The 57,671-nt window shown below is 72.9% G+C and carries 40 protein-coding genes and 2 pseudogenes (1 of these 42 cut by a window edge); 15 read left to right on the top strand and 27 right to left on the bottom strand.

Annotation, left to right across the window (positions count from 1 at the left end):
* The first annotated feature begins 23 nt into the window (after positions 1-23).
* On the top strand, positions 24-1,694 hold the full coding sequence (locus ACZ3TI_RS10075; protein ID WP_465725341.1) for an FAD-dependent oxidoreductase: 1,671 nt from the start codon (positions 24-26) through the stop codon (positions 1,692-1,694).
* 423 nt (positions 1,695-2,117) lie between these two features.
* Here ACZ3TI_RS10075 and ACZ3TI_RS10070 read toward each other — a convergent pair whose 3' ends face one another.
* The 8 genes and pseudogenes from ACZ3TI_RS10070 to ACZ3TI_RS10035 form a co-directional block, all read right to left on the bottom strand.
* On the bottom strand, positions 2,118-3,167 hold the full coding sequence (locus tag ACZ3TI_RS10070) for an aromatic ring-hydroxylating oxygenase subunit alpha (protein WP_465725340.1): 1,050 nt from the start codon (positions 3,165-3,167) through the stop codon (positions 2,118-2,120).
* Positions 3,168-3,175: 8 nt separating this feature from the next.
* Positions 3,176-4,030: a methyltransferase domain-containing protein gene (locus tag ACZ3TI_RS10065; RefSeq protein WP_465725338.1), complete on the bottom strand. Its 855-nt coding sequence runs from the start codon at positions 4,028-4,030 to the stop codon at positions 3,176-3,178.
* Positions 4,031-4,485: 455 nt separating this feature from the next.
* Positions 4,486-5,218, bottom strand: a pseudogene (locus ACZ3TI_RS10060) (ABC transporter ATP-binding protein); the annotation flags it as partial.
* Between the two features lie 134 nt (positions 5,219-5,352).
* Positions 5,353-10,116, bottom strand: coding sequence for a DNA repair ATPase (locus ACZ3TI_RS10055; RefSeq protein ID WP_465725336.1), 4,764 nt, complete (start codon positions 10,114-10,116; stop codon positions 5,353-5,355).
* A 113-nt stretch (positions 10,117-10,229) separates the two neighbouring features.
* Positions 10,230-12,272, bottom strand: coding sequence for a flotillin family protein (locus ACZ3TI_RS10050; RefSeq protein ID WP_465725335.1), 2,043 nt, complete (start codon positions 12,270-12,272; stop codon positions 10,230-10,232).
* Positions 12,273-12,357: 85 nt separating this feature from the next.
* Positions 12,358-13,140, bottom strand: coding sequence for a hypothetical protein (locus tag ACZ3TI_RS10045; RefSeq protein WP_465725333.1), 783 nt, complete (start codon positions 13,138-13,140; stop codon positions 12,358-12,360).
* 226 nt (positions 13,141-13,366) lie between these two features.
* A complete protein-coding gene (locus tag ACZ3TI_RS10040) occupies positions 13,367-14,482 on the bottom strand; it encodes a PucR family transcriptional regulator (protein ID WP_465725331.1) in 1,116 nt (371 codons plus the stop codon).
* 77 nt (positions 14,483-14,559) lie between these two features.
* Entirely contained in the window at positions 14,560-15,357 is a 798-nt protein-coding gene (locus ACZ3TI_RS10035; protein ID WP_465725329.1) for a GntR family transcriptional regulator, read from the bottom strand.
* Between the two features lie 280 nt (positions 15,358-15,637).
* Between ACZ3TI_RS10035 and ACZ3TI_RS10030 the strand changes: the two genes are divergently transcribed.
* Together ACZ3TI_RS10030 and ACZ3TI_RS10025 are read left to right on the top strand one after the other, a co-directional pair.
* Positions 15,638-16,411, top strand: coding sequence for a tyrosine-protein phosphatase (locus ACZ3TI_RS10030; RefSeq protein ID WP_465725327.1), 774 nt, complete (start codon positions 15,638-15,640; stop codon positions 16,409-16,411).
* A gap of 125 nt (positions 16,412-16,536) precedes the next feature.
* A pseudogene (locus tag ACZ3TI_RS10025) lies at positions 16,537-16,683 on the top strand (DUF4291 family protein); the annotation flags it as partial.
* Positions 16,684-16,749: 66 nt separating this feature from the next.
* Here ACZ3TI_RS10025 and ACZ3TI_RS10020 read toward each other — a convergent pair.
* Together ACZ3TI_RS10020 and ACZ3TI_RS10015 are read right to left on the bottom strand one after the other, a co-directional pair.
* Positions 16,750-17,595 carry an ABC transporter permease gene (locus tag ACZ3TI_RS10020; protein ID WP_465725325.1) on the bottom strand — a complete coding sequence of 282 codons (846 nt, stop codon included), beginning with the start codon at positions 17,593-17,595 and terminating at the stop codon, positions 16,750-16,752.
* Entirely contained in the window at positions 17,592-18,503 is a 912-nt protein-coding gene (locus ACZ3TI_RS10015) for an ATP-binding cassette domain-containing protein (protein WP_465725323.1), read from the bottom strand. Before ACZ3TI_RS10015 ends, ACZ3TI_RS10020 begins: the two co-directional genes overlap by 4 nt.
* 134 nt (positions 18,504-18,637) lie before the next feature.
* Between ACZ3TI_RS10015 and ACZ3TI_RS10010 the strand changes: the two genes are divergently transcribed.
* Together ACZ3TI_RS10010 and ACZ3TI_RS10005 are read left to right on the top strand one after the other, a co-directional pair.
* On the top strand, positions 18,638-19,816 hold the full coding sequence (locus ACZ3TI_RS10010; protein ID WP_465725321.1) for a sensor histidine kinase: 1,179 nt from the start codon (positions 18,638-18,640) through the stop codon (positions 19,814-19,816).
* Positions 19,813-20,487 carry a response regulator gene (locus ACZ3TI_RS10005; RefSeq protein ID WP_465725319.1) on the top strand — a complete coding sequence of 225 codons (675 nt, stop codon included), beginning with the start codon at positions 19,813-19,815 and terminating at the stop codon, positions 20,485-20,487. Before ACZ3TI_RS10010 ends, ACZ3TI_RS10005 begins: the two co-directional genes overlap by 4 nt.
* 143 nt (positions 20,488-20,630) lie before the next feature.
* Here ACZ3TI_RS10005 and ACZ3TI_RS10000 read toward each other — a convergent pair whose 3' ends face one another.
* From ACZ3TI_RS10000 to ACZ3TI_RS09960, 9 genes are all read right to left on the bottom strand, one after another.
* Positions 20,631-21,740 carry a hypothetical protein gene (locus ACZ3TI_RS10000; protein WP_465725317.1) on the bottom strand — a complete coding sequence of 370 codons (1,110 nt, stop codon included), beginning with the start codon at positions 21,738-21,740 and terminating at the stop codon, positions 20,631-20,633.
* A 363-nt stretch (positions 21,741-22,103) separates the two neighbouring features.
* Entirely contained in the window at positions 22,104-22,751 is a 648-nt protein-coding gene (locus ACZ3TI_RS09995) for a hypothetical protein (protein WP_465725315.1), read from the bottom strand.
* Between the two features lie 201 nt (positions 22,752-22,952).
* Entirely contained in the window at positions 22,953-23,972 is a 1,020-nt protein-coding gene (locus ACZ3TI_RS09990; RefSeq protein ID WP_465725314.1) for an N-acetylglucosamine kinase, read from the bottom strand.
* A gap of 152 nt (positions 23,973-24,124) precedes the next feature.
* Positions 24,125-25,453 carry a 6-phospho-beta-glucosidase gene (locus ACZ3TI_RS09985; protein ID WP_465725312.1) on the bottom strand — a complete coding sequence of 443 codons (1,329 nt, stop codon included), beginning with the start codon at positions 25,451-25,453 and terminating at the stop codon, positions 24,125-24,127.
* Positions 25,453-26,370: a carbohydrate ABC transporter permease gene (locus ACZ3TI_RS09980; RefSeq protein WP_465725311.1), complete on the bottom strand. Its 918-nt coding sequence runs from the start codon at positions 26,368-26,370 to the stop codon at positions 25,453-25,455. Before ACZ3TI_RS09980 ends, ACZ3TI_RS09985 begins: the two co-directional genes overlap by 1 nt.
* 21 nt (positions 26,371-26,391) lie before the next feature.
* Entirely contained in the window at positions 26,392-27,408 is a 1,017-nt protein-coding gene (locus ACZ3TI_RS09975) for a carbohydrate ABC transporter permease (RefSeq protein WP_465725309.1), read from the bottom strand.
* A 27-nt stretch (positions 27,409-27,435) separates the two neighbouring features.
* Complete coding sequence (locus tag ACZ3TI_RS09970; protein WP_465725307.1) at positions 27,436-28,791, bottom strand: ABC transporter substrate-binding protein; 1,356 nt, start codon at positions 28,789-28,791, stop codon at positions 27,436-27,438.
* A 102-nt stretch (positions 28,792-28,893) separates the two neighbouring features.
* Positions 28,894-30,084 carry an ROK family transcriptional regulator gene (locus ACZ3TI_RS09965; protein ID WP_465725305.1) on the bottom strand — a complete coding sequence of 397 codons (1,191 nt, stop codon included), beginning with the start codon at positions 30,082-30,084 and terminating at the stop codon, positions 28,894-28,896.
* A gap of 869 nt (positions 30,085-30,953) precedes the next feature.
* On the bottom strand, positions 30,954-31,307 hold the full coding sequence (locus ACZ3TI_RS09960) for a hypothetical protein (protein WP_465725303.1): 354 nt from the start codon (positions 31,305-31,307) through the stop codon (positions 30,954-30,956).
* 188 nt (positions 31,308-31,495) lie between these two features.
* Between ACZ3TI_RS09960 and ACZ3TI_RS09955 the strand changes: the two genes are divergently transcribed.
* On the top strand, positions 31,496-32,347 hold the full coding sequence (locus ACZ3TI_RS09955; protein ID WP_465725301.1) for a helix-turn-helix domain-containing protein: 852 nt from the start codon (positions 31,496-31,498) through the stop codon (positions 32,345-32,347).
* Between the two features lie 13 nt (positions 32,348-32,360).
* On the top strand, positions 32,361-32,558 hold the full coding sequence (locus ACZ3TI_RS09950; RefSeq protein WP_465725299.1) for a DUF397 domain-containing protein: 198 nt from the start codon (positions 32,361-32,363) through the stop codon (positions 32,556-32,558).
* Positions 32,559-32,644: 86 nt separating this feature from the next.
* Here ACZ3TI_RS09950 and ACZ3TI_RS09945 read toward each other — a convergent pair whose 3' ends face one another.
* Positions 32,645-33,016: a GNAT family N-acetyltransferase gene (locus tag ACZ3TI_RS09945; RefSeq protein WP_465725297.1), complete on the bottom strand. Its 372-nt coding sequence runs from the start codon at positions 33,014-33,016 to the stop codon at positions 32,645-32,647.
* 173 nt (positions 33,017-33,189) lie between these two features.
* The gene (locus ACZ3TI_RS09940; RefSeq protein ID WP_465725295.1) at positions 33,190-33,387 is read right to left on the bottom strand and encodes a hypothetical protein; all 198 of its coding nucleotides are present in this window, start codon (positions 33,385-33,387) and stop codon (positions 33,190-33,192) included.
* Between the two features lie 356 nt (positions 33,388-33,743).
* On the opposite strand from ACZ3TI_RS09940, the gene ACZ3TI_RS09935 reads away from it, so the two are divergent.
* Both ACZ3TI_RS09935 and ACZ3TI_RS09930 read left to right on the top strand, forming a co-directional pair.
* Positions 33,744-33,953, top strand: coding sequence for a hypothetical protein (locus ACZ3TI_RS09935; protein ID WP_465725293.1), 210 nt, complete (start codon positions 33,744-33,746; stop codon positions 33,951-33,953).
* A gap of 36 nt (positions 33,954-33,989) precedes the next feature.
* Entirely contained in the window at positions 33,990-35,234 is a 1,245-nt protein-coding gene (locus ACZ3TI_RS09930) for a hypothetical protein (RefSeq protein WP_465725291.1), read from the top strand.
* 40 nt (positions 35,235-35,274) lie between these two features.
* On the opposite strand, the gene ACZ3TI_RS09925 is transcribed toward ACZ3TI_RS09930, so the two are convergent.
* On the bottom strand, positions 35,275-36,459 hold the full coding sequence (locus tag ACZ3TI_RS09925; protein WP_465725289.1) for a mechanosensitive ion channel family protein: 1,185 nt from the start codon (positions 36,457-36,459) through the stop codon (positions 35,275-35,277).
* 501 nt (positions 36,460-36,960) lie between these two features.
* On the opposite strand from ACZ3TI_RS09925, the gene ACZ3TI_RS09920 reads away from it, so the two are divergent.
* Positions 36,961-37,605 carry an HNH endonuclease gene (locus tag ACZ3TI_RS09920; protein WP_465725287.1) on the top strand — a complete coding sequence of 215 codons (645 nt, stop codon included), beginning with the start codon at positions 36,961-36,963 and terminating at the stop codon, positions 37,603-37,605.
* 117 nt (positions 37,606-37,722) lie between these two features.
* Here the strand turns inward: ACZ3TI_RS09920 and ACZ3TI_RS09915 are convergent, their stop codons facing one another.
* Positions 37,723-41,661: a beta-N-acetylglucosaminidase domain-containing protein gene (locus tag ACZ3TI_RS09915; RefSeq protein WP_465725285.1), complete on the bottom strand. Its 3,939-nt coding sequence runs from the start codon at positions 41,659-41,661 to the stop codon at positions 37,723-37,725.
* Between the two features lie 416 nt (positions 41,662-42,077).
* Between ACZ3TI_RS09915 and malQ the strand changes: the two genes are divergently transcribed.
* Entirely contained in the window at positions 42,078-44,228 is a 2,151-nt protein-coding gene (gene malQ, locus ACZ3TI_RS09910) for a 4-alpha-glucanotransferase (RefSeq protein WP_465725487.1), read from the top strand.
* Positions 44,229-44,248: 20 nt separating this feature from the next.
* Positions 44,249-44,476: a hypothetical protein gene (locus ACZ3TI_RS09905; protein WP_465725283.1), complete on the top strand. Its 228-nt coding sequence runs from the start codon at positions 44,249-44,251 to the stop codon at positions 44,474-44,476.
* 153 nt (positions 44,477-44,629) lie between these two features.
* Here ACZ3TI_RS09905 and pepN read toward each other — a convergent pair whose 3' ends face one another.
* Together pepN and ACZ3TI_RS09895 are read right to left on the bottom strand one after the other, a co-directional pair.
* On the bottom strand, positions 44,630-47,209 hold the full coding sequence (gene pepN, locus ACZ3TI_RS09900; RefSeq protein WP_465725281.1) for an aminopeptidase N: 2,580 nt from the start codon (positions 47,207-47,209) through the stop codon (positions 44,630-44,632).
* A gap of 166 nt (positions 47,210-47,375) precedes the next feature.
* Positions 47,376-49,037, bottom strand: a complete 1,662-nt coding sequence (locus tag ACZ3TI_RS09895) for an outer membrane protein assembly factor BamB family protein (protein WP_465725279.1) — start codon at positions 49,035-49,037, stop codon at positions 47,376-47,378.
* 615 nt (positions 49,038-49,652) lie between these two features.
* Here ACZ3TI_RS09895 and ACZ3TI_RS09890 point away from each other — a divergent pair.
* The 3 genes from ACZ3TI_RS09890 (at position 49,653) to ACZ3TI_RS09880 (ending at position 54,767) form a co-directional block, all read left to right on the top strand.
* The gene (locus ACZ3TI_RS09890) at positions 49,653-50,831 is read left to right on the top strand and encodes an ROK family transcriptional regulator (RefSeq protein ID WP_465725277.1); all 1,179 of its coding nucleotides are present in this window, start codon (positions 49,653-49,655) and stop codon (positions 50,829-50,831) included.
* A 315-nt stretch (positions 50,832-51,146) separates the two neighbouring features.
* Positions 51,147-53,051: a 1-deoxy-D-xylulose-5-phosphate synthase gene (gene dxs / locus ACZ3TI_RS09885; RefSeq protein ID WP_465725275.1), complete on the top strand. Its 1,905-nt coding sequence runs from the start codon at positions 51,147-51,149 to the stop codon at positions 53,049-53,051.
* A gap of 189 nt (positions 53,052-53,240) precedes the next feature.
* A complete protein-coding gene (locus ACZ3TI_RS09880) occupies positions 53,241-54,767 on the top strand; it encodes an ArnT family glycosyltransferase (RefSeq protein WP_465725273.1) in 1,527 nt (508 codons plus the stop codon).
* A gap of 213 nt (positions 54,768-54,980) precedes the next feature.
* Here the strand turns inward: ACZ3TI_RS09880 and ACZ3TI_RS09875 are convergent, their stop codons facing one another.
* A complete protein-coding gene (locus ACZ3TI_RS09875) occupies positions 54,981-57,128 on the bottom strand; it encodes a 3-hydroxyacyl-CoA dehydrogenase NAD-binding domain-containing protein (RefSeq protein ID WP_465725271.1) in 2,148 nt (715 codons plus the stop codon).
* 2 nt (positions 57,129-57,130) lie between these two features.
* Positions 57,131-57,671, bottom strand: the final stretch of a protein-coding gene (locus tag ACZ3TI_RS09870; protein ID WP_465725269.1) for a thiolase family protein. 677 nt of this gene lie beyond the right edge of the window; the window shows 541 of its 1,218 coding nt (coding positions 678-1,218); its start codon lies beyond the right edge, outside the window — the gene reads right to left on this strand; its stop codon occupies positions 57,131-57,133.

Below are 57,671 nucleotides of genomic sequence, written 5' to 3'. Positions count from 1 at the left end.
ACAGCGAGGACCTCACCCCGGCCATGGCCTACGCGATCACCCAGACCTGCTGCAACGACGCCTCGTGCGTGTCCGTCTGCCCGGTCAACTGCATCCACCCGACCCCGGACGAGCCGGAGTTCGGCACCACCGACATGCTCTACATCGACCCGCAGGCGTGCATCGACTGCGGCGCATGCGCGGACGCCTGCCCGGTGGACGCGGTGTTCCCGGTCGACCGGCTGCGCGGTCCGGACACCGTGTTCGGCGACCTCAACCGCGACTGGTTCCGCGACCACCCCAGCGACCACGCCTGGGGCCGGCCCAGCTTCCCGCGCAGCCTGCCGGGCGAGCTCGGCGCGCTGCGGATCGCCGTCGTCGGCACCGGGCCGTCCGCCGGGTACACCGCGCAGGAACTGCTGCGCAGCACCAGCGCCGAGATCACCATGATCGACCGGCTGCCGGTCACCGGCGGTCTGCTGCGGCACGGCGTCGCGCCCGACCACCAGTCCACCAAGCGGATCGCGGAGAGCTTCGCGAGCGTCTTCCACGACCCGCGGCTGCGGATGCACCTCAACGTGGAGGTCGGCAGGGACGTCACCCACCGCGAGCTCGCCGCCCACCACCACGCGGTGGTGTACGCCGTCGGCGCGGCCGCCGACCGGCGGCTCGGCATCCCCGGCGAGGAACTGCCCGGCAGCCTGCCCGCGACCGCTTTCGTCGGCTGGTACAACGCCGATCCGACGGTGCCGGCCGCGGCGGTGGAGCTCTCGGCGGAGCGCGTGGTCGTGGTCGGCAACGGCAACGTCGCCGTGGACATCGCCCGGATCCTGCTCACCGACCCCGACGGGCTCGCCGTCACCGACATCGCCGACCACGCCCTCGCCGCGCTGCGCCGCAGCCGGGTGCGCGAGGTCGTGCTGCTGGCCCGGCGAGGTCCGGAGCAGGCGGCGTGGACCAGGGCGGAGTTCCTGGCGCTGCGGCAGCTGCCGGGCGTCGAGGTGGTGGTCGAGGACCACCCGGAGGTGCGGGCGGCGATCGAGGCGGCGTCGGGCGCGAGGGCGGGATCGGCGGAATCCGGCCCGCAGGCCGGGGCGGACGCGCAGGCGGCGTCCGGCTCGCAGGCGGCGCTGCTCGCCGGGCTGCCGCTGGTCCCGTACGACGGGGCCGCGGAGCCGGGTGCGGGGCGGCGGATCGTGCTGCGGTTCCTCTCGGCGCCGGTCGAGCTGTCCGGGGACGGGCGGGTCGAGGAACTGACCGTCGAGCGGACCACGCTCGTGGACGGGGAGCGGGTCGAGGCCACCGGGGAGAAGGACGTGCTCCGAACCGGACTGGTGGTGCGCTCGATCGGACACCGCGGCGTGCCGGTACCGGGACTGCCGTTCGACGAGCGGACGGGGACGGTCGCGCACCGGGGCGGGCGGGTCGTCGACCCGGAGACCGGGCAGCCGCTGCCGGGCGCGTATGTGGTGGGGTGGGCCAAGCGCGGGCCGTCCGGCGGGATCGGCGCCAACCGGGCCTGTGCGCGCGAGACCGTCGACGCGCTGCTGGACGACGCGACCGCCCGCGCGCTGCCGGTGCCGGAGGCGGGCCGCAAGGAGTTCGACCGGCTGGTGCGGCAGCGGCGGCCGGACGCGGTCGGGCTGAAGGAGCTGCGGGCGGTGGACCGCGCGGAGCGCGAGCGGGGCCAGGCCGAGGGGCGGCCCCGGGTGTAGCTCGCCACCGTGCCCGAGCTGCTGGCGGCGGGCCGGCGGCGGTAGGCGCAGGGCTTGCCGAAGCCGTGTGAGGGCGTCGAAATCGCGTACGGGTTGCACGGGAAGTCGGCCGGTCCGACTTCCTGTGCAACCCGTACGCCGCACCCCGGGAGGGGTTGATGTGTGGCGCGCCGGGTTGACGCGGCCGTGTCCCGGTGCGGGTGGGGTGCGTTGGGCGGGTGTGAGTGGATTTGGGGCGATGCCGGTACCGCGGCGGCGGCCGGTCGAAGAAACGATCCTGCGCGGGATGGCGCCGCCCGGGGAGCCCGATGCGGAGGCACCCATCTACGCCGAGCTGGCCCGGCGGTGGCAGGCGGAGGGGCGGTCCGTCCCCGGGCTGCCCGACCCGGTGTGGGAGACGCTGACCGTGTCGGCCGGCGGGAGTCAGTCCACGGGATTCGCGTCCGGGTGGGGATCCGCCCCCGGGTAGGGAACGGCCGCGGGAGCGGGAGTCGCCTCTGGAGCGGGAGTCGCCTCCGGAGGGGCCGGATGTGCCGGATAGAACTGTCGCGCCCAGTGCCGGAACAGCCCGATCGAGCGCTCTCCGGGCACCAGCCGCGGCTGCGCCAGGTACCGCTTGTGGGCGAGGACCGGCCGGTCCTGCTTGATGATCCGCACCGAGGCCTGCAGTGCCAGCCAGGACGCCGCCCGGTCGAGGGCCCGCGCCGACCCGACCCCCGGTACCGGCACCGTGCTGGTCACCGCGAACCGCACCCTGGTGCGCCACGGGGCGATCGGCGTCGGCAGCACCCAGACCCGCAACGTGCTGCCCAGTTCCGGCAGTTCGGCCACCAGGCGCATCATCCCGAGTCCGGCCAGCGTCACCGGTTGCTCCAGGCTGACCGCCCCCAGCCCCGGGAAGCGGGTCGTGGTGCGCTGGTGGATGGTGAACAGCGGGCCGTCCACCTCGGGCGGGGCGGTCTCCCGGGTGTTCAGCCCGTGCAGCACGCTCACGTGCCGGAAGTCGACGCTGTTCTCCATGACCTCCTGCGGATGGGAGAGCACCTCCCCGCTCCACCAGGCCAGCGGACGCACCCCGACCGGCGGCGGCAGTTCCCACCCGGGCGGCTCGCCGACCGCCCCCTGCCAGACGAACAACGCGCCGTCCCGCTCACAGAGTTGGCGTCCGGCGAGTGAAGCCCGGAGCCGGGTGCCGTCCGGCGCGCCGGTGCAGGAGCCGTCCGGGCCGAAGGCGAACCCGTGGAACGGGCAGACCAGCTCCTCGCCCCGGACCGTCCCGCCCGCCCCGAAGTGCGCGCCCAGGTGCGGACAGTGCGGCCCGACCGCGCGCAGCGCGCCCCGGCGGGTCCGGTACAGCACCACGTCCTCGCCCATCAGCCGGGCCGTCCGCACCCGCCCGGGCGGCAGGTCCCGTGCCCGACCGACGCAGAACCAGCCGCTCGGGTACGGCAGCGGGGCGGAGCGCTCGTCCACGGCGGAGGTCACCTCGAAGGCTTGACGGCGGTGTGAACGTACCAGGCAACGTACTCGCGCACGGCGTACATCTCCACCGTGGAGCGGAGGTTGAGCCACTTCGCCGGATCGCCGAAGCGCCGCAGCACCTCCCACGGCAGCCGGAAGTACGTGTACACCGCCTCCGAGGTGGGCGTGTAGTACGGCGTCGCGTCCAGCGCCTCCTCGACCTCGAAACCGGCCTCGGTGAGCAGCTGCGGCAGGTTGCGGGCGTGGTAGAGCTTGGCGCCCGTCATCGTCATCGCGTCCAGGTACGGTTCGAGCAACGCCCGTGCGCGCGGATCCAGTTCGTCCAGCGGGGCGGTGCTCATCGGACCGAGGAGCACCAGCCGGCCGCCCGGGCGCAGCACCCGGTGGAACTCGGCCAGGGCGCGGGGCGGGTCGTAGGAGTGGACGAGCGTCTCCATCGAATAGGCGCCGTCGAACTCATCGTCTGGGAAGGGTAGTTGGTGGTAGTCGCCCCAGGAGAAGGCGGTCCGTCCGGTCAGTGCGGCGCGGGCGCTGAGCCGACGGGCCTCGGCGAGGTGGAAGTCCAGGACGTCGACCCCGGTGACCGCCAGCCCGAAGCGCGTCGCCATCGCCCGCGCCACCACCCCCGCCCCGCATCCGGCGTCCAGCACCCGGGCCCCCGGCGGCAGCGCCAGTTTGCGTCCCAGCACGTCCTCCAGCTGCCGCTGTGCCCGCCACAGCCGCCACTTCGACTGTCCCGGCTCCGTCCACCCCCAGTGCCGGGCATTGCGCGCCACCCGGGTGTAGAACCACCGGCTCCCGGCCCGCCCGTACACCCGGCGCAGTCCGGTGAGATCGAGTTGCTGAGCGCCCATGCGCACACGCTAGCCGCGGGGTCGAGGCACCTGCCGGCGGCGCCACGGCCGGGCGTCGGGGGTTGACCCGCCGGGAGGGTTCGTACGGTCGTCGGACTTGAATGACTGGGCAGTCAAGCGGCTCGAGCGGCGTGAGGGCTTGAGTGGCTCGAGCGGCTGGGTGATCAGTCGGCCAGGGCTCCGCGCAGCCAGGGGGTATCAGGGCCATCGCCTCGCCGAACCTCGAGACGGCGCAGTGGCCGGTGTCGGGGAGCAGGTCGATCCGGGTGGACCGGCGTCCGGCGAACACCAGGGTGTCGTGCTGCGGGACGTGCACGTCGTCCGTGCCGTTGAGCACCAGCATCGGTCCGTTGTCGTCCCGGTCCAGCAGCGGCCGCAGGTCGAAGGCGGCGAAGGCGTCGTCCCGGGCGGACCACCACAGCCCCCACAGTCGTCCCGGCGCCCCCGCCCTCGCCGGCCTCCAGTGCGGTCATCCGGGCAGCGACCTGCTCGGCGGTGGGACGCTCCAGCGTGTCGGCCAGCCGGCCGTCCCGGAGGAACAGCACCCGGTCCGCGTACGAGGCGGCGACCGGGTCGTGGGTGACCATGACCACCGCCCGCCCCGGGTCGTCGGCCGCACGGCGCAGGAGGGCGAGGACCTCGCGGCCGCTTCGGCTGTCCAGCGCGCCGGTCGGCTCGTCCGCCGGCAGCACCGCCGGGCGGGTGAGCAGGGCCCGGGCGATGGCGACGCGCTGCTGCTGGCCTCCGGAGAGCTCGCCCGGACGGTGCCCGGCCCGGTCGGCCGGGCCGACCGCGGCCAGTGCGGCGGGTCACCTCGGACGGCGTGGGGCGGCGGCCCGCCAGCCGGGCCGGGAGCGCCACGTTCTGCGCCGCGGTCAGGGCGGGCAGCAGGTTGGAGGACTGGAAGACGAAGCCGGTCCGCTCCCGGCGCAGCACCGTCAGCTGCTTGTCCCGCAGACCGCCGAGGACGGTGCCGTCGACCCGGACCTCGCCGCCGTCGATCGGCTCCAGTCCGGCGGCCGAGCGCAGCAGGGTCGACTTGCCGGAGCCGGAGGGGCCCATGACGGCGGTGAAGGTGCCGAAGGGGAACCCGATGCTCACCTCGTCCAGGCCGAGGACCGGTTCGGGCCCGCGCCGGTAGGTCCGGCACACGGATCGGAGTTCGACGGCAAGGTCCGTGACGTTCATGATCACATCCCATCGCCCGCGACGGGTGTGCCTCAATGACCAGTGCTTCACTTCCGGGGGTGTAGCCGGCCACACCCCCGGAAGTGAAGCCGACGGCTCCCCTCAGCCCCGCCACGCAGCGGGACGGCTCCCCCTCAGCCCCGCCAGGCGCGCTTCAGCTCCTCCCAGCGCTGCGCCTGCGCCCGGGTCAGGTCGCTGCGCAGCTCCGCGAGCTTCAGCAGCTGCGCCTCAGCGTCGGCGCCCAGCGGCTGGGCCTCGGCGCGGTAGTGGTCGGCGAGCAGGGCGTCGAGCTCGGGCCGGGTGAGGGCGGGGTCGAGGCGCTGGGCGAGCTTGGCCATGTTCCGGTACGAGCCCTGGAGCAGGAACGGGGGCTCGGTGCGGGCGCGGTCGTCCTGGGCGGCGGAGTCCAGGTAGGCGCGGTTGACGGCCAGGACGGTGGAGCGCAGGTACAGCAGCCCGGACAGGACGGCGGTCATCCGCTCGACCTCGGCGGCGGGCCAGGAGCCGCTCAGCGTGCCGCCGGGCGCGCCCGGGACGCCCGCCGCCCGGGCGAGCAGGATGTCCAGGTCGGCGCGCTCGGCGGTGGCGAGCGGGGCAAGGTGGGCGTTGGCGGGCAGGGCGTTCTCGACGAAGCTGAGCGCGAAGAGGTCCTCGCGCCCGGCGACGGCGTCACCCAGGTTCCACACGTCGGCGCGGTTGGCGAGCATGTCGGGCAGCCGGAAGAGCCGGCCGGACTCTGTGTACGGATTGGCGGCCATCACGACGGCGAAGCGCTTGCCGCGAAGGTCCCACTCGCGGGCCTCGCCGTCCCAGACGCCGTCGATCCGGCGCTGCGCGTCGCACAGCGGGATGAAGCGCTGTAGGAACTCGGGCGAGGTGTGCTGGACGTCGTCCAGGTAGAGCAGCACGTTGTCGCCCGCGTGCAGGGCGAAGTTGAGCTTCTCGACCTCGCGCCGGGAGGTGGCGTCGGGGGCCTCGGCCGGGTCCAGCGAGGTGACCCTGTGGCCGAGTGCCGGGCCGCTGACGGACACCAGCAGCAGGCCGAGCCGCTCGGCGAGGTACTCGACCAGGGTGGTTTTGCCGTAGCCGGGCGGGGAGACCAGGAGCAGCAGGCCACTGCGGTCGACCGGCCCGCCGGACTCTGCCGTGCCGAGCTGCTTGGCCAGGTTGTCGCCGATCAGCGGCAGGTACACCTGGTCGATCAGCCGGTTGCGGACGAACCCGTTGAGCGGGGCGGGCCGGTACTGGTCGAGCCGCAGCCGGGCGTGCTCGGCGGCCAGCAGCTCGCCGCGCAGCTTCTGGTAGGCCCGGTAGCCGGGGGCCTCCACCTCCTCGAACTCCCGGACCCGGGCCAGCAGTTCGTCGAGTCGCAGGTCGAGCGTGCCGCCCGTCAGCCGCGGGTGGTCGCCGAGCAGCCCGGTCAGCCGGGTGCCCACCGCCGCCTCGACCGGCCGGCGCGGCAGCGACGGGCAGAGCAGGACGGCGGCGGCCTCGGCGAGGTCGGCCGGGTCGGCGTCGGCGGCGACCGCTTCCAGCCAGGCGGTGGCGAGTTGGCGCCGCACCGGCAGCAGTCCGGGCTCGTCGGGCAGGGCGGCCAGCGCCTCGGTGAGGCCGGCCGACTCGGGAGCGGCGCGGAACTTGTCGAGCAGCGCGGCGGCGCTCGCGGAGAAGGCGAACGCGGGGGACTCGGCGGCGAGTTCGGCCACCAGGTACGCCCCGGCCCCGGACGCCGGGCCGGCCCCGGAAACCGGCCCCGGGACGAACCCGGCGACGGCGGCGGACAGTTCGTCGGCCAGTGCGTCCAGGGCCGGAACGCCGCCGAAGGCCTGCCGGGCGAGCCCGAGCGAGCGGGCCCGGGTGTGCCAGAGCAGCCGCTGCCGCTCGTCCGCGCCGTACGCCCAGTACAGCTGCGCGGCCGCCCGGGCGGCGGCCGGGTGCCGCAACAACCCGGCGTCGGCGCCGAGTCGGAGCAGGGCGCGGAGCAGCAGCGCCGCGTCGTGGTCGTGCACGCCGCGCTGGTAGCCCTCGTCCGGGCGCTGCTCGGCGGCCCGCCGGACGTACTCGAGCAGGTCCGCGAGGTCCGTGTCGGGGGCGAGCGAGCCGGCTTCGAGCGAGCCCGCCTCGCTCGCCGACAGCAGGCTCGCGGCGAGGTACTCGGCGCGGTAGAGCTGCGGGGTCTCCGAGGGCAGCGGGCGGTCCCAGTAGCGCTCGGTGGCGGCGAAGGCCGGGTCGGTGACGGGGGAGCGGTAGTCGGTGCCGGTCAGGGTGAAGGCGGGGCGTCCACGCCAGGGCACGAGGACGAGTTCGGGGCGCTGGGTGGTGACGGCGAACAGGTGCCGGCCCAGCCGCAGGGTGCCGGGGCCGTCCCCGGCGAGTTCGGCGCGGTCGCGCAGGGCGCGGTGGGCGCGGCCGCGGGCGGCGCGCAGCCGTCCGGTCAGCTCCTCGGCCCGGACCCGGTCGCCGAGCGCGGTCAACTGGCGTGCCAGGTCGCGGAGTTTGACGGCCGTCGGGTCGGTGGCGAGCGTCGCGTCGATCTCGGCGGCGGTGTCCAGGGTGGCCAGCCGCCGGTGCAGGGTGTCGAGGATGCGCTCGGCGGAGGCGGTGAGCCGGTCGGCGCGGCGGGCCCGTTCCTCCAGCAGGTGCTGGCGGCGGGCGGTGAGCGCGTCGTGGATCTCGGTGCGCCGGTCGGCGAGCTGGTCGCCGAGGGCCGGGTCGGCGTCGGCGAAGCGGGTCTCCAGCTGTTCGATCCGCAGCAGGAGGCGGCCGAGCTGGTCGTCGCAGGCCTCGGGGGTGTCGGCGACGGCGAGCGCGGCGGTGGTGGCCTGGCCGAGCAGGGCGGTCTCGGCGGCGAACTCGGCGGCGGCCTCGTGGGTGCGCAGCTCCCGGCGGCGGACGGTGAGCGCGGTCCGGGCCCGGTTGAGCAGGCCGAGGACGTCGGCGAGCCGGTCCAGGATCGCGGTGCGGGTGGTGGCGTCGGCGAGGTCGAGGGTGCCGACCAGCTCCGAGACGGTCTGCAAGGCCTCGCTCTGGGTGCTCAGTTCGAGGCTGAGCGGCTCGGCTTCGGCGGCGGTCGCGATGGTGGCGCACTGTTCGGCGAGCCCGGTGGCCCGCTGCCGGTGCGGTTCGAAGGCCGAGGGTTCGGCGAGCTGCCCGACGGCCCGGTCGGCGGCCTCGGCCAGGCCCTCGGCGAGGTGCGCGGCGAGCGCGTCGATCCGCTCCGGGTCGGCGCGCGGCAGGTCGCGCAGCGCCTCGACCCGGCCCTGGGCGCGGCGCAGCCCGGCGAGCCGGTCGACCCACTCGGCGGCGTCGGCCAGGGTCTCGCCGCGGGCGGTGCGCAGCAGGCCCTCGACGTGTTCGGCGGCCTCGTCGGTCTGCCCGGCGGCGTGCGCGGCGAGCTGGGCGATCGCCTCGTACTCGGCGATGACCTGCCGGGCGGTGTCGCGGATCTCGGCGAGCGGCGCCGCGAGGTCGCCGAGGCCGCTCTGGCCGAGCCAGTGGTGCCGGTCGGCGGTGCGGGTGCAGGCGGCGAGGACGGCCCGGTGGCCGGCCGGGGTGTCGGCGCCGGCCGCGGCGAGCCGGGCGAGGGCGAGGCAGTCGGCCAGGCCGCGGACCAGGTCGGCGTTGCCGATCTGGGCCAACGGCCCGTTGCCGGGCGGCTGTTCGGCGGCGAAGCGCTCGCTGGTGAACGGGGTTCGCCAGAGCTGGACGGGATGCAGCCGGGTGGGCCCGTCCTCGGCCGGGCGCAGGGCGACGAGGGTGCCGTCGGCGAGCAGCGCGTAGCCCTGGCAGGGCAGCGGGGCGGCGGCCTCCTGGCGGACGCTGTTGTACGGCTGCAGCAGGGCGCGGCCGTCGGCGGGGGAGCGGAACTCGTACAGCACGTCCTCGCCGTTGGGCGAGACGACGGTGCGCTCGTACGCCAGGCCGTCCACGGGCTGGTCGAAGGTGCGCACGGTGCCGTCCAGCAGGTGGCAGCCGCCGGGGAAGGCGACGCCCTGGTCGGCGGGCAGCCGCAGGCAGGCCTGGCCGAGCGCGTCGATCCGGGTGACCTTGCCGGTGGGCAGGTGCACCACCAGGTGCCGGACGGTTTCCTCCTGGTACGGGCGCACCCGCACCAGCAGCAGGGTGGCGAGCCGGGCGTGGGCGATCTGCGCGTCGGCGAGGGTCTGCAGCGCCTCGGCCAGCGGTTCGTGGTGCAGCTCCCGGCCGTCCGGGGTGGTGAGGGTCAACCGGCCGCCGTCGACGCCGAGGTGGAGCTCGCCGGCCAGGTCGGCGCGGGGCGGGCGGCCGGGGCCGGCGGGCAGCTGGTCGTCGCGGGTCAGGGCCGTCCAGGCGAGCTGCTGCCCGTCGGCGGGGGTGTGGTCGCGCTCGCCGCGTCCGTCCAGGTAGGCGGGCCGGGCGTCGTCGGCGCCGTCGTCGAGGCGCCAGCGCAGCACCCGGACGTCGGCGCCGGCCGGCCCGGTGCGGAAGACGGCGAGCAGCCGGCCCTCGGCCGGGCGCAGCCGTTCCAGGCGGGCGTCGCGGAAGTAGCGCCGCAGGTCGGCGAGGTCCTGGCGCAGCCGCGGGTCGTCCAGCAGGGTGCCCTCGGCGGGGGCGGGGGAGAGGTCGGGCCGGTGCAGGCCGAGGACGTCCGCGAAGTCCTCGGTGCCGTCCGCGAGTTCGGCGGGGCGGGTGCCGAGCAGCAGCAGTGAGCCGGCGGCGGTGAGGTCCTGCGGGAGGCAGGCCCGGGCGGTGGTGAGCCGCCCGGTGCCGGTGAGCCGCAGCTCCCCGCCGCCGAACTCCTCGACCCGGCGGGCGTTCAACGCCTGCGCGCGGTCGGCGAGTTCGGCGGCGGACCGGGCGAGCCGGTCGCGCAGGACCTCGTAGGTGCCGGCGTCGAGCCGGGCGTCGAGGGCGTCCACGGTCAGTTCCTCAGTACTCGGTGGATCGTTGCCAGGAGCCGTGCACCACATGGAGCCGTGCACCACATGGAGCCGTGCGCCAGTGGAGCCGTACTCCACGCGGGAGCCGTACGCTACTTGGAGCCGTTGACCGAGGCGCCCACGAGGGCGCCCCCGCCGGCCAGTGCCCCGATCGGCGTCTCGGCGATGCCCAACTTCTGTGCCGACTCCAGCAGTTGGCGCAGCTGCCCGGACTGCTCGCCGGACCCCGAGCCGATCAGCTTCATCAGCAGCGCGGACACCGTCAGGTTCTGCACGTCCGCGGTGGAGGCGGAGGACAGCACCCGGGTGAGGTCCTCGGTGAAGCTGGCCCGTCCGTCCAGCCAGGGCCCGGCCAGGGTCTGCGCGGTCTGCGAGTGGCCGACGAAGGCGTCCACGCTCTTGCCGGCCGTCACCGACTGCACGAGCCGGTCGAAGAACACCGAGTCCCCGCCGACGATGTCGATCTTCGCCTTCTCCAGGCCGGTCGCGACCAGCGCGGCCTGGGCCTCGGCGATCTGGCGCTGCGCGTCCAGCCCGGCGAGCCGGACGTCCTTCTCGGCGGCCAGGCGCAGCCGGTACTCCTCGTGTCCGCGCGAGGCCTCGTCCAGCTTGGCCATCGCCGCGGCCTTCTCGGTCAGGCCCTCGGCCTCGGCCTTCAGCTTGGCGCCGACCTCCAGCGCGGCGGCCTTGGCCTTCTCGGCCTGGACGACGGCCTCGGCGAGACCGACCTTCTCCACCGCCGCGGCCTCCTGCTCGCGCACCTGGACGCGGGCCAGGCCCTCGGCGGCGGCCTCCGCCCGGACGCCCTCGGCCAGCCGGATCTTGGCAGCCGCGTCCAGCTCGGCGGCCCGCTGCCGGGCCTCGGCCAGCACCAGCGCCTCGCGGGCCTTGTGTGCGGCGGCCTGCTCGGCGGCCTCGGCGGCCTTGATGTCCTTGACGAGCTTCTCCTGCGCCTCCGCCTCGGCCTGGATGACCACGGCCTTGCGGACGCGCTCGGCCTCCTCGGTGGCGCGCAGCGTCTTGACGGCCTCCTCCTGCTCGGCGACCGTCCGGTCCACCGCGACCCGCTCCCGGACCACGTCGGCGACGTCCCGCTTGGCGGACTCGACCTCCTTCTCCTTGGCGATCGTGGCGAGTTGGGTCTCCCGCTCACGGCCGACGACCTCCAGCAGACGGTCCTTCTCGATCCGCTCGTTCTCCACCGCGATCACCCGTTCGCGGTTCTTCTGCGCCACCGCGACCTCGCGGGCCTGGTTCTCCCGCTGCACGCCGAGCAGCTCCTCGGTGCGCAGGAAGGCGGTCTGCGCGTTGAGCCGCTCCTCCTCCTGGACGCGGGCGATCACCGCGTCCTCCTTGGCCCGCAGGGTCTCGATCTCGCGGCGCTGACGGATCTCGGCGTCGGCCTGGCGGCGCTCGAGCTCCAGGACGGTCTCCCGGGCGTCGACGTTCTGCCGGGTGATCTCCTTCTCCTCGGTGCGCTGGTACTCGTTGGTGCGCACGTGCTCGATCGCGGTCAGCTCGGTGATCTTGCGGATGCCCTGGGCGTCCAGGATGTTGTCGGCGTCCAGCTGGCTCATCGGGGTCTGTTCCAGGTGGTCGATGGCCGCGTCCTCGAGCGTGTAGCCGTTGAGGTCGGTGCCGATGACCGCGATGATCTGGTCCCGGAACTCGTGCCGGTGGGTGTACAGGTCGGTGAAGTCCAGCTGCTTGCCCACGGTCTTGAGCGCCTCGGCGAACTTCGCGGCGAAGAACTCCTGGATCGCCTGCGGGTCGCTGGCCCGGGCGGTGCCGATCGACTGCGCGACCTTGACGACGTCCTCGACGGTCTTGTTGACCCGGACGAAGAAGGAGATCCGGATGTCCGCCCGGATGTTGTCGCGGCAGATCAGCCCGTCCCGGCCGGCCCGGTGGATCTCCACCGTCTTGGCGGTGATGTCCATCAGCTCGGCCTTGTGCAGGATCGGCAGGACGATCGCGCCGGTGAAGGTGACGTCCACCTTCTTGGTCCGGGAGACGATCAGTGCCTTGCCCTGCTCGACCTTCTGGAACAGGCGGCCCACGAACAGCAGCATGGCGAGCACGATGAGCAGCACGACGGCGACGAGTACGCCGAAACCCACGGCGATGGTGTCCATCACGGAGTCCTTTGACGAGATGGCGAGTTGGTGCGAAGAGGAAACGACGCGAAAAGGAAGGGAAACGAGATGAAGTGACGGAACGTCAGATAGGGAGGCCTGGCGGCGACGGGTCGAACGGCGCCACCAGGAAGTGCTCGCCCTCGGCGTCGTAGTCGTAGATGAGGGCGGTCCGTCCGGCGGTCAGCTCGGGCTCGGGGGTGGGCGTGCGGACCTGGACGGTCGCGGTGGAGCCGTCCTCGGCGGTGACCTCGGCCTGCCCGAAATCGGCCGTCACCCGGCCGGTCCGGATCACGCAGACCCGGCCGACGAAGTCCCCCCGGGTGACCGGTCGGTCCTGCGGGAACAGCCGCCTCAGCGGCTTGACGAGCACCCGGGTGCCCGCCCAGGAGGCGACCAGCGCGACGGCGAACACGCCGCCGCGCGCCGGCGCCCCCGAGGTGAGAACGGTGCCGGCCAGGCTGACGAACCAGGCGAGTGCGACCAGCAGCGACACCGCCACCGTCACGGGCACCCCGCCCAGCCCCAGCGCGTCCAGCACGCCCCCGTGGTGGGCGCCCTTGCCCCCGTCGGTGCCGTGACCGCCGGTGCCGTGACCGCCGGGCGTCCCGTGCGCCACGTGCCCCCCGGCACCGTGCCCGATGTGACCCACATGCCCGACGTGCCCGACGTGCCCGACGTGCCCGACGCCACCGACGTGCCCGCCGTGCCCGGCACCCATGTGGTGCCCGACGCCATGACCCCCGTGCAGGGCGTCGAACCCCAGTCCGCCGAGCAGCATGAGCAGCCAGTACCCGACGACCACCACCAGCGCGAAGCTGAACAGCGCGGTCGGAAAGGCCAGCGCGGCCGCGAAGAATCCCCCCATCCCGGCCACACTCCCCGCCCTTCCCCCGGCACCGCGCTTCGGCGCCGGGGAGATCATGGCAGTGGGGGAGCCCGCCGCACATTGCCAGGATCCGGCAATCTTTACGGCCCTTTGACACCCTGGTACGTGCGCCGCCCATGACACTGCAACAGCCCGGCCACAGGACGGTCGCCAGGCTGTCGTAGCGACCCGGCACGGGTTTGGGCGAACAGTCCGACAGGGCCGCCTACAGCGGCTGCTCCGGCCAGTTCAGCAGCCGCGCGCCCATCGCCGCCGTCTCCAGGGTGAAGCGCTGCAGCGCGTCCGACGGGTCGTACCCCGTGAGGGCTTTGATCCGCTCCAGCCGGTAGCCCAGCGTGCGCACGCTCAGGCCCAGCCGGCGCGCCGCCTCGGCGTTCACGTACGCGGCCTCCGCCTGCACCGCGATGGTGTCCAGCAGCGGACGGGCGCCGCCGCGCGCCTCGGTCAGCGGACCGAGCACGCTGCGCACCAGGTCCGCCATGGCCGCCCGGTCGCGCATCAGCACCGGGAAGACCAGCAGTTCCTCGGCCTTCAGCTGCTTGGCCGGCAGCCCGAGGCGCTGGGCGTAGTCCAGTGTGTCCAGCGCCTCCTCGTAGCTGCGCAGCACCCCGCTCGGGCCCGAGTGCCGACGGCCGGTGGCCACCCGCTGCACCGGGCGGTAGCCGGGGCCGGGGCGCAGCGTCAGGTCGGCGAAGGCCTCCAGCACGGCCCGTTCGGAGTCCGGGGCGATGCAGACCAGCCGCCCCTCCTTGCCGGCGAGCAGGACGTCCCGCTCGCCGAACCGGCCGGCCAGCTCCCGCTCCACCCGGTGCACCAGCGGGTGCACGTCCGCGAACGGCTCGTTGCCGACCGCGACCGCCACCGTGTACGAGCCCGCCAGCCGCAGCCCGAACCGCTCCGCGCGCTCGGCGAGCAGGCCGAGGTCGCTGCGGCCGAACAGCAGGTCGTCGATGAACTCCCGCCGCGCCGCCTCTTCCTGACGGATCGCCAGGCGCTGCGCGCGCTCGTGCCCCTCGCCGAGCGCGGCGAGCGCGGCGTCGGTGGCGGCGAGGACGGCGTCGCCCGTCCGGCGCAGCTCGTTGACGCTGGTCGCGGCGGTCGCCCCGGGCAGCGTCTGCCAGGCCCGGCGGGCCGCCGCCAGGCAGTGCGCCACCACCTCGCGCAGCCCGAACCCGGCCTCGGCGCAGTTCTCGCCGAGCTTGCGCAGGCTCTCCAGCTCCTCGCGGCGCAGCAGCCTGCCGGTCCGGGAGACGTCGGCGAGCAGGACGAGGTAGGCCTCGGCCAGCTCGGTGGGTATGTCGTGCTCGATCCCCTCGGTCACCGCGACCTGCCATCCCCCGTACGACCTGGTGATTCGGCGCTGAACACTAGCAGGACCGCCACGGCCGGAGGCTGGCGCTACCGGTCGCGGAAGTGCAGGACGAACCGCGCGCTGCTGCCGTCGATCCGCCGCCGTACGTACAGGGTCGGGGTGCCGTCCGGGGTGCAGCTGACGCCCTCGCGGACCAGCAGCGCGGTGCCCGGCGGGACGCCCAGCAGTTCGGCGTCGGCGAGGTCCGCGCCGACCGCGCCGAAGGCCCGCCAGTCGTACTCCAGCTCCACCCCGGCGGCCCGCGCCAGGTCCAGCACCAGGTTCCCCGGGCGGCCGGGCCGGACCAGCTCGGCGGGCAGCGGGCCGAACGGCACCCAGTAGCTGGACGCCGCCCGGGCCCGCCCGCCCAGGCGGATCACCGAGTCCACCCGGGACAGCTCCCGCGGCGTGCGGCCCAGTCGGCGGGCGGCCTCCGCGTCCTCCGCCGAGCCGGTCACCGCGGGCGCGGCCACGACGAACTCGCCGTCCCCCGGCTCGACGCCGCCCCGGCCGACCTCGGGCAGGGCGGCGTGCACGCTGCCGAGGTCGAAGCGCTGGCTGCGCGGGTCCACGGCGATCGACACGCGGACGGCGGGCGGGCGGACGAAGGTGCCCACGCCCCGGCGGATCTCCACCACGGCCGCCCGCTCCAGCTCCGCCATCGCCTGCCGCACGGTCAGCCGGTTCACGCCGAACTCGGCGCTCAGCTCCGGCTCGCTCGGCAGCCGGGCGCCCGCCGGGTAGGTGCCGGCGTCGATGCGCTCCTGGAGCCGGCGGGCCAGGCGGCGGTACAGCGGGGTGCCCGGCGGGTCGCCCGTTTCGTTGCTCGGCTGGTTGGTGGCCACGAGCCGATCCTACGAAGCCCGCCCGCCGGCACCGGTCACCGTCGATCCCGCGAACCGCGCCCGCCCGCTCTGGTCACGCGTCGATCCCAAGAACCCCGCCCGCCGGCACCCGCCCGCCGGCACCCGCCCCCTCCGGTCGCCGTCGCGCGCCGGCAGGAGTGGGATGGAGAGATGCGCCCGTCCGCCGGCGGCTTGCCCGGCACCCCCGGGACGGGTTAGACATCTAGACGTCTAGATGTCCTGCTCCCTTCGGGCGCGGCTCCACCGAAAGGCCTCCCGCATGTCCCTGGTCAACTTCCGCGACGCCGCCGCCCTCGGTGACCCCGAGGGCCGTCGGGTCCGCCCGGGTGTGCTGTACCGCTCCGCCCAGCCGTTCCCGGCCGCCGACGAGGCGACCGTCGCCCAGCTGCGCGCCTGCGACATCCGCACCGTCGTGGACCTGCGCGACCCGCGGGAGACCGACCCCGCCGACTGGGCCGCCGCCGAGGCCGCAGGGATAGCCGTCGTCGCCGCCCCGGTGAACCCCGCCACCGACGCCCTCACCGCGCGGATGAGCACCATGACCACCGCCGCCGACCTCGGCGACTTCTACGTGCTGCTGGCCGAGTCCGCCCCCGAGGCGCTCGCCGCCGCCGTCGAGGCCACCGTCCGGCCCGGCGCCGTCCTGCTGCACTGCGCGGCCGGCAAGGACCGCACCGGCCTGCTGACCGCCCTGCTCCTCGACCTCCTCGGCGCCTCCGCCGAGCGCATCGTCGCCGACTACGCCCGCACCACCGACGCCCTCCCGGAGATCTTCGCCGGTCTCGCCGAGCGCCACCGCACCGCCCTCAACGACCGCACCGCCGCCCGCTCCAGCTCCCGCGTCACCGACTCCCGGGGCCGCAACCTCACCATCCCGGCCCCGCTCCTCGAGGCCCCGGCCGAGGCGATGTCCGTCTTCCTCGACCGCGTCCGCGTCCACCACGGCGGCGCCGCCTCCTTCCTGCCCGCCTGCGGTGTCCCGGTGGCCACCCTCACCGCCTTCCGCACCAAGGCCGGCACGGCGGTGGCCTGACCAGGCCGCCCCATCCCCACCCCCCCGCGCGGCAATTCCGTTGCGCCGCCCCCGCAGGCCTGGCAGCGTGCCCGGCCAGGGGGTACACCGACCAGCGGGTGCAGCGACCAGGGGGGTGCGCGGAGATGACCGCACTGCGCGAGATCCGCGCCGACCACGACGACCGGACGATCGTGCTCTACCAGGCCTACCCGCCCGCCGTCGCCGACGCGGCGCTGGCGGCGGGCCGCTTCGTGGCGCCGTTCGGCTTCCACCGGATGACCTTGAAGCCGGTAGGTGAAGCCGGCGGGTGGCGACCGGACTTCACCCGGCGCGGCCTCGGTCGACCGCGCGGGACCTCACACGTCCCGCCGCCGCACCAGGACCACCGTCACCGCCACCGCGACGACCGACCACAGTCCGATCGTGACCCACGCGTCGAGCACGCTCGGCGCGTACTGCCCCATCGTGGTCGCGAAGTCGGGGATGACCGTGAGCCGCGAAGCGGCGCGCATCGGCAGGTGGTTGCCGATCTCGGCGAGCCACCGGTAGCGGTCCCCGCCGAACATCAGCGGCAGGACGAACAGCAGCAGCACCAGCGAGACGACCGACGCGGTGGCGTGCCGCAGCAGCGCGCCGAGCGCCATCCCGATCAGCGCGCAGACCGGCACGATCGCCGCGTAACCGAGGACGGCCCGCAGGCAGCCCTCGTCGGTGATGGAGAGCCCGAGGTGCCGGGAGGCGAGCATCGCGTTGACGGCGAAGAAGGACCCGGCCGACACCACGGCCCCGGCGAGCGCGGTGACCGCGCCGACCAGCAGCACCTTGGCCGCGATCACCCCGCGCCGGTCCGGCACGGCGGCGAAGGTGGTGCGGATCAGGCCGGTGGTGTACTCGCCGAACACGGTGATCGCCCCGAGGCTCCCGGCGGCGATCGCCATCAGGTCGGAGGAGATGCTCCCCAGCCCGCGGAACAGCGGGTCGTACCGGGGCGGCGGGAAGCCGGGAACGGGCTGCGGCGGGTGGTCGATGTAGACGAGGTCGGAGCGGACGGCGTTGACGTTGACCGCGACGGCCACCAGTGCGGCGAGCGCCAGCACCCAGTACGTGGACCGCAGCGAGCGCAGCTTGATCCACTCCGCGGCGAGCAGGTCGGTGAACCGGGGCGCCGGCTCACCGGGACGAACGGTGGGGGTCGTGCTCATCGGGCCTCTCCAGCCTGGTACTCGACACTGTCGGCGGTCAGGGACATGAACGCCGACTCCAGGGATGACGTCCGGACGGTGAGTTCGTGCAGCACCACGCCGTTCCGCAGGGCGAGTTCGCCGACCCGCTCGGCGGGCATGCCGGTCACCGTCCCGAACCGGGCGTCCGACTCCCGTACTTCGGCCCCTTCGGCGCGCAACACCTGCGCCAGCAGAGCGAGTCCCGGAGTCCGCACCGCCACCGACGTCACCGCGTTGCGGGCCGAGAACTCCGCCAGGCTCTCGTCCGCGATCAGCCGTCCGCGTCCGATCACCACCAGCCGGTCGGCGGTGTGCTCCATCTCCGCCATCATGTGGCTGGAGACGAACACCGTCCGCCCTTCCGCGGCCAGGCGTCGGAACAGCCCGCGCACCCAGAGCACGCCCTCCGGGTCCAGCCCGTTCAGCGGCTCGTCGAACAGCAGCACCGGCGGGTCGCCGAGCAGCGCGCCCGCGATGCCGAGCCGCTGCCTCATGCCCAGCGAGTAGCCGCCGATCCGCCGCCCGGCGGCCCCGGTGAGCCCCACCTCCGCCAGCACCTCCTCCACCCGCCCCAACGGGATGCGGTTGCTGCGGGCCAGCGCCGACAGGTGCGCCCGGGCACTGCGCCCGCCGTGCACGTCGCCCGCGTCCAGCAGCGCGCCGACGTGCCGCAGCCCGCGCGAACGGTCCGCGAAGGGCACGCCGCCGACGGTGACGGTGCCCCCGGTCGGGGTGTTCAGACCCAGGATCATCCGCAGCGTGGTGGACTTGCCGGCGCCGTTGGGGCCGAGGAACCCGGTCACGGCGCCCGGCCGGACGGTGAAGGTCAACCGGTCGACGGCCGTGGTGTCGCCGTACCGCTTGGTCAGTCGCTCTATCTCGATCACGGGGACGACCCTGCCGGTCACCGTCCCGCCCCGGCATCGGGCGCCGGGCCACAACCGCGCACCGCCGTACTGGCCCCGGGGATTAGGCCCCCGGGCCAATGCGTCGCCCTGCGGGCCGCGGCTACCATCGCGTCATGATCACCGAAGCCCGGCCGCCGTTGCTCAGGCGTCTGCCCGCCGGCGTGTGGGTGGGGGCGTTCTGGACTGTCCTGGTCGCGTTCCGCTTCCTGACACGTGAGGACGAGCTGCGCCACCTGCTCGAGTACCACGGCAACCCGGAGGACATGCCGCTGGTGGTCACGGCCGTGGTCACCACCCTGGTGGCGACGTTCCTCGTCCGCCTGCCGCTGGCCGCCATCGCGGTGGCGCTCGCGGGCAGCGTCTACGCGCTCGGCATGTGGACCGTCCCGGAGACGGCGCCGCTGCAGTTCCTGATCGCCGACGCCGTCGTCGGCTACTGCGCCGCCACCCGCTCCCGCGCCGTCTCGCTCACCGCCTTGGGGATGCCGCTCGCCCTGATCGTCGGGCTGCTCCTCTGGGGGGCCGTTCGCGGCAGCCTCATCAACCCGTTCGCCTACGCGGGCTTCGGCGCGACGGTCCTGATCGCCTGGCTGATCGGCAACACCGTCCACCAGGGCCGCGTCCACGCCGAGGCCCTGCGCGGACGCGCCACCGAGCAGGCCGTGACCGCCGAACGGCTACGGATAGCACGTGAGTTGCACGACATGGTCGCGCACAACATCGGCATCATCGCGATCCAGGCCGGCATGGGCAGCCGGGTCATGGACACCCAGCCCGCCGAGACCCGCAACGCGCTGAACGCCATCGAGGCCACCAGCCGGGAGACCCTGGCCGGTCTGCGCCGGATGCTCGGCGCGCTGCGGGCCGGCGAGCCGGAGTCGGCGCCGCTCGAAGTCGCTCCCGGGCTGGCCGAGTTGGACCGGCTGGTGGAGAGGAGTGCGGGCGCCGGCGTCCGGGTCGCGGTGACCCGCGGGGGCGAGGCGCGCACCCTGCCGGCCGACGTCGACCTCGCGGCCTTCCGGATCATCCAGGAGGCGGTGACCAACGTGGTCAAGCACTCCGGCACCCGCGACTGCCACGTCACCGTCCACTACCGGCCGGACGAACTCGCCGTCACCGTCGTCGACTTGGGGGCAGTCCCGGTCGCGACGACCCCCGGCACCGGTTACGGGATCGCCGGCATGCGCGAGCGGGTCGCCCTGCTGCACGGCGAGTTCAGCGCCGGACCGCGCCCCGAAGGCGGCTTCAGGGTCGCCGCCCGACTGCCGATCCCCGTGGAGGTGGGACCGTGATCCGCGTCGTACTGGTGGACGACCAGCCGCTCATCCGCACCGGACTGCGCGTGCTCATCGCCGACGCCCCGGACCTGGAGGTGGTCGGCGAGGCCGGCGACGGCGCCGAGGCCGTCGACCTGGTCGCCCGGCTGCGCCCCGACGTCGCCGTGATGGACATCCGGATGCCCCGCACCGACGGCATCGAGGCCACCCGCAGGATCACCGCCGACCCGGACCTGCCCACCCACGTCCTCGTCCTCACCACCTTCGATGACGACGACTACGTGTACGGCGCGCTGCGGGCCGGTGCGAGCGGCTTCCTGGTCAAGGACCTCGCCCTGGAGACCATCCTGGACGGCATCCGGATCGTCGCCGCCGGGGACGCCCTGATCGCCCCCGGCATCACCCGTCGCCTGATCGGCGAGTTCGCCGCCCGCCCGGACACCGGCGCCGCGCAGCCCGCCGGGCGGCAGCCCCGGCGGGCCGTCGCCGACAGCGTCACCGGGCGCGAGCGCGAGGTGCTCACCCTGGTCGGCCGCGGCCTGTCCAACGCCGAGATCGCCGAGGAGCTGACCATCAGCGTCGCCACCGCCAAGGCCCACGTCGCCCGGCTCTTCACCAAGCTCGACGCCCGCGACCGGGTCCATCTGGTCATCCAGGCCTACGAGTTCGGGCTGGTCGCGCCGTAAGCCGTACCTGTCGCACCGCGGTGGTGCCTGCCGTACCCGCGGTGCGCGAAGCGCCGGGGCGGGCCCGCACAGCCCACCCCGGCGCCTCACCGCGCCCCGGGCATCACCCGGACGTCACCCGGGCACCGCCCGTGCCCCCGGTGTCAGGGGACGATCGGGTGCGAGATCATGCAGCCGCCCGCACCGCCGTTGTAGTCGTTCGACCAGGTGCCCTGCATGGCGAACGAGCCGGTCGCGAAGGCGACGTTCTGCGAGCCGCCGACCCCGCCGGTGCCCTTCCAGGCGCACTTGTCGGCGTTCTCGTAGCCGGTCGAGTCGGTCCAGCCGCCGGCCGGGTTCTGGTCGGTGACGGTCTCCGAGTACTCGTGGCCGTACACCATGGTCACGCCGTCCAGCAGGCCCGCGCTGCCGCTGTTGACGTAGTTCTGGCCGCAGGAGGTGCCCATGTCGGTCACGTACGGGTCGTTGGAGAACGCCACGTCGCCGTACGGGGAGGCGGCCGCGCCGCCGCTCAGCGTGGTGTCGCCGTTCCAGTCGTGCCAGGCGCAGAAGTTGCCCGACGAGGTGTTGAAGCCGTCCGGGTGGGTGCCGGTCGGCGACAGCACGACGTACTGCGCGTTGCGGTTGGAGGCGGCCGTGGTGTTGCCGAAGTGCCCGGCGGCCTTGACGGCCTCGGCGGCCAGCTGGTTGCCGGTGGCCTGGCCCGGGGCGGCGGCCGAGGTGTCCACCCAGACGCCGGCCAGCGCGCCGCCGGTCGGGTAGCCGACGTGGGCGGCGGTGGACGGGCAGGTGGTGGAGCCCGCGGCGACGCCCTCGCAGTACTGCGTCATGACGCCGGACCAGGTCTCGCCGTTGGTGCCCAGCCCCTTGAACAGCTGCTGGGTGCGGACGGCCTCGCCCATCGGGTCGCCGGACAGGGTGGTGTAGCCGTTGGCGTCGGTGCCCTGGGTGCCCCACTGCGAGCCCCAGAAGATCAGGTAGACCTTCGGCGCGCCGGTGGTCACGCCGATGCCGTCGACACCGCCGCCGAACTTGAGGTTCGAGGTCCGGCGTCCGGAGGCGGAGGCGGCGGCGGCTTCCTTGGTGGGGACGGCGCCGTGCCGGTAGGAGTGGGTGTGGCCGGCGGTCTCGTTCACCGGCTGGTCCGCCTGGGCGGCCGGGGCGGCCGCGAAACCGGTGGCGGCGAGCGCCAGCGCGCTGAGCCCGGTCAGGGCCCGGGTCCGCATCCGGCGGGAGGTGGGGGACATGCCCATCGTGAGGGTTCCTCTCTCGTGCGCCGGCCGCGCTCCGGTGGGGGGCACGGCGGCACCGTGGGGGGACGAAGGGGGGGTGCGACGGCGGCAGGCCGGAGCCGCGGACCGCCCGTGACGGACGGTCAGCGACGTGGGGATGGGGACCGGTGTTCACCGCCGACGGGCGGAAGCCAACCAGAGCCGCCGAAACCGGGTCAACGAAGGTTCAGTAAGGCCCGTGCCAAGGAAGGCCCCAAGGGACGTATCGAACGTCAAAAGTCCCCAGCTGGAGCGCGGCCGACGCGCGTAGCACAGCCGAATGTCAACAGTTGCGAGGAGCTTCTACACCGTATGGGCGCGGGCCTCGGCGCGACGGAGAGCCCGTCATCGCCCGGAGGTCCAGGACCTCCCGACCTCGCCGATCCGCATGATCCGCCCGTGCGAGTCCAGCACCACGTCGTACGCGTTCCCGTGGCAGCCGAACGGGTCCGCCGGGTCCCGCTCGGCGAGGCAGTCGTTGAGGTGGACGATCAGCTCCTCCAGCGGTACCGCCCGGGCCGGGTCGCCGTGCGGCCGGTCGACCAGGGTGGCCGTCACGCCCGCCGCCGCGAAGCCGTAGTGGACGGGGCTGCCGGTGGGGGCGTAGCGGGCGGGGTCGCAGGCGTAGCGGGCGGGCTGGGCGGTGAGTTCGGCGGGGCCGGCGGAGACCACGACGAGGACCTCGTGGCCCGGCTGCTCCGCGGGGGCCGTGCAGTCCGGCGCGGTGGTGGAGGGGGCACCGACGGTGGAGGGGTCTCCGGTGGTGGAGGGGTCGCCGGCGGGGGCGTAGGCCTCCATGCCCTCCTCTTCGTCCTCCTCCGCGAGGTCGTCGTCGTCCACGTCCAGGAAGTCGTCCACGCCCTCGTCGGCGACCGCGGAGGCGGAGGCTGCGGCGGCTGTCGGGTGGGGGCCGGCGGGGGTGCAGCCGGTGAGGACGGCAGCGGTGCCGCAGGCCAGGAGGGCGGCGGCGAGGAGGTTGCGGGACACGGCCATGGCACAAGTCTCCCCGGGCGGCGACGACTGTCGTTACTCGGGTAGTACGACTACTGCCGGTCGTGCGGTTCCCTCCCCCGCCGGACGTGCGGATCCGGCGGAGGAGGGAAGTCTGTGGCGCGGCCCCCTTGACAACGCGCTCGCTCGACGCAGGCTTCGCGTGACGCGCGCTCCCCCGACGCGCACCGACATGACGCGGACTCAGGCCGCGACCGGCCGCGCCCGCTCGTACGCCGCGCGCAGCCGCGTCTGCGCCTCCGCGCCCACCTCCAGGTGGTCGAGCCCGAGCAGCGCCGCGCCCAGCACCGGCGGCGCCACGACGACCCGCGGTTCGGCCAGCGGCGCGGCGGCCGCGAGGCGCGCCTTCAGGTTGTCCAGCAGCAGCGGCTGTTCCGAGGCGAGCACGCCGCCGCCCAGGACCACCGGGGTCGGGGAGTCCAGCAGTCCCAGGCGCCCGAGCGCGACCACCGCGAGCCGGACGATCTCGTCGGCCTGGCGGTCGATCAGCCCCAGCGCGATGGCGTCCCCCTCGTCCGCGACCGCGAACAGCACCCGGACGATCTCGTGCAGCCGCACGCTCGGCAGGTGCCCGAGGTGGACGGCTTCGGCGACGGCACCGGCGCTGGGCAGCCCGTAGTGCCCGGCGATGGCCCGGGCGAGCGCGGTGGGCCCGCCGCGACCGTCCTCGGACCGTACGGCGTGCCACATGCTGGCGAGAGCGAGCCCGGAGCCGCCGCCCCAGTCGCCGGTGAGTTCGCCGAGGGCGGGGAAGCGGGCGGTACGGCCGTCCGGGAGGAGGCCGACGCAGTTGATCCCGGCGCCGCAGACGACCGCGACGCCGCGCGGGCCGTCGGTGCCGGCCCGCAGCAGGCCGAAGGTGTCGTTGACGACGGTGTTGCCGACGCCCCAGGGGTGGGACTCGAGGGCGTCGCGCAGCGCCTCCTCCTCGACCGGCAGGTCGGCGTTGGCGAGGCAGGCGCTGACGTGGCTGGTGAGCACGCCGTCCCAGCCGGGGTGGCCGGCCTCGGCGGCGGCCTGAGCGACCAGCGGGGCGAGCCCGGCGACGGCTGCCGCGCCGCCGATCTTCTGGGGTGCGAAGCCGCCGCCGCGGGCGCTGCCGAGGACGGTGCCGTCGACGCCGATCAGGGCGACGTCGGTCTTGGAGTTGCCCGCGTCGATGGCGAGTACGCCGGGCAGGAGTGGTTCGGGCTGGTGGGTCATGAGGTCCCCGCGGCTCGTACGTGGCCCGGCCGCGGTGTGGCGGCCGGTGGTGCCCGGCCGGATGGTCGTCGGCCGGGTGTGGACGGTCTCCTCGCGGTGCCCGGCCCGCGCGTTCCCTGGGGAACGCGGGGCCGGGCACGTCGCGGGCCGGGTCAGGCCCAGGCGAGGTGCTCGCGGTTGTGGGCGAGCAGACGGTCCGTGAGCTGGTCGGCGAGTTCGATCTGGCCGACCAGCGGGTGGGCGAGCAGCGCGTCGAAGACCCGGTGGCGCCCCCCGTGCAGGGCGGCGTCGAGGGCGAGGTGCTCGTACGCGGTGACGGCGGCGACGAGGCCGGCGTACAGCGGCTCCAGCGGGCGCTGCGGCAGCGGGCGCACGCCGTCCGCGTCGACCTCGGCCGGCACCTCGATGACGGCGTCGTCTGGCAGGAAGGGCAGCACGCCGTCGTTGCGGGTGTTGACCACCTGCACCGAGGTCCCACCGCGCCCGGAAGTCCCGCCGGTCCCGAGCAGGGCGGCGATCAGCTGGACGGCGGCCTCCGAGTAGAAGGCGCCGCCGCGCTTGCCGAGCAGTTCGGGCTTGGTGTCCAGGGCCGGGTCGGCGTACAGCTCCAGCAGCTGCCGCTCGATCTCGGCGACCTGCGCGGCGCGCGAGCCCTGCTCCTTCAGCTCGGCGACGACCGCGTCGTGCTGGTAGAAGTACCGCAGGTAGTAGGACGGTACGACGCCGAGCCGCTGGATGACGGGCTGCGGCAGGTGCAGGTCCTCGGCGATCTCCTTGCCGAAGTCCCGCAGCAGCTCGGGCAGCACCTCCCGACCGCCCACCGCACCCGGCCCGTCCAGCAGGGTCACCCCGCGCTCCCAGGTCAGGTGGTTGAGCCCGACGTGGTCGAGCCGGACCAGCTCCGGGTCGACGCCCAGGTGCGCGGCGAACTTGCGCTGGAAGCCGATGGCGACGTTGCACAGCCCGACGGCCTTGTGGCCCGCGGTCTGCAGGGCCCGGGTGACGATGCCGACCGGGTTGGTGAAGTCGACGATCCAGGCGTCCGGGTTGGTCCGGCGCACCTGCTCGGCGATGTCCAGCACCACCGGGACGGTGCGCAGCGCCTTGGCGAGCCCGCCGGCGCCGGTGGTCTCCTGCCCGACGCAGCCGCACTCCAGCGGCCAGGTCTCGTCCCGGTCGCGCGCCGCCTGCCCGCCGACGCGCAGCTGCAGCAGCACGGCGTCGGCGTCCGCGATGCCCGCCGTCAGGTCGGTCGTCACGGTGACCACCGCCCCGTGCCCCTGCCTGGCGAAGATCCGCCGGGCGAGCCCGCCGATCAGCTCCAGCCGCTCGGCGGCCGGGTCGATCAGCACCAGCTCGCCGATCGGCAGGCTGTCGCGCAGCCGGGCGAAGCCGTCGATCAGCTCCGGGGTGTACGTCGAACCACCGCCGACGATGGCCAGCTTGAGCGAGGAAGCTCCGGACGTCTTCGGTGCGGACATCAGCCCTTGACCCCTGTCAGTGTCACGCCTTCGATGAAGGCCTTCTGAGCGAAGAAGAAGAGGACGATCACCGGCGCCATCACCAGCAGGGTGGCGGCCATGGTGAGGTTCCAGTTGGTGTGGTGGGCGGCCTTGAAGGACTCGAGCCCGTAACTGAGGGTCCACGCCTCGCGGTTGTTGCTGGCGTAGATCTGCGGGCCGAAGTAGTCGTTCCAGCAGTAGAAGAACTGGAACAGCGCGACCGCCGCGATGGCCGGCTTGGCCATCGGCAGGACCACCCGCAGCAGGGTGCGCAGGTCGCCGCAGCCGTCGATCCGGGCGGCTTCGAGGTACTCCTTGGGGATGGTCATCAGGAACTGGCGCAGCAGGAAGATGGAGAACGCGTCGCCGAAGGCCATCGGGATGATCAGCGGCCAGAGCGAGCCGCTCATGCCCATCTGCTTGGACCAGAACAGGTACATCGGGATGACGGTGACCTGCGGCGGCAGCATCATCATCGCGATGACCGCCGTCAGCGCCAGGTTGCGGCCCCGGAATCGGAACTTGGCGAGCGCGTAGGCGACCGGCAGGCTGGAGACGACGGTCAGCAGGGTGCCGAACCCGGCGTAGAGCAGGGTGTTGCGCCACCAGGTGAGGAAGCCGGGGGTGTCCCAGACCTTGCCGTAGTTGCCCCACTGCCAGGTGGCGGGCCAGTAGTCGGTGGTGAGCGCCTGCTGGTCGGTCATCACCGAGGTGAGGAAGACGAAGACGAAGGGCAGCAGGAAGAACAGCGCGGCGGCGACGGCCAGCGAGTGGACGGCCACCCAGTTGAGCAGCGCGCGGCGCCGGGCGGCCCGGGCGGCGGGGCCGCCGGGGCGGGCGGGGCGGGCGGCGCCGGTCGGGGCCGGCGTCTCGGTGAGTGTGTTGCTGAGAGTCATGATCAGGTCCTCACTGGCCCGCTAGTCGTCGCTCGTCATGAAGCCGGACTTGCGGCGGAGCAGGATCGAGGTGACGGCCATCGAGATGGCGAACAGCACCAGGGCGACGACGCAGGCCGCGCCGTAGTTGAAGCGCTGGAAGCCGAGGTTGTAGACCATCTGCGGCAGGGTCCAGGTGGAGCCGTTCGGGTAGCCCGGCTCGAACTGCTGGCCGGAGTTGCCCGCGATGCCGCTGGCGACCTTCCCGGCGACGATCGCCTGGGTGTAGTACTGCATGGTCTGGATCACCCCGGTGACCACCGCGAACATGATGATCGGCGAGATATTCGGCAGCGTGACGTACCGGAACTTCTGGAAGGGCCCGGCGCCGTCCAGTTCGGCCGCCTCGTACTGCTCCTTGGGGACGTCCAGCAGCGAGGCCATGAAGATGACCATCAGGTCGCCGACGCCCCACATGGCGAGCAGGGTGAGCGCGGGCTTGGACCAGTCCGGGGAGGCGAACCAGCCGGGCTGCGGCAGGCCGAGCTCGCCGAGCAGGTGGTTGACCGGGCCGGTACCGGGGTTGAACAGGAAGGCGAAGGCCACCGTGGCGGCCACCGGCGGGGCCAGGTACGGCAGGTAGAAGACGGTCCGGAAGAAGCCGGTGCCGGTCTTGATCCTCGTGATGAGCATCCCGATGCCGAGGCCGAAGGCGACCCGCAGGCTCACCATGACGACGACCAGCCACAGGGTGTTGCGCAGCCCCTGCCAGAAGGTCGGCAGCTGGTTGAAGACGTAGTCCCAGTTCTTGAGGCCGTTGAAGGACGGCTGGCCGAAGCCGTTGTAACCGGTGAAGGAGAAGTAGGCGGTGGAGACCAGCGGGTAGACGAAGAAGACGCTGAACCCGATCAGCCAGGGGGAGAGGAAGGCGAGGGTGCGGGCCGCCTCCCGGCGGCGCTTCCGGCGCAGCAGGTGCTGCGTCGAGGGCGCCGCCGGGTCGGTCGGTCCGGCGCCGGCCTTGCCGCCGCTTCCCTTGCGGGTGCCGAACGCGAGTGACATGGGAGCTCCGTGGGCCGTTCGCGGCGCTTACTTGGCCTGGGCGATGTCGGTGTCGATCTGCTTGGCCGTGGCGGCCAGGCCCGCCTGCAGGTCGGCCTGCTTGCCGGACTCGTAGTCGTAGCCCAGGTTCTGCAGGGAGACGATGTAGCCGCCGCCGTTGACGGCCGGCGGGGTGGTGCCGGAGTGCTGGTTCTTGGCGACGTCCAGGAAGGTCTTGAAGTTGTCGTCGGCCACCAGCTTCGGCGAGTTGAGCGCGTCGAAGGTGCTCGGCACGTTGTGGATCGCGTTGGCGAAGCTCACCACCGCGTCGGTGTCGGTGGTCAGGTACTTGACGAACTCCCAGGCGGCGGCCTGCTTCTTGCTGGTGCTCGCGATGCCGACGATGGTGCCGGTCTGGTAGCCGCGCCCGTAGGTGTCGGCCTGGTCGTCCGGGACGGGGAACGCGGCGGTGGCCCACTCGAAGTCGGGCTTGTTCTCGGCGAGCGAGGCGGTGCGCCACTCGCCGTCGAGGGCCATCGCGACCTGGCCGGTGTGGAAGGGGTTCTTGGCGCTGAACTCCTCGCCGAAGGTCGAGCGGAACTTCTCCAGCTTGGCGTAGCCGCCGAGCTGGTCGACCAGGCCCTTCTGCCACTTGAGCATCGCGGCGACCTTCGGGTCGGCGGCGATGTTCGACTTGCCGTCGGAGCCGAAGTAGGTCGCGCCGTACTGCCCGAGGTAGTGCTCGGTGGTGGACTCGTAGCCGTGGTACAGCGGCATGAAGCCGAGCTGCTTGTAGGAGTCGCCGTCGGGCACGGTCAGCAGGGCGGCGTCCGCGGCGAACTCGCTGAAGGTCTTGGGCGGGTGGGCGATGCCCGCGGCGGCGAAGGCCTTCTTGCTGTAGTACAGGCCGTACGCGTCGCCCAGCAGCGGCAGCGAGCACTGGTTGCCCTGGAACTGCGTGTAGCCGAGCATCGCGGCCGGGAAGGTCTTGGCCGCGTCGATGCCGCTCTTCTGGAGCAGCGGCTTGAGGTCGACGAAGGCCTTGGTCGAGCAGAACATGCCGACGTTGTTGGTGGTGAAGGAGGAGACCACGTCCGGCGCGTCGTCGCCGCCGGCCCGCAGCGCCTGGTTGACCTTGTCGTCCGGGATGTTGCCCACGGCCTTGACGTGGATGTTGGGGTGGGCCTTCTCGAAGGCGGCGATGTTGTCGTTGATCGCCTTGGTCTCGTTGTCCTGGCTCCAGCCGTGCCAGAAGGTGATGGTGACGTCCTTGCCGCTGGCCGAGTCGTCGTTGCCGCCCGAGTCGCTGGAACCGGTGCAGGCGGTGGCGAGCAGGGCCAGGACGGCGCTGCCGGCGACGGCGGCGATCGTGCGGCGGCCTCGGCGGGAGGTGGTGGCGTGCACTTCGAGGTCCTCCTGGGAGTGCGCGGGCAGGCGTCGTCGCCTCGGGTCCCGCGTTCGGGGGTCGGGAGAGGTGGGTGCAGGTGGGTGCAGGTGCGGGGAGCGTCAGTGGGTGGAGAAGACCGCCTCGCGGGCGTCCGACAGGGCCCGCTGCAGGGCGCCGAGCAGGACCGGTGAGCCGGGCAGGGCGCTGCTGCGGACCTCCGGTCTGGCGATGGAGATCCGGGCCAGTTCCTCCTCGACCAGCGCGCGCAGCCGTTCCCCGCCCGCGCTCGGCACCGCCCCGGAGAGGACCACCAGCTGGGGGTCGACGACGGAGACGATCACGGCCAGGCCGACGGCGAGCCGCCCGGCCAGCTCGGCGAGGAAGCCGTCGCCGGCGCCCGGGGTCGCCAGGGCCTTGGCGATCGACTCCTGCGCGGTGGGCGCGCCGAGCCCGTGCTCGCGGGCCAGCGCCCGGACGGCGGGCCCGCCGACGAGGGCCTGGAACCCGCCGAACTTGCGGCGCCGGGAGTCCCATTCGACGGGCGAGTCGGGCACCGGCATGTAGCCGACCTCCCCGGCGCCGCCGGTGAAGCCGCGGTGCAGCCGCCCGGCGATCACGATCGCGGCGCCGACCCCCGCCTCGGCCCAGAGCAGGACGAAGTCCTCGAAGCCCGCCGCCGCACCGGAGGCCTGCTCGGCGACGGCGGCCAGGTTCACGTCGTTCTCGATCGACACCGGCGCGCCGATCGCCTCGGACAGCTCCTCCACCAGCCGCGGCGAGTGCCAGCCGGGCAGGTGGGACGCGTAGCGCAGCTTGCCGGTGACCGGGTCGGGCGCGCCGCCGACGCCGATCGCGACGGTGCGCAGGCTGCCCTCGGAGAGTCCTGCCGCCCGGACCGCCTCGGCGACCGCGGCGGCGACCCGCGGGACGGTCCCGGCGGCCGGCACGCCCTTGGTGGCGACGGTGTGCTCGGCCAGCGTGGTGCCGGTGATGTCGGCGACCGCGACCCGGATCCCGCTGTTGGTCACGTCCAGCCCGGCGACGTACCCGGCGGCCGGATTCACCTGGTACAGCTGGGCGTTGGGCCCCGGCCCGCCCGCCGTGGTGCCGACCGGCAGCACCAGCCCGGCGGCCTCAAGCCGGGCCAGAAGCTGGGAGGCGGTGGGCTTGGACAGCCCGGTCAGGGTGCCGATCTGGGTGCGGGAGAGCGGGCCCTGCTCCAACAGCAGTTCGAGGGCAGCGCGGTCGTTGATGGCGCGCAGGAGGCTCGGCGTGCCGGCGAGGGGGGCCTTGGGGGTGCTCTTGGTCATGCCCGGAATCCTCCCCTCCCGACCGATCGACGTGAACTGTTAGGAAACTTTCCAGTCGCTTGGCACAGGACCGTACGGGCCGCGTCAGCGGAGTGTCAATGGTCGGCGCAGCCGAGGATGCCGAAGCGTTACCGGACACCACGAAGCCCCGCCCCCCACAGCAGCGGGAGCGTGGGAAGTTATCAAAGAAGATGGGGAATTCTGGTGTCGCCCCCTACTTGCCGAGGGGGCTTCGCGCTAACTCAGCTTTCAAAAAAGAAACTCAAAACAAGTGCGCCGCCCCTCCTTGGCAAAGGAGGGACGGCGCACTTGTGATCACCAGGTCAATTGACGACAACCCTTTGACCAGCTGGAGGGCCGGGGGCCGTCGGTCCGAGAGGGATGAGGCCCGATCCGATGGGGCGCATGCAGCTCATACCTCACAGCTTCGGAGCCTTCGGCCGTACCAGGAATCCGGGCTCAGACATAAACTGCAGCAGGGGCGACTGTTGCCCCCTTGGCGCGCTGAGGGTGCCCGTCGCCGCTTCGGCATGGCCGAAGCGGCGACGGCAGTGTCCGGTGCTCTGCGCAGGAAGTCGGCGAGACCGACTTCCTGTGCATAAGAGGGCATCTGATTGGGCGCGGGCCGACGCGCGCATTGGGCGCGCCTCATCCACCCACCCGCCCCGCTGTCAAGGGAGTGCTCCCATCTGGCATGACCTGCAATCACAGCGATCGGTGGGCGGCCCGGCCGATGACGGCCGGGCCGCCGAAGCCAGGGAAAAGCAAGCGAACAACGCAAGCCGGGTGGGCCTGCGGCCGAGCCTGGCGCATCCCTTGCGTCCCTCGCGCCTGCTCCTCCGTCCACAGAAGCATCGGCAGGCTGGGAGTTAGGCAGCTTCGGGTCGGTCCAGCCCAGCAGCTCCCGGCCGCGCGAGCCAGACCAGCCGCGAGGTGATCCCCGGTCGCCCGGCGAAATGGCGCAAGGCTCGTTCGGGAGACGCGAGGGTCATCCGCGTCCGCCCGTCGATGCCGATGACGTGCGTGGGCCCGTCACGGTCGACAAGCCCCCAGGCCACGACCCACCCGTCGGCGTCCGCAGGGCCCTCGCCGCAAACCTGCACGACGGCGAACAACCGGGGTGCGGTGTCGAGCGCGAGCTCGCACAGCTCCTGGTCGAAGGTCGGGGCGGGCGGCAACCTTGGCGTGACCGGACGGGGGTTTGGCGGGGGCGTAGCGGTCATGGAAGTCTCCTACGTGGAGGGGAGTTGGACGAATCGCTGCTACCACCACGGGCAGCGATCGGCCCTGACGCAGGATCAAAAGTAGCTAGTCGGTAGTATGTAGTCCACCGCTTCTGAGGAAGTCATATCACCACCACTCCAAAGGGTGACGGCACCGACGACGGCGGTCGAGAGTGAGGAGACAGCGGATGCCGCCCAGCAAGATTCCTCCGAGCATCCGGCAGCGACGACTCGGCACAGAGTTGCGCCGGTTGCGGGAGCAGGCAGGACTGTCGGTCACGCGAGCCGGGGAACTGCACGGCACCCCGCAGTCCCGGATCAGCAACATCGAATCCGGCGGATATCCGGTAAGCGCGGACCGGGTACGGACCCTGGCCCGCCTCTACGGCTGCGTGGATGACGCCCTGATCGAGGCGCTGACCTGCATGACCGGTGGTCGCACCCGGGGCTGGTGGGAGGAGTACCGCGAGATCCTGCCGGCCGGAGCGCTCGACCTGGCGGAGCTCGAGCACCATGCGCAATCGATGCGGATCGCCACGGTGATCCACATCCCCGGTCTTCTCCAGACTCCCGAGCACGCTCGCGCGCTCTTCCGGGATGTGGTGCCACCGTTGTCGCCGCCCGAAGTGGAACACCTTGTTTCTCATCGCATCAAGCGGCAGGCGGTGCTTTACGGCGAGCGGCCGAGCCCGCTGTCGGCCGTCGTCCATGAGGCCGCACTGCGCATGGACTTCGGGGGTCCAGAGGTTGCCCGCTCTCAGCTGGAACACCTGCTGAGGATGAGCGAGTACCCGCACATCGACCTGCGGGTGATCCCGTTCGGCACCGGTAGCTACCCCAGCTCTGGCGCCGGGATCGTGTACTTCGCCGCCGAGGTCGCCCGATTGGACAGTGTGCAGGTTGATGGGGACCGGTACGACTTCATTGACACCGAACCGCAGCTGATCAAGTATCGAGCCGTGTTGGACCGGTTGGAGGTGAGCGCGCTCAAGCCCGACGCGTCCCGCGACCTCATCCGCCGTATCGCCCAGAGCATTTGAGAGGGGAGCAATCATGGCCGTTCAGAACTGGCAGAAGTCGTCATTCAGCGGCGACACCGCCAACTGTATCTACCTCGCTGCAGCCCCTGACCGCAGCATCAAAATCCGCGAGAGCGATGACCCCGATGTCGTCATCACCACATCGCCTGACGGACTCCGTGCCTTCCTGTGCGGCGTCAAGACGGGAGAGTTCGACCACCTGACAGCGTAACGAGAGTCGACGCGGGAAAGCACCGATAAGCGAACAGCCGAACTCTTGGGCCAGGGCGCTGGCGGAGAATGAGCTTGCCGGTTCCGCTACCGGGCCACGTAGCGGTACACCGGGGCCCCTTCCCAAGCCGGAGGTTTGTCACCCAGGTCTCGATAGCCGAGGGCTTCGTACATCTTCATCGCAGCCTGTGCTTCGGGTCGGACCGCAAGCGTGACGCGCTCCACCTGGGCACCTTCGAGTACGGCTGCGTGCAGCTCCCGGCCCAACCCCCGCCGGCGCTGATCCGAAGCCACGGCGAGTTCCCGGATCACGAACGTCCGGTGCCCGTCCTCGCGGGTGAACTCCTCATCCAAGCCGAGGCCGCTCCACCAGCGGCTTTCCGACTGGAGTAGGACGCCGAAAGCGAACCCGACCAGGGTGGCGCCCGAGCGAGCCAGCACCAGTCGGAAGCCGGGCATGGTCCGGAACGCCTCGTAGCCCCTCCAGGAACTCGGCCAGGTCGCGGGGCCCTTCGAAGTACGGTGGCTCCGCGAACACCTGCTCGTACAGCGGTGCTATCTCGTCCAGCACCCGGTTAGCGGCTTCGGGATCTGTGAAGGTCTCGAAGGTGGGCGTTTGCACGATTCTCCTTTCAAGCGATCAGGTGGGCAGTGCTGGCAGCGGCCAGGGAGGGATTCAATAGCCGCAGGTGGGAGTGTGCCTCCTCCATTGACATGCGGGCCCGGCCGGACGACACCTCGGTCAGCAGGATGGTTCCCGAGGTGAGTTCGTGGGCCGACTCCTCGGCCTCACCTGCCTGCGCGAGCGCCCCGGCGAGGCGGAATCGCACCAGTGCCTCGTTCCGCGCGTAGTTCCTCTCCTGGTGTCGGAGCGAGCGTCGCAGCTCGCTCGTTGCGTTCCTGCTCGAAGGTGCGAGTTGCCTGTGCCAAAGTCGATCGGGCCCTGACGGGGTCGCCCATCATCGCGTAAGGCGGGCCTCCCGGGTCATCAGGATGGACATCAGCGACGCCTTCGGCAACCCACCGCCTCCGCGCTTCTCAGCGGGTGAATCGGAAGGAGTGCACGGCATGGACGACAAGAACGGCACCAGCAACGGGTCGGGCGATCGAAATCAAGTGGCGGGCCGGGCAGGGAGCGGACCGTAACCAGTACTGGGAGATCGACAGGGCCTTCCACGCGACCTGCGTGTACAACCAGCTTCTGCGGTTCCGCCAGACCGAACTGCGCCGCGACGACCTGACGCCCACCGAGCGCGTGAGCTTCCAGAGCGCCTACCACGACGGCCTGTCGGCTGTCCGCTACCTCATCCGCGAACTCGAACTCCTGCGTGGGCACTTCTCCCCGCACGGGGTGGAGCTGCTGGCCGACCTGCGTGACCAGACCGACCAGCTGTAGTGCCACGCTGAGCAGAACCGAACGAGGGAAGGTCCAGTGCTCCAGCACCTCATCGACCAGGACGACGACCTGCGTATGGTCCCCACTGACCGGAACCAGCTGACCGCCGCGGTCGGCCGACTCCACGAGGAACTGCGGGCTCTGCCCGAGGAGCGCGACCCCGCGCGTGCTCGGGTCCTGACCAGGTGGATCGGCATCGGCCAGATGTGCCTGGGCCACCACGAGGAGGCCCATGCGTTCCTCCGGCAGTCGCTCGACCTCGCCGCAGCCATGGGTAACACCCGGGCCGTCGTCGCCACCGGGCTCAACCTCGGCGACGCGCACCGCTACGCCGGTGACGTGCAGACGGCGGACGCGCTCTACCGCGGTGCCCTGAACACTGCGCGAAGCCGGCACCCGGAGCTCCTCGACTTCGCGCTCCAGCACACCGGAAAGCACCTGATGGAGCGCGGTGACCTCGCGGATGCGCAGGCCCATCTGCAAGAGGCGCTGCGCCTGCGGATCGCCAAGGGGGATGCCGAGCTGGTGGAGTCCACGCAGGCCGCACTCGACCGGGTCGAGCTGCTGATCGGCCAGGCCGACGTATCGGCGGCAGGCGGCGCGGTGCCGCGCCGGTGGAGCGGTCAGTGGACCTCATGGCTCCAGTCCCAGACCACGGCCAAGGCGCCGGCCCGGTGGGCAGAGGACTTCCCCGCCCTCCGGGACGCTGTGCGTGGGCTCACCGCGCACCAGCGCGTTCACCCATGCCACCTGAGTGACCAGTCGTTCCCCGTAGACTTGCTCGCCGCGATGGCGGAGGAAGCCGAGAAGGCCGTCACCGCTGACGGATACCTCCACAACGGCAAGTGGAACGCGGCAGTCGGCGAGACCGCGAACCGCTTCGCCGCACAAGTCGATGTCGCCGCAGTCGTAGCGCGGTCCACCGGCCTGGACGTCGAGCAGCCGCACACCGCCGTCTACATCGCGTACCTGGAGGAAGGGCAGTTCCTCGACTTCCACGTGGACGAGTCCGGCTTCGGCGAGGCCAACCTGATCCTCTGCCTCAAGCACGAGCGCCCTGCCAGGGCGCCCCGGGCCAGCACCACCGTCTTCGTCAACGCCGACGGCCACCTCGAATGCGACCTCGCCCCGGGTGACTGCGTCGTCTTCGACGGCGCGCTCACGCCGCACGGCCGGACGCCCCTCAGTGCCGGAGAGAGCGTCACCCTCGTCAGCTTCGGCTTCCGCGCGCGTGATCAGGCTCTGCGTACGCTTACGAACCTCCCGCCGGTCCCTCGTTAGGGAAGGCGGGAGCAGTCGGTTCTACGAGGGGAGGGTGTCCCTACGGCTCCGGCTTCGGGGCCGGGATCGGTTCGGTGGCCTTGAAGCGGGCCGAGTTCGGGTCGGCGAGCGCGGACGGCGCCGCCGGCTCGGCCGTGGGAGCCGGGATCGGCGCGATGACCACGCCGGTCGCGGCGGCGGCCGCCGCGGCAGCCGCAGCCGCCGCCGTCGGGGTTTCCTCCTTGACCTTGATCCCGGCACCGTCGAAGGCCACCTTCAGCCGCTGCCGCAGCGCTCGGGAGACCGCCGGCGCCTTGCCGGGCGCGGTCCGGGCCTCGACCCGCACCATCACCGAGTCCGCCGCGACCGACTCCACGCCCAGGATCGACACCGGCGCCCAGACCAGCTCGTCGTACGGCGTCTCCTTGGCCAGCTCCTCGGCGGTCCGCACGATCAGGTCCTCGACCCGCAGCAGGTCCTCCTTGTACCCGATCTGGACGTCCACCGAGGCGGTCGCCCAGCCCTGGCTCATGTTGGCGATCCGCTTGACCTCGCCGTTGCGGATGTACCAGATCTCGCCGTTCGCACCGCGCAGCTTGGTCACCCGGAGGCCGACCTCCAGCACCGTGCCGGTCGCCACCCCGGTGTCGATCTCGTCGCCCACGCCGTACTGGTCCTCCATGATCATGAAGACCCCGGAGAGGAAGTCCGTGACCAGGTTGCGGGCGCCGAAACCGATCGCCACACCGGCCACACCGGCGCTCGCCAGCAGCGGAGCCAGGTTCACCCCCAGGGCGGAGAGCACCATCAGCGCTGCCGTGCCCAGGATCGTGAACGAGGCCACGCTGCGCAGCACCGAGCCGATCGCCTCCGAGCGCTGCTGGCGCCGCTCCGGGTTCACCACCCCGGTGTTGGCCAGCAGCCCGCCCAGCCGGCTCTCCTCCTGGTGCTCGGGGGAGCGCGCCATCCGCCCTATCAGCTGTGAGATCAGCTTGCGCACCACGGCCCGCAGCACCAGCGCCAGCACCACGATGAAGACGATCCGCAGGCCCGAGGCCAGCCAGGCCTGCCAGTGGGTGTCGAACCAGCTCGCGGCCTGCTTGGTGGTGTCCGAGACCTCCTGCGCGCTGGTCGGGATCCGCAGGTCCAGGTCCGGCAGCTGCGCGGTGGGGCTGGGGCTCGGCGTCGTCGGGACGGAGGGCGTCGAGGACGCGGCGGACAGACCGGTGGCGCCGGAGCTGAACACGTGCGGACCTTCCTTGCTGGGGGCGTGTCGAGCCCGCACCGCCGGCAAGCGGCCCGCGGACCGTGCGCCTTAGCCTATCCGTTACCGAACACCCACCCGGACACGCCGAAGCCCGCCGACGGCCCCGCCGGAAGCCGCCCAAGGGCGTACGGACCAGCCCGGACGCCCCGTCAACGCCCCGGTGCGCTCCCCCTACATCGCGGCCCGGACGCCCTCCCGCCCCGCCCGAACACTGCTCCGACCAGCCGATCCGTCCCCCGGGAGGGCCACCGGGCGCCGCCCCACCCCGCCCCGGGGGCACCCGGGTGCAACCCGACCTTCCCCCGGGCATACCGGCTATGTCGGAGACCACACCCGACGTTCACGTCAGGTCCGTTACACAGGAGTGGTGGCGCCGTACAAAGTCGTAAGGCGACACTGGGGGAGATCGCGCACTCGTTGTGCGATCCAACCGCTCGTCCCGGCGCGAGCCACGCGCCGCAGGCGTCCAAGGAGGCATCCGTGCCGCATGTCCTGGTCCTCAACGCGTCCTACGAGCCACTCGGCGTCGTATCGATGCGCCGCGCACTCATCCTGGTCCTCAACCACAAGGCGGTCAGCCTGGAGGACTCGGAAGTCACTCTGCACAGCGCCACCAGCGCCCTTCCGGCGCCGTCCGTCGTCCGTCTGACCCGCTTCGTCCGGGTCCCGTTCTGCGGGCCCGTCCCGCTCACCCGCCGGGCGCTGTTCGCCCGGGACCACGGCCGCTGCGTCTACTGCGGGGCCGCCGCCACCAGCGTCGACCACGTCATCCCGCGCAGCCGGGGCGGCCAGCACCGGTGGGACAACGTGGTGGCAGCCTGCCGCCGCTGCAACCACACCAAGGCCGACCGCCACCTCACCGAACTGGGGTGGCGGATGAAGCGCCCACCCGCACCGCCCAGCGGACTCGCCTGGCGGATCATCGGCACCGGCATCAAGGACCCGCGCTGGCGCCCCTACCTGGAGCCCTACGGCGGCGCCGACCAGTTGCGCGCCCCGCAGTGGGGCGAGTACGAGCACCACGACCATACCGAGCCCAACCACTCGGTCCCGATCGGCCGGGCGCACGGCGCCCACCCCACCCCCGTCCGCCGCGGCGAGCAGCCCGAACCGCTCTCCGCCTGACCGAAGCGACACAAGGGCCCGCCCGTCACACCGTCGGTACGCGCCTCATGGGCCGCCGCGCCCCCCGCACCGGGGAGCCGGCGGCCCGCCGCTTCTCTCGGGGACCCGGTACGAGGGCTACGGCTTCGGCGGAGCCGCCGGCGGGGTCGCCGTGGTGCCCGGCGGGGTGCCCGGCTGTCCCGGCTGGGCGGGCTGTCCGGCCGGTGGCTGCGGCTGGGCCGGCGGGGTCACCGCGTACAGCTCGACGCCCCACAGCGAGTAGCCGTACTTGGTCGCCCGCGCCACACCCTGGACCCGGACGAACCGGACCCCGGGCGCGTCGAAGCGCACCGTCTCGTCGCCGCCCTTGCCGTTGTCCACCGTCGCCGCGTCCGTCCAGGAGTTCCCGTCCGCGGAGACCTGGATCTTGTACGAGGCGGCGTACGCGGCCTGCCAGTGCAGCACCGCCGAGCCCAGCCGGGTCGCCTGCGGCAGCTCCAGCCGCACCCAGGCGTCATCCTTGGCAGGCGAGGACCAGCGGCTCTTCGGGTCGCCGTCGGCGACCGCCGAGGCCGGGAAGTTCGCGGTCTCGTCGCCCGAGGAGGTGGCCTTCGCGCCGAGCGCCAGGTCCGGACCGCCGGTCGGCGGCACCACGTGCACCTGGAGGACCTGCTTGACGATGGTCGTCCCGGCCACGAACTGCACCGGCACCTGGTACGTCCCGGACGGTGTGCCCGGCGCGGCGCCGACCAGCAGCGGCACGCCCACCCGGCCGCCGCGCGGCACGGTCACCGGGCCGGCCGGGGTCACGGTCAGGCCCTTGGCGGCGGCCGGCACCTCGGTGCGCAGCTCGCCGGTGGTGCCCTCGGGGCGGCCGGCTTCCACGGTGGCGCGGGTCTGGACGGGCGCGGCCGCGCCGGTGACCACGTCCAGGGCCGGGTCGGACAGGCTGAGCCGGGCCGCCGGGGCGTCCGCGTACCAGGGGATCACCTGGTTGACCACCGGCGGGTCGCCGCCGGGCTTCCAGGTGAGCCGGAACGCGTCGGCGAGCTGCCCGCCGGCCGGCAGCTCGTTGTAGCCGGGCTGCACGGTGCCGATGTCCGCCCAGGTGCCGTCGGCGCGGCGCACCGCGGCGGTGGCGGTGGCGCGCACGCCCGGGTCGGTGAGCACGGTGAGTCGGTCCAGCGGACGGGCGGCGCCGAGCTCGACGGTGAGCGGCTCGTCCTGCGCGGTCGGCGGCTTGGCGGCCCGGTACGCGGTGTCCGGGTTGCCGTCCAACACGGCGGCGGCGGAGGAACCGGGCAGGGCGACGGGCCCGCCGGTGACGCTCGCCGGGGACTCGTCGGGGGCGGTGACGGTGAACTCGCGCACCGCGACGGCGGTCTTCTGCGCGGCGGTGGCCCGCAGCCGCACCGCCCGTACGACGGTGCCGGGCGGGAGCTGGGCGCTGATCGTCTTCTGGTTCCTGACGACGGCGAGCTGCTTCCAGCCGCCCTCGCCGGTGGAGTACTCCAGCACGCCGTCGCGGATGTAGTCGTCCACGGCGGTGCGGGCGTCCGCGCCGTTGCCCCAGCTGCCCATCAGCACGGTCACGTTGCTGACCGGGCGGCCCGCGCCGAGGTCGAGGCCGACCGCGTCGCCGGGCTGCGGGGGAGCGGAGCTCCAGTAGAAGGTGTCCGCCACGCCGTCCGTCATCAGCGCGGGCAGGTGGTCCTGCGCGGTGCCCAGGGTCGTGGTCGCCGTGACTCCGCCGCCGACCACGCCCGCCCAGGTGTCGGCGGCGCGGACGGCGCGCTCCAGGAAGGGGCCGAGCACTCCGGCACCGACGGTGGCCGGGGACCGGTCGAGCTGCTCGCGCAGCCGGTTGAGCTCCACCCGGGCCTTCCAGGCCGCCGCGCCGTCGCCGCCGTGCTGGGCCAGCAGCATGTTCAGCGCGGCCTGCCCGGCGAGCCCGTAGTCGCGCAGCGGGCCGAGCCAGGGCGCGGCCTCGCCGGCCAGCTGGGCGGTGGCCGGGGTGCCGGCCAGGGTCTGCTGGGCGGTGGCCATCGTGGCGAAGGCCTCGCGCAGCGGGGCGGCGGCCTCTATCAGCCTGGTGAGGTCGGGCGCGGTGCCGGAGGTGGGCTCGACGGCGGCCCAGAAGCGGTCGAGCAGCGGCGTCAGGTAGCCGGACTCCTGCTTGGACAGCGGCGAGGAGGTGCTGTTGCCGGCCAGCGCGGTGACCGCGGGCAGCGCCGTCCCGGCGGGCGTCGCGCCGGCGCCGGTCGGCCCGGCCATCGTGCGCACGGCGGCCTTCCAGGACTCCTCCGGCTTGTAGCCGACAGGGTTCCAGGCGAAGTCGCCGGCGGTGGCGATGGCTATCCGGGAGGCCACCGGCTGCTGCATCGCGCCGGTCAGCATGACCGCCGAGCGGGTGGCCACCCCCGGGTCGCGCCCGGTGTAGGCGCCGAGGAAGAGCCGGTCCGGGCTGGCGTCGTTGACCGGGTAGTTGTCCATGGTGACCAGCGGGTGCCCGTACAGGTCGGCGATGTCCGAGGCCTGGGCGGTGGTGATCTTCTCGGGGATCACCCCGACCCCGCTCCACGCCACCTGCACGCCCTCAGGCAGCGCCGCGGCCAGCGCCTTGCGGTACGGCGTGGCGCCCTGCTGGTGGTACTCGGTGGGGACGACGGACAGCGGCGCCAGGCCCGGGTTCCTGGCGATCAGCCGGTCCTGCACCTTCTTCACCAGCGCGGCCTGCGCCTTGGCGGCCGCGGCGGGCCCGGTGCCGTACTCGTCGCGGTCGTCGTCGCAGTGCCACTCGTCGTAGCTGACGTCCAGGAACTGCAGCTGGAAGGCGGTGAAGCCGAGCTTGCGCAGCCCGTCCAGCTTGGCGACCAGCGCGTCCGTGTCCTTGCCGGAGCTGAAGCAGAGGGACTGCCCCGGGTCGATCGCGTAGCCGAGCGTGACGTGGTTGCGCCGCGCCCGGTCGGCGAGCTCGCGCAGCTCGTCCGCCTGCGCGGCGGGGTAGGCGTTGCGCCAGCGGGAGAGCCGGTACGGGTCGTCACCGGGGGCGTAGAGGTAGAAGTTCTGCTTGGAGCGGCCGAGGAAGTCGACCTGATCGAGCCGCTGCTGCGCGGTCCACGGGGTGCCGTAGAACGCCTCGGCGGTGCCGCGCACCGGCGCGCCGGTCGGCCAGTCCCGCAGCGCGATCCCGGGCAGGCCGAGCCCGTTCGCGCCCGCCGCCTGCCCCTGCCCGGCCGGTACGGCGGCCAGCAGCTGGCGCAGGCTCTGCGCGGCGTAGAAGGTCCCGGTGGTGTCCGCGCCCGCCAGCACCACGGCGCCGTACGTCCCGCCGCCCTGGGCGGGCAGCTGACCGGCCGACAGCACGTAGCCGCCGGTCGGCAGGTTCGCGGTCGAGGGCGCGGTGCCCTCCTTGCCGCCGGCCGCGACGGTCAGCTGCCGCAGCACCCGGTCGACCTCGCCGCCGGCGCCCTCGGAGGGGCCGCCGACGTACACCACCAGCGAGCCGGCTGCCGGCGTCCCGCCGTCCGGCTGCGGCGTCACCTCGGTCGCCCCCGCGATGTCCAGCACCTCACGGACGGCCAGCACCGCGCCGATGTCCGCCTTGGGCGTGGCCACCAGGGTCACGGCGCTCGGCACCACCACCGGCTTGCCCGCCACCGTCTGCTCCTGCGGCCGCGGGAACACCTGAGGGTCGGTCACGCTCCCCAGCGGCGTCTGCGGCGCGGTGCTCACCACGTCCGTTCCGGGCGTCTGCGCGTACGCCGACGGCACCGGCCCGGCCAGCAGCCCGCCGACCACCGCCGCGGCCGCGACCCCGGCCGCGATCTGCATCGCCCGCCGCCCCGGCCGCCCCGCCGCACGCTCGGCCCGCACCGACGCCAGCAGGGGCTCCGTCCCCTTGAGGTCCGCGATCAGCCGGTCCGCCGTCCTGGGCGCCAGCTGACGGCACGTCCGCGCCGTCGCCCGCCGCGCCGCCAACGCCGCCGGGTGCTGCAGCACCTCCCGCAACGCCGGACTCTGCTCCAACTGCGACCGCAGCCGCCGCCCGGCCGCGACGGACACTCGGGCTTGCACAGGAGACTCCTCGCCAGGCCGGAACCACATCGCCCGCCACCCCACCAGCTACCCAACCCGGTGTCAACGCCGCCGACGGCTATGCCGACCTTGCCCCGATTCATCCCCTCGCAGGGCCCTCCCGAGCCCCTCCCCGAACTCTCCTCGAACCCTCCTCCAACCCTCTCCGAAAGCCGGTCCGGACCCGCACCTCCTGCCACTCCGGCCGGTCGGCCCGACCGCACCTGACGGGGCCTCTGACCAGCCGGGACGCGACGTTGCCGCCGCGGGTGCCGATGGCGCACCCGACACCGTCGTGTCGCGCAGCGTGGCCGGGTGGTTACCCGGGTAGGACTGGGGGGTCCTAACCGGGTGTTGCCGAGACAGCGCAGGAGCCGCGAGTGGCCGCTTACCACGACAGTGACGGAGTCGAGCAGGTGCCGGCGCAGGATGCTCCGCCGCCGCCTGCCGAACTGGTGGCGCTGGCGCAGGCGTACGGGGTGGACACCCGGTACCCGGGGCCGGGTGGGCAGGCGGTGGGGGCGCGGACGCTGGTCGCGGTGCTGGCGGCGCTGGGGGTGGCGGCCGGGTCGCCGGAGGAGGTGCGGGAGGCACTGGAGCGTCACCGGGCCGAGCAGCAGAGCCGGTTGCTGCCGCCGTGCGTGGTGGTCCGGCAGGGGCGGCGGACCGCGCTGGACGTCCCGGCGGACGCCCGGCTGCGCGTGGAGCTGGAGGACGGCGGGAGTTGGGAGCTGCCGCGCGGGCACTCGCACTGGCTGCCCGCCGACCTGCCCCTCGGGCGGCACACGCTCAAGGCGGAGTCCCACGGGAGGGAGGCCGAAGCGGCGCTGATCGTCGCTCCGCAGAAGCTGCCCCAACTCCCGGGCCGAAGCTGGGGGTTCCTCGCCCAGCTGTACTCCGTCCTGTCCGACCGCTCCTGGGGCATGGGCGACCTCGGCGACCTCGCCGAGCTGGCGCAGTGGGCGGGCGCCGGCCTCGGCGCGGGCTTCGTACAGATCAACCCGCTGCACGCAGGGCTCCCCGGCGCGCCCTCCGACCCGTCCCCTTACCGGCCCTCCTCCCGCCGCTTCGCCGATCCGGTGCACCTGCGGATCGAGGCCGTCCCCGAGTACGCCTACCTGACCGCGGAGCGACGACGGAGGGCCGAGGAGCTGAGCCACCAGGCGGCCCGGCTGCGCGAGGAGGTCCTCGGCCACGACGGCCTGATCGACCGCGACGCCGTCTGGGCGCTGAAGCGCGAGGCCCTGGAGCTGCTGCACGAGGTGCCGCGCGGGCCCGGCCGGCAGGCCGCGTACGAGGCGTTCCGGCGCCGCGAGGGGGAGTGGCTGCGCCGGCACGCCCTGTGGAACGCCCTGGCCGAGGTGCACGGCGCCGACTGGCACCACTGGCCGAAGGGTCTGCGTCACCCGGACGGCCCACACGTCGGGCAAACGGAGAAGGAACTCAACGACCGGGTCGAGTTCCACGCCTGGCTCGCCTGGCAGGTCGACCAGCAGCTCGCCCACGCCCAGCGCGCCGCCCGCGAGGCCGGCATGCCGGTGGGCCTGATCCACGACCTCGCCGTGGGCGTCCACCCGGACGGTGCCGACGCGTGGGCGCTGCAGGACGTCCTGGCCGGCGGCATCTCGGTCGGCGCCCCGCCGGACGCCTTCAACGCCCACGGCCAGGACTGGGGCCTGCCGCCCTGGCGCCCGGACGCCCTCGCCGAGGCCGGCTACGCCCCGTACGCGGAACTCCTGCGAGCGGCGGCGAGGCACGCGGGGGCCCTGCGCATCGACCACGTCATGGGCCTCTTCCGCCTCTGGTGGGTCCCCCAGGGCCACCCGCCCACCGAGGGCGCGTACGTCCGCTACGACGCGGAGGCGATGCTCGGCGTGTTGGCCCTGGAGGCGCACCGGGCCGGGACGGCGGTGATCGGCGAGGACCTGGGCACGGTCGAACCGGGCGTACGGGAGGAGCTGGCGGCGCGCGGCGTGCTCGGCACCTCCGTGCTCTGGTTCGAGCGGGACTGGCAGGCCGGCGGCGGCATCCTGCCCCCGGACCGCTGGCGCCCGGGCTGCCTGGCCACCCTCACCACCCACGACCTGCCGAGCACCGCCGCCCGCCTCTCCGGCGAGCACGTCGAGCTGCGCCACCGGCTCGGCCTGCTGGCCCGCCCGCTGGGCGAGGAGCAGGAGGAGGCGGCCGAGGAGCTGGCGGACTGGCAGGCGGAGCTGGCCGCGCGGGGGCTGCTCACCCCGGGCGAGCCGCTGTCGATGCCCGTGCTGTACCGCTTCCTGCGGGCGACCCCGGCGGAGCTGGTCGGGGTCTGGCTGCCGGACCTGGTCGGGGACCCGCGCCCGCAGAACCTTCCCGGCACCTGGGACCAGTACCCGAACTGGCGCCTCCCCGTGGCGGACGGCGACGGCGACCCGGTCACCCTCGACCGCCTGGCCGCCGCCCCCGCCGCCCGCCTCCTCGCCCAGCTCCTCGCGGTCCCCCGAGAGGTCCCCCGAGAGGTCCCCCGAGAGGTCCCCCGAGAGGTCCCCCACCCCACCAGGCCGACCCCGACGCGCGCCCTTCCATAAGCGGCGGGTAAGTTGGAAACGTGGACAAGAGGAACGCTTTGCGAGCCGGCGCGGTCTCCGCAACGGTCACGCTGATGATGCTGCTGTCGTCGCCCGCCATGGCCTACACCAGGGACGACGGCGATGACCCCGGTTCCGGCCTGAGCGTCGGCCAGACCCTCGGCCTGTACGTGTTTCTCCCGATCGTTCTCTTCGTGGTGATCGCCGCCCTGGCGGGCCTGCCCTACGGCAAGGCCAAGAAGAAGTAACCACGAAGAAGCAACACCGTCCGCCAGGACCCGCACGACCCGCATGGCCTGCACGACCCCGAAGGGGCGCCGGACGATCGTCCGACGCCCCTTACGGCTATCCGCGGCTTCCCGCCGCTTCCCGCCGCTACGCCGCCGCGATCCGCGACACCGTCAGCGCGAGCCCGCCGCACGGTCGACAGCCTGGGCCTTGAGCGCGCGCTCGACCCCGGCCCGCGCCTCGACGACCTGCCGCCGCAGCGCCGGCGCCGGCTCGGCCGAGGCCAGCCACGCGTCGGTGGCCTCCAGCGTCTCGACCGTCACCTGCAGCCCCGGGTACAGCCCGACGATGATCTGCTGCGAGATCTCGTGGCTGCGGGTCTCCCAGATGCCCTTCACCGCCGCGAAGTACTTCGCCGCGTACGGTGCGAGCAGCTCGCGCTGGTCGGACTGCTGGAAGCCGCTGATCACCGCTTCCTGGACGTAGTTGGTCAGCTTGTCGGACTCCACCACCGACGCCCAGGCCTCCGCCTTGGCCTCGGCGGTCGGCCGGGCGGCGCGGCAGGAGGCCGCGTGCTCCTGGCCGGCCGCGGTGTTGTCCCGCGCCAGCTCGGCGGCGATCTCGGCCTCGTCCGCACGGCCGGTGGCCGCGAGCCGGGTGAGCAGCGTCCAGCGCAGCTCGGTGTCGACCGCGAGGCCCTTGATCTCGACCGAGCCGTCCAGCAGCCCGGCGAGCAGCGCGAGCTGACCGTCGGTCCGGGCGACCGCGGCGAGGGCGCGGGCCCAGGCCAGCTGGTGGTCGCTGCCGGGCTCGGCGGCGCGCAGGTGCTCCTCGGCGGCGGCGGCCCAGCGGGAGAGGCCCTGCTCGCGCCAGTCCGGGTCGGCGTACGCGTCGAGGGCGAGCTTGACCTGGCGCTGCACGGACTGCACCACGCCGATGTCGGACTCGCGCCCGATACCGGAGAGGGCGAGCGACAGGTAGTCGCGGGCGGCGAGTTCGCCGTCGCGGGTCATGTCCCAGGCGGAGGCCCAGCACAGCGCGCGCGGCAGCGAGTCGGTGAAGCCGCCGAGGTTCTCGGTGACGACGGCCAGCGAGTCCTCGTCGAGGCGGATCTTGGCGTACGAGAGGTCGTCGTCGTTCAGCAGCACGACGGCGGGGCGGTGACGCCCGACCAGCTCGGGCACCTCGGTGCGCGGGCCGTCGACGTCCAGCTCGATCCGGTCGGTGCGCACCAGCGCGTCGCCGTTGAGCTCGTACAGGCCGATCGCGATGCGGTGCGGCCGCAGCACGGCCTCGCCCTTGGCGCCGGCGGGCAGCGCGGGGGCGTCCTGCAGCACGGTGAAGGTCTCGATCTCGCCGTCGGTGTTCAGCGTGATCGCGGGCCGCAGCACGTTGATGCCGGCGGTCTCCAGCCAGGCCTTGGACCAGGCCTTGAGGTCGCGGCCGCTGGCCTCCTCGAGGGCGCCGAGCAGGTCGCTGAGGCGGGTGTTGCCCCAGGCGTGGCGCTTGAAGTAGGCCTGCACGCCCTGGAAGAAGGCGTCCTGGCCGACGTAGGCCACCAGCTGCTTGAGCACCGAGGCGCCCTTGGCGTAGGTGATGCCGTCGAAGTTGACCTGGACGTCCTCCAGGTCGTTGATGTCGGCCATGATCGGGTGGGTGGACGGCAGCTGGTCCTGCCGGTAGGCCCAGGTCTTCATCTGGTTGGCGAAGGTGGTCCACGAGTGGGGCCACTTGGAGCCGGGGGCCTCGGCCTGGCAGACGGCCTCGGCGAAGGTCGCGAAGGACTCGTTCAGCCAGAGGTCGTTCCACCACTCCATGGTGACGAGGTCGCCGAACCACATGTGGGCGAGCTCGTGCAGGATCGTCGCGGCGCGGGACTCGTACGCGGCGTCGGTGACCTTGGAGCGGAACACGTACTGGTCGCGCAGGGTGACGGCGCCCGCGTTCTCCATCGCGCCGGCGTTGAACTCCGGGACGAACAGCTGGTCGTACTTCGCGAACGGGTACGGGAAGTCGAACTTCTCCTGGAAGTAGTCGAAGCCCTGCTTGGTGACCTCGAAGATGGCTTCCGGGTCCAGGAATTCGCGCAGCGAGGGGCGGCAGTAGACGCCCAGCGGCACCTTCTGCTCGCCGTTCTCGTAGCTGTCGAAGACGCCGACGTACGGGCCGGCGATCAGCGCGGTGATGTAGCTGGAGATCCGGCCGGTGGGCTCGAAGCTCCAGACCTGGGTGTCGCCCTCGCCGACCGGGGTCGGGGTCGGCGAGTTGGACACCACGACCCAGCCCTTGGGGGCGGTCACGGTGAACCTGAACGCGGCCTTCAGGTCGGGCTGTTCGAAGTTGGCGAAGACGCGGCGGGCGTCCGGCACCTCGAACTGGGTGTACAGGTAGGTCTCGCCGTCGACCGGGTCGACGAACCGGTGCAGGCCCTCGCCGGTGTTGGTGTACTCGCAGTCGGCGACGATCCGCAGCTCGTTGTCGGCGGCCAGGTTCGGCAGTGGGATGCGGCTGTCGGCGAAGCTCGCGGGGTCGAGCGTGGCGCCGTTGAGGGTGATCTCCTCGACGCTCGGGGCGACGAGGTCGATGAAGGTGTCCGCGCCGGGCGTCGTGGCGGTGAACCGGACCACGGTGGTGGACCGGAAGGTGCCGCCCTGGCGGGCGGAGCCCAGGTCGAGCTCGATGTCGTACGCGTCCACGCGCAGGAGATCGGCCCGGGTGCGGGCCTCCTCGCGGGTCAGGTTTGTGCCGGGCACTCGCTGCACTCCTTTGTCAGACTGATGCTCCGAATCCTTGCACGTCCCACGGCCCGCCTCGCCGGAAATTGCAGGCGGGGCGGGCCCGGGCTGTCCACCCGGTCCCGCCCCGCCCGCGGTCGCCACGACCGCTCATCGGCCGCGACGAGGGGTCATGCCCCCGGCGTCACTTCTTCCACTTGGTCAGCGGACCGTCGGTGGAGCTGTAGCGACGGAAGGCGTACACCGCGGCGCCGTCGTCCGAGATGAGGTACTCGGAGGTGCTGGTGCCGATGTCCAGGCCGTTGCCCATCGCGATGGTGCCGATGTCGGTCATCGAACCGTCGGTCGGCGAGAGCGTCACCAGGCGGGCCGGCTTGTCGTAGCCCTGCTCGACGACGGCGCGGATCTTGCCGTCCTTGTCGGTGCCGGAGACCAGGCGCATGTCGTTGCTCGAGGAGGAGCTGGTGGCCGCCCACAGGCGCTTGCCGGTGTTCAGGTCATAGGCGTTGATGCCCGGCTTGGTGCCGCTGACCTGGACGTACAGCGTGGAACCGCTGACCACGTTGCGGGTCAGGGCCTCGTCCTGGCCGGACAGGCGCAGGCTGTCCGAGCCGGGCTCCTTGACGGACATCTGGTTGCCCGGCTTGTTGTCCTTGTCGAACGGCAGGATGTAGTCGCCCTGCGGGCCGCTGGACATCAGCAGGACGAGCGGCTTGTCCTGGACGACCTGGTCGACCTCCTCGATGCTGCCGGTCAGGGTGATCGGCGTGCTGGCCGCCTTGCCCGTCTCGGCGTTCACGATGACCAGCTGCGACTTCGGGCCGCTGGTGCCGTAGCAGCGGTCGCTGACGGCGATCTGGGTGCCGGCCGCGCGGCCCTTCACGCTGCAGTCCTTGTCGCGCGGCTGGAACTGCCAGGCGGGCTGGCCGGTGGCGATGTTCAGGGCGCCGACCGTCCGGCCGCCGATGGCGACGACGTTCTCGGTGACGCTCAGGGTCGGCGAGGACAGCCGGTCGGCCGAGACCTTGACGCTCCAGAGCAGCTTGCCCTGGTTGAGGTCGACGGCGCCGACGGTGGAGCAGTCGCTGTCACCGGTGTTGAAGGAGACCGCGGCGACGCCCTTGGAGTTGGCGCCGTACGAGGCGGTGCACAGCTCCTTGCTGCCGGACGGGACCGGGATGGTCCAGGCTTCCTTGCCGTCCGTCAGGTTGTAGGCCTTGATGCCGCTGCTGTCGACGCGGACGGCGAGCTTGTCGGTGCCCCAGACGCCGAGCATCTGGTTCGCGCTGTCCGTGCTGGCGCCCTTGGGGGCGCTCCAGGCGACGTTGAAGGTGGCGCCCTTGGAGCCCGGGCCGGGAGCGGGGTCGTTGCTCGGACCGTCACTGGTGCCGCCGGTGCCGGTGGCGACGGGGCCGGGGGACGGGTCGGGCTCGGGGTCGTTCTTCAGCAGGACGACCAGGGCGACCACGATCGCGATCGCCAGCACACCGCCGATGATCCCGCCCCACAGCATCACGGGGTTGCGCTGCTTGGGCGCCGCGGGGGCGCCCGGGTAGCTGTACCCGGGCTGCTGCTGCTGCGGGAAGTTGTAGCCGCCGGTGCCGTAGTTCTGCCCGGCGTCCGGGGTGCCGTACGGGGCGGCGGGCACCGGGTCGTAGGGACCGACCGGCGCGCCGGCCGGGGGCGGCGGGGCCTGGGCGGGGAAGCCGCCGGCCGCGGTCGGCGCGTACGCCGCGTAGTCGGCGCCGCCGACGGGCGGCTGCGCGGGCGGTGCCGGCGGCTGTGCGGGCGGCGGCCCGGCGGGGGCGGCCTGGCCCGGGACGGCCGAGCCGTCGAGCTGAGTCATCTGGTCCGCGACGGCGGCCGGATCCACGCCGCCCCCTGGCGGGCGCCCGAACGATACGCCCCGGTTGTCCTGCGGACCGCTGCCGGGCGTCTCGGCTGCCCCCGGCGTAGGGTGATCCCCTGCCATCTGATTCCCCGTCATGTCTGGAAGCGTCCCCCTGCCGGTACCGACCTCGGTTCCGATGGGACGGGTGAGAATTGGGCACCATGCTAGTGGTGTGTGGTTTTCGGCCGCCGCCAGGACGGCCGAACCCCGTCCCCGCAGGTCCAGGCCGTGCAACACCTTCACCCTCCGATCACCCGGCCCCCACCCCCGACACCACGGCGTGACCCCGGGGCGGTCCATTCCCCCGCGCCCCCGACCGGCCCCGGCGCGACCCGTCCACCCGCGCGCCCCCCGAGCCGTCCTCACCCCTCCACCTGCGCCGTCCGCTCCCACCGCCCGCGCCGTCCACTCCCAGCGCCCGGGTCGCCCGGCCCCAACGCCCCGGGCCGCCCGTCCCCGCCGCCACCCGACCGCCGCCGTCAGCACCCCCACCCGGGCCCCCCGGGCCGTACCCTTCAGGAGTTGAAGGGGACACCCGGCGGAGGGTTCCCCGCCCTGGGAGGGTGGATCATGTCGACGGACACACCGGGCTCGCAGTCGTCCCTGCACCGGGCGAACCTGGAGCGGGTGCTGCGCGCGGTGCGGATGGCCGGCTCGCTGACCCAGGCCGAGATCGCCCGCGGCACCGGCCTCTCCGCGGCCACCGTGTCCAACATCGTGCGGGAACTGAAGGAGAGCGGCACCGTCGTGGTCGCCGACACCTCCTCCGGCGGCCGCCGCGCCCGCAGCGTCTCGCTCAGCGGCGACGCCGGCATCGTGGTCGGCATCGACTTCGGCCACACCCACCTGCGGGTCGCGGTCGGCAACCTGGCCCACCGGGTGCTGGCCGAGGAGAGCGCCCCGATCGACGTGGACGTCTCCGCCCAGCAGGGCTTCGACCGCGCCGAGGCGATGGTGGAGCGGCTGCTGGCGCAGGCCGGGTTCCGTCCGGACAAGGTGATCGGGGTCGGTCTCGGCGTGCCCGGCCCGATCGACGTGGAGACCGGCGCGCTGGGCTCCACCGCGATCCTGCCCGGCTGGACGGGCATCGCCCCGGGCCGGGAGCTGGGGGAGCGGCTCGGCATGCCGGTGCACGTGGACAACGACGCCAACCTCGGCGCGCTCGGCGAGCTGGTCTGGGGCGCGGGCCGCGGACTGAGCGACCTCGCGTACATCAAGATCGCCAGCGGTGTCGGTGCCGGCCTGGTGGTCAACGGTCAGATCTACCGCGGTCCGGGCGGCACGGCGGGTGAGATAGGGCACATCACGCTGGACGAGGCCGGGCCGGTCTGCCGCTGCGGCAACCGCGGCTGCCTGGAGACCTTCGTCGGCTCCCGCTACCTGCTCTCCCTGCTCTCCTCGACCCTCGGGCCGGACCTCACACTGCCCCGGGTGGTCGAGCTGGCCCATCAGGGCGACCTCGGCTGCCGCCGGGTGATCGCCGACGCCGGCCGGCAGATCGGCACCGGCGTGGCGACCCTGTGCAACCTGCTCAACCCGCGCCGGGTGATCCTCGGCGGCGATCTCGCCGAGGCCGGTGAGCTGGTGCTCGCCCCGATCCGCGACTCGGTGGCCCGCTACGCCATCCCCAGTGCCGCCCGCCAGCTCTCGGTCGTCCCCGGCACCCTCGGCGGTCGGGCCGAGGTGCTCGGCGCGCTGGCCCTGGTGATGAGCGAGATGGGCGAGTCCGGCGCCCTCGGCCGCGCCTGAGGCCGTCGACGCCGAGACCGGCGCCGTCCACCGTTGTGCCGGCCGCTCCTGCAGGAGTGATCCGGATGCAAGCGCGGCCGAATGTAAAGGCGATCGAACGTCCGTCCGTCAATCTGCCGTGACCCGCATCCCCCGGCCGACCTCCCGGAATGGCGGTAACCGAACGGTGGCACCGGGCGCGCCGCTCGGTGCCCGGCAGGCGGACATTAGACTCGACCGGTCGGAACCGGCCGCGACCGCCGGCCTGCCGCCGGACCGGGCAGCGACGCCCGTCGGACCGTCCACGGTCCGCGAACACTGAACGAGGAGGAACGGGTGGCCCTGCTGACCCGCATTCGGGGACCGCGCGATCTCGACCGGCTCACGCCCGGACAGCTGGCCGCACTGGCCCAGGAGATCCGGACCTTCCTGGTGACCGAGGTCTCCAAGACGGGCGGCCACCTCGGCCCCAACCTCGGCGTGGTGGAGCTCACCATCGCGCTGCACCGGGTCTTCGACTCGCCGCGCGACCGCATCCTCTTCGACACCGGTCACCAGAGCTACGTCCACAAGCTGCTCACCGGCCGCCAGGACTTCTCCCGCCTGAAGATGAGCGGCGGTCTGTCCGGCTACCCGTCGCGGGCCGAGTCCGAGCACGACGTGATCGAGAACTCGCACGCCTCCACGGTGCTCTCCTACGCCGACGGCCTGGCCAAGGCCAACAAGATCCAGGGCAAGGCGGACCCGGTCGTCGCCGTAATCGGCGACGGCGCCCTGACCGGCGGCATGGCCTGGGAGGCGATCAACAACATCGCCGACGCCAAGGACCTGCCGATCGTCATCGTCGTCAACGACAACGAGCGCTCCTACTCCCCGACCATCGGCGGCCTGGCCAACCACCTCGCCACGCTGCGCACCACCCAGGGCTACGAGCGCTTCCTGTCCTGGGGCAAGGACGCGCTGCAGCGCACCCCGGTGGTCGGCCAGCAGCTGTTCGAGACGCTGCACGGCGCCAAGAAGGGCCTCAAGGACTTCATCGCCCCGCAGGGCATGTTCGAGGACCTCGGCCTCAAGTACATCGGCCCGATCGACGGCCACGACCTGACCGCCCTGGAGTCCGCGCTGACCAAGGCGCGCGGCTTCGGCGGCCCGGTGATCGTGCACTGCCTCACCGAGAAGGGCCGCGGCTACCACGCCGCCGAGAACAACGACGAGGACCGCTTCCACGCGGTCGGTGTGATCCACCCGGACACCGGCCTGCCGGTCAAGAGCTCGGGCAAGGACTGGACCTCCGTCTTCGGCGAGGAGATGGTCGCGCTCGGCCACGAGCGCGAGGACATCGTCGCCATCACCGCCGCCATGCTCCACCCGGTCGGCCTGGCCCCCTTCGCCGAGGCCTTCCCGGACCGCATCTTCGACGTCGGCATCGCCGAGCAGCACGCCGTCACCAGCGCCGCCGGCCTGGCCACCAACGGCCTGCACCCGGTCTTCGCGGTCTACGCGACCTTCCTCAACCGGGCCTTCGACCAGGTCCTGATGGACGTCGCCCTGCACAAGCTGGGCGTCACCTTCGTCCTGGACCGGGCCGGTGTCACCGGGACGGACGGCGCCTCGCACAACGGCATGTGGGACATGTCGATCCTCCAGGTCATCCCGACCCTGCGGCTGGCCGCCCCGCGCGACGCCGACCAGGTCCGCGCCCAGCTGCGCGAGGCCGTCGAGGTCAGGGACGCCCCGACCGTGGTCCGCTACTCCAAGGGCACGGTCGGCCCGGCCGTCGCGGCGGTCGGCAGGGTCGGCGGCATGGACGTGCTGCGCGCCGCCGAGGAGCCCTCGGGCGCCCACCGCGCCGACGTGCTGATCGTCTCGGTCGGCGCGATGGCCCCCACCAGCCTGGAGGTCGCCGACCTGCTGGCCGCCCAGGGCATCACCGCCACCGTGGTGGACCCGCGCTGGGTCAAGCCGGTGGACCCGGCCCTGCCGGGCCTGGCCGCCGAGCACCGGGTGGTCGTCACGATCGAGGACAACGGCCGGGTGGGCGGCGTCGGCGCGTCCGTGGCGCAGGCGCTGCGGGACGCGGACGTGGATCTGCCGGTGCGCGACTTCGGTATCCCGCAGGAGTTCCTGGACCACGCGAGCCGGAACGAGATCCTGGCGGAAATCGGCCTGAACGCCCCGGACATCGCCCGCAAGGTGACGGCCCTGGTATCCAGCCTGGACGCGACGCGGGTGGACGCGTGACCGGCGGTCGTCACGCCTGACCGGCGGTCGTCCAAGGAGCGGCAGCCTGATGACGGCGGGGGTTAGGCCATTCCACCGACGACCGTTCGTCGTAACTCTGTAACAGTTCGTCACGAAACAAGCTGACAATCGTACTGAAAGGCGGGACCGGCGCCATCAGCGCCGATCCCGCCCGGTAGGTTGTCAATCGTGCCGACCCCCACCCGCCTCCGCCCCGCCGGACTGGCCGAGCGCCTGCCCGAGCGTGTCCGTACCCAAGTCCGAACCGGGTATTGGACGAGGCTGGTGCCGGTGCTCGCGCTGGTCGCGCTGCTCACCCACATCCCCTCCTTCGCCCGGCCCGTGTGGAGCCCGGACGAGGGCTTCCTGGCCACCCAGGCCCGGATGCTGGCGGACGGCGGGGTGCTGTACGACACCGTGGTGGACCGCAAGCCCCCGCTGCTGCCCTGGCTCTACCAGGCCTGCTTCGCGGTCTTCGGCTCCGCCTCGCTCTGGCCGCTGCGCACCCTGGCCGTGGTGGCCCACCTGGGCACCGCGATCCTGCTGGCCTCGATCGCCCGCGGCCGCTGGGGCAACCGGGCCGGCGCCGGTGCCGGGCTGCTCTACCTGCTGGTCTCCATCGGGCTCTCTCCGGAGGACACCCAGGCGGCGACCTTCGAGGTCTTCATGCTGCCCGCCATGGTCGCCGCCTTCCGGTACGCCGAGCGGCGCCGCTGGCTGGCCGCGGGCATCGCGGTGGCGCTCTGTTCGCTGACCAAGCAGACCGGCGGCGCGGTGCTGCTGCCGGTGCTTTGGATGCTGTTCCAGGACGCCCGCCGGCGCGGGGTGCGCTGGCTCCCCGCACTGTTCAAGATCGGCTTCGGCTCCACCCTGCCGATAGCGCTGGTCGCGGTGATCCTCACCAAGCCGAAGGGCTTCCTCTTCTGGGTGGTCACCGGCAGCGGCGACTACGCCTCCTTCGGCGGCGCCTGGCTGCAGATGCTCGGCCGCGCGCTCGGCAACTCGGCCATCCTGGCCGCGGCCGGCCTGGGCTTCCTGCTCCCCGTCGGACGCAGGCTCTGGCTCCGGTACCGCCACCGCCCGTTGCCGGTGGCCGGCGAGGAGCACGGCTCGACCACCGACCTGTGGGTGTGGCTGCTCTCCTCGGTCGTCGCGGTCAGCGTGGGCTTCCACTTCTTCGGCCACTACTACCTGCAGCTGATCCCGCCGCTGGTGCTGCTGGGCACCGGGGCGGTCGCCACCTCGGCGATCCGCTGGAAGCCCGTCCTGGTGTACACCACGGTCGCGGCGACGGTGTTCTGGGGCCTGGCGCTGGCCTGGCCGGGGGAGCGGCTCAACCGCACCACCGAGGTCGCCACCGCCGTCGCGGCCCAGACCACCCCCAAGGACACCGTGCTGGTCTGGGGCATGCACCCCGAGCTGTACTGGCTGGCCGACCGCAAGCCCGCCACCCGCTACCTGACCGCCGGCTTCCTCACCAACTACAGCGGCGGCAAGGACGGCAGCGCCAACGTCGGCGAGCAGTTCAGCGTCTCCAACGCCTGGCAGACCTTCGACAAGGAGCTGGCCAACGGCCTGCCCGAGGTCGTCGTCGACGACTCCGGCATCGCCCCGTACCAGCCGGTCATGGTCCCCCGGATCGAGAACCTGCTGGACACCCACTACGAGATGGTCGGCGTCTTCGCCGACACCGTGGTCTACCGCCTCAAGCACTGAGACGTCCCGTACACGGGCCTCGCCGAGACGCCGCGTACACGGACGCACCACCGCGAAACGCCCACGTACACGGACGCACTCCGAAACGCCCGCGTACACGGGCAATCCGCGAAACGCCCACGTACACGGACCCCAGCCCCGAAACGCCCGTACACACGGAGGAGCCCCGGTGACCACCAGGTCACCGGGGCTCCTCCGTCCACGGGCTACGCCTTACGCGGGCACCGAGGCCACGCCGGGGGCGAGGAACGGCTTGCCGTTCACGCGCTCCGAGATGCCCTCACGGTCCAGGTACGGGGTGATCCCGCCCAGGTGGAAGGGCCAGCCGGCGCCGGTGATCATGCAGAGGTCGATGTCCTGCGCCTCGGCGACGACACCCTCCTCCAGCATCAGGCCGATCTCCTGGGCCACGGCCTCCAGGGCGCGGGCGCGGACCTGCTCCTCGGTGAGCACCGAGTCGCCGAAGGTCAGCAGCTCCAGCACCTCGGGGTCGAGGACCTGCTGGCCGTCCGTCCAGGTGTAGAAGCCGCGCTTGCCGGCCTTGACCACCTTGGCGAGGTTCTTGGAGACGGTGAACCGCTCCGGGAAGGCGCCCTGCAGGGTCTCCGAGACGTGCAGCGCGATGGCCGGGCCGACCAGCTCGAGCAGCACGATCGGGGACATCGGCAGGCCGAGCGGCTCGACGGCCTTCTCGACGTCGGCGATCGGGGTGCCCTCGTCGATGATGTTCTGGATCTCGCCCATGAAGCGGGTCAGGATCCGGTTCACCACGAACGCCGGGGCGTCCTTGCACAGCACCGAGGTCTTCTTCAGCTTCTTCGACACGGCGAAGGCGGTGGCCAGCGAGGCGTCGTCGGTCTTGTCGCCGCGGACGATCTCCAGCAGCGGCAGGATCGCGACCGGGTTGAAGAAGTGGAAGCCGACGACCCGCTCGGGGTGCTTCAGCTTCGAGGCCATCTCGGTGACCGACAGCGAGGAGGTGTTGGTCGCCAGCACACAGGTCGGCGAGACCACGTTCTCCAGGTCTGCGAAGACGGTCTGCTTGACGCCCATCTCCTCGAACACGGCCTCGATGACGAAGTCCGCGTCGCCGAAGGCGGCGGCCTTGTCGAGCGAGCCGGAGACCAGGCCCTTGAGGCGGTTGGCCTTGTCGTTGCCGATGCGGCCCTTGGAGAGCAGCTTGTCGATCTCGGCGTGGACGTAGCCGACGCCCTTGTCGACGCGCTCCTGGTCGATGTCGGTGAGGACCACCGGCACCTCCAGACGGCGGGCGAACAGCAGGGCCAGCTGCGAGGCCATCAGACCGGCGCCGACGACGCCGACCTTGGAGACCGGGCGGGCCAGCGACTTGTCCGGGGCGCCGACCGGGCGCTTGGCCCGGCGCTGCACCAGGTTGAAGGCGTAGATGCCGCTGCGCAGCTCGCCGCTCATGATGAGGTCGGCCAGGGCCGCGTCCTCGGCGTCGAAGCCGGCCTGCAGGCTGGCCTTGTCGGCGAAGTCGGCGTCCTTGACGGCGGCGATGATGTCCAGCGCCTTGTAGGCGGCCGGGGCGGCGCCGTGCACCTTGGCGTCGGCGACCATGCGGCCCCACAGCACGGCGTCGTCCCACGCCTTGCCGCGGTCGATGGCCTCGCGCTCGACGGTGACGTCGCCCTTGAGGACCTTGGCGGCCCAGAGCAGCGACTGCTCCAGGAAGTCGGCCGGCTCGAAGATCGCGTCGGCGATCCCCAGCTCGAACACGTCCTTGCCCTTGAGCTGCTTGTTCTGGTTCATCGAGTTCTCGATGATGACCTTGACGGCCTTACCGGCACCGATCAGGTTCGGCAGGATGGTGCAGCCGCCCCAGCCGGGGACGAGGCCGAGGAAGACCTCGGGCAGCGAGAAGGCCGGGACGCCCGCCGACACGGTGCGGTAGTCGCAGTGCAGGCCGACCTCGACGCCGCCGCCCATCGCCGCGCCGTTGTAGAAGGCGAAGGTGGGGACGGACAGCGCGCCGATCCGCTTGAAGACCTCGTGGCCGCCCTTGCCGATGGCCAGCGCGTCGGCGTGCTCCTTGAGCAGCTCGACGCCCTTGAGGTCGGCGCCGACGGCGAAGATGAACGGCTTGCCGGTGATCGCCGCGGCGACGATCTTGCCCTCGGCCGCCTCGGCCTCGACCTGGTCCAGCGCCTCGTTCAGCTTGAGCAGCGAGCCCGGGCCGAAGGTGGTCGGCTTGGTGTGGTCGAAGCCGTTGTCCAGGGTGATCAGGGCCAGCTTGCCGGCCTGCAGCGGCAGGTCCAGGTGGCGCACGTGGGCGGTCGTGACGACCTCGCCCGGGAACAGCTCGGCGCCGTGCTGGAGCAGCTCGGTGGTGTTCGTCATGGTCACTTACCACCCTCGAAGTGCGGGTTCTCCCAGATGACGGTCGCACCCATGCCGAAGCCGATGCACATCGTGGTGAGGCCGTAGCGGACGTCAGGGCGCTGCTCGAAGCGGCGGGCCAGCTGGTTCATCAGGCGCACGCCGGAGGAGGCCAGCGGGTGGCCGAAGGCGATCGCACCGCCGAACGGGTTGACCCGCTCGTCGTCGTCCGCGATGCCGTAGTGGTCCAGGAAGGCCAGCACCTGGACGGCGAAGGCCTCGTTGACCTCGAAGGCCTGGATGTCGTCGATGGTCAGACCGGCCTTGGCCAGCGCCTTCTCGGTGGCCGGCACCGGGCCGATGCCCATGACCTCGGGCTCGACGCCCGCGAAGGCGTACGAGACCAGGCGCATCTTGACCGGGAGGCCGAGCTCCTCGGCGACGTCCTCGGCGGCCAGCAGCGAGGCGGTGGCACCGTCGTTCAGACCGGCCGAGTTGCCCGCGGTGATGTTGCCGTGCGGGCGGAACGGGGTCTTCAGACCGGCCAGCGACTCCATCGTGGTG

This window comes from Kitasatospora sp. NPDC023120 (assembly GCF_055560835.1).
This window is presented reverse-complemented; position numbering and strand designations above follow the sequence as displayed.

Excerpts from the sequence above, each read along its gene's own strand:
- ACZ3TI_RS09975 (WP_465725309.1), bottom strand. The coding sequence starts at position 27,408 with ATGTCACTCGCGTTCGGCACCCGCAAGGGAAGCGGCGGCAAGGCCGGC.
- ACZ3TI_RS10000 (WP_465725317.1), bottom strand. The coding sequence starts at position 21,740 with ATGGGCATGTCCCCCACCTCCCGCCGGATGCGGACCCGGGCCCTGACC.
- ACZ3TI_RS09995 (WP_465725315.1), bottom strand. The coding sequence starts at position 22,751 with ATGGCCGTGTCCCGCAACCTCCTCGCCGCCGCCCTCCTGGCCTGCGGC.
- ACZ3TI_RS09985 (WP_465725312.1), bottom strand. The coding sequence starts at position 25,453 with ATGTCCGCACCGAAGACGTCCGGAGCTTCCTCGCTCAAGCTGGCCATC.
- ACZ3TI_RS09955 (WP_465725301.1), top strand. The coding sequence starts at position 31,496 with ATGCCGCCCAGCAAGATTCCTCCGAGCATCCGGCAGCGACGACTCGGC.
- ACZ3TI_RS09950 (WP_465725299.1), top strand. The coding sequence starts at position 32,361 with ATGGCCGTTCAGAACTGGCAGAAGTCGTCATTCAGCGGCGACACCGCC.
- ACZ3TI_RS09980 (WP_465725311.1), bottom strand. The coding sequence starts at position 26,370 with ATGACTCTCAGCAACACACTCACCGAGACGCCGGCCCCGACCGGCGCC.
- ACZ3TI_RS10045 (WP_465725333.1), bottom strand. The coding sequence starts at position 13,140 with ATGGGGGGATTCTTCGCGGCCGCGCTGGCCTTTCCGACCGCGCTGTTC.
- ACZ3TI_RS09875 (WP_465725271.1), bottom strand. The coding sequence starts at position 57,128 with ATGACGAACACCACCGAGCTGCTCCAGCACGGCGCCGAGCTGTTCCCG.
- ACZ3TI_RS10050 (WP_465725335.1), bottom strand. The coding sequence starts at position 12,272 with ATGGACACCATCGCCGTGGGTTTCGGCGTACTCGTCGCCGTCGTGCTG.
- ACZ3TI_RS09895 (WP_465725279.1), bottom strand. The coding sequence starts at position 49,037 with ATGACTCAGCTCGACGGCTCGGCCGTCCCGGGCCAGGCCGCCCCCGCC.
- ACZ3TI_RS09965 (WP_465725305.1), bottom strand. The coding sequence starts at position 30,084 with ATGACCAAGAGCACCCCCAAGGCCCCCCTCGCCGGCACGCCGAGCCTC.
- ACZ3TI_RS10020 (WP_465725325.1), bottom strand. The coding sequence starts at position 17,595 with ATGAGCACGACCCCCACCGTTCGTCCCGGTGAGCCGGCGCCCCGGTTC.
- ACZ3TI_RS10065 (WP_465725338.1), bottom strand. The coding sequence starts at position 4,030 with ATGGGCGCTCAGCAACTCGATCTCACCGGACTGCGCCGGGTGTACGGG.
- ACZ3TI_RS09945 (WP_465725297.1), bottom strand. The coding sequence starts at position 33,016 with ATGCCCGGCTTCCGACTGGTGCTGGCTCGCTCGGGCGCCACCCTGGTC.
- ACZ3TI_RS10010 (WP_465725321.1), top strand. The coding sequence starts at position 18,638 with ATGATCACCGAAGCCCGGCCGCCGTTGCTCAGGCGTCTGCCCGCCGGC.
- ACZ3TI_RS10075 (WP_465725341.1), top strand. The coding sequence starts at position 24 with ATGGCCTACGCGATCACCCAGACCTGCTGCAACGACGCCTCGTGCGTG.
- ACZ3TI_RS09990 (WP_465725314.1), bottom strand. The coding sequence starts at position 23,972 with ATGACCCACCAGCCCGAACCACTCCTGCCCGGCGTACTCGCCATCGAC.
- ACZ3TI_RS09960 (WP_465725303.1), bottom strand. The coding sequence starts at position 31,307 with ATGACCGCTACGCCCCCGCCAAACCCCCGTCCGGTCACGCCAAGGTTG.
- ACZ3TI_RS09890 (WP_465725277.1), top strand. The coding sequence starts at position 49,653 with ATGTCGACGGACACACCGGGCTCGCAGTCGTCCCTGCACCGGGCGAAC.
- ACZ3TI_RS10030 (WP_465725327.1), top strand. The coding sequence starts at position 15,638 with ATGTCCCTGGTCAACTTCCGCGACGCCGCCGCCCTCGGTGACCCCGAG.